Source organism: Novosphingobium silvae (assembly GCF_009856825.1).
GTDB lineage: Bacteria > Pseudomonadota > Alphaproteobacteria > Sphingomonadales > Sphingomonadaceae > Novosphingobium > Novosphingobium silvae.
This window is the reverse complement of the sequence record NZ_WVTD01000001.1, coordinates 108,414-165,172: the sequence shown is the minus strand read 5'-3', so window position 1 is coordinate 165,172 and position 56,759 is coordinate 108,414. Positions and strand designations below refer to the sequence as shown.

Genomic DNA, 56,759 nt, shown 5'->3' with positions numbered 1-56,759 from the left:
AAAGTCGTGCTCGAGGGCGAGAGCTTCGACGAAGCCTATGCCCACGCGCGCAAGCTGGAGGTGGAGCTGGGGCTGACCTTCGTCCACCCCTTCGATGATCCTCACGTCGCCGCGGGGCAGGGGACCGTCGGGCTGGAGATGCTCGAGGATGTGCCGGATCTCGACACGCTGGTGCTTCCGGTGGGCGGCGGCGGGCTCTCGTCCGGCATGGGCACCATCGCGCGCGACATCAATCCGGCGATCCGCCTCGTCGGCGTGGAGGCGCAGCTCTACCCTTCGATGTACAACCTGCTGAAGGGGACCAACCTGCCGATCGGCGGCGACACTCTGGCCGAGGGCATCGCGGTGATTGCGCCAGGCCTGATGACGTCCAAGGTGCTGCGCCCGCTTCTCGACGAGTTCCTGCTGGTAAGCGAGCCGGCGATCGAAAGCGCGCTCTGCCTCCTGCTGCAGATCGAGAAGACGCTGGTGGAAGGCGCGGGCGCCACGGGTCTTGCAGCGGTGCTCAACAACCGGGAGCTGTTCGCAGGCCGCCGGGTGGGCATGGTGCTTTCGGGCGGAAACATCGACACCCGCCTGCTTGCGAACGTCCTGCTGCGCGACCTCGCCCGCTCCGGCCGCCTTGCCCGGCTGAGGATCGGCCTTCAAGACCGCGCGGGAGCCTTGTTCAAGGTGGCCAAGGTGTTCCACGAGCATAACGTGAACATCATCGAGGTCTTCCACCAGCGCATCTTCACCCATCTTCCCGCCAAGGGCCTTGTCACCGAGATCGAGTGCGAGGCGCGCGACAAGCAGCAACTGGAAGCGCTCGTGTCCGCTCTGCGCCGCGAAGGCTACGAGGTGAAGCTCGTCGAAACCGAGTGAAGCGCTGCGGCTTCAAGGGTAGGCGCTCATGGCCTGCCGGGAACCGATAACGCCCGTTCGATTTAGCTCTTGCGCGGGAACGGCGGTTCCGTAAGGTTCCGCGTGCCGTTCGCCCCGATGCGGGACGATCATGCCGTGTTGCCACCGGTACGGCGGGATTTCGCCTCAGGCGGCTCGGTTCCTGCGGTTAAATGACTCGCAACATTCTGCGGCGGCAGGCATATTTCGGGAAGAGACGGACACAGCGCCGGCCACAACGCAAGAGGAAGACCCAGTTCGGTGACGGCTCCGGTAAGATTCCCCCGATTCTTCGTGACGAGCCCCGCGCCGTGTCCGTATCTTCCGGGCCGCAGCGAGCGGAAGGTCTTCACCGAGCTGAAGGGGCCTCACGCCGATTCGCTGAACGATGCGCTGGGGCGTATCGGCTTTCGCCGCAGCCAGACCGTCGCCTATCGTCCTTCCTGTATCGACTGCAACGCCTGTGTCTCCGTGCGCGTAGTGACCGGGGAGTTCACTCCCTCGGGCACCCAGAAGCGCACGCTCAAGGCGCACGGCGATCTCGTCGCCACCGTTTGCCGGCCATGGTCCACCAGCGAGCAGTTCGAACTGCTCCAGCGCTACCTGTCCGTGCGGCACCCCGAAGGGGGCATGACCACGATGGACGAGGTCGATTTCGCCGACATGGTGGAGCATACGCCCGTCACCAGCTACGTCGTGGAATATCGGGAGCCGTCGCCGGACGGCGTCAAGCCCGGTCGCCTTGTCGGTGCCTGCCTGACCGACCGGCAGTGCGACGGGCTGTCGATGATCTACTCGTTCTACGACCCCGATCACGAAGGCCGTCAGGGGCTGGGCAACTACATCATCCTCGACCACATCCGCCGCGCCAGGGAGATGGGCCTTGCCTATGTCTACCTTGGCTACTGGGTCGAGGGGTCGCCGCGCATGCAGTACAAGGTACGTTACCGGCCCATGGAAAAGCTCGGCCGTGCGGGCTGGGAACGCATCGATACGGCCGAGCAGGACCGCCTGATCGCCGAAGCCGTCTCCAATCCCCGCAGTCGCGAGGATGCGGCCGGGCCCAAGGACGGAATGGGAAACATCTCCAAGGGGTGATGGCTGCCGGGCGCAGCCGGCGCGCTCTGCCCGAGGGTTTTCAGGTCTTCACTCCGGTTCCAACGCTGGTTCAAGCCGCTGTCGGCAAGCGCAAGCCGACGAACGCGACGCAAAGCTTCAGCATCCGGCAATCCGCGAAATGGTGCGCCTGCCGCGCGACGACCGAGCGATGCGGCGTGCCCAGCCTCCTGTGGTGCAGGTATGTATGACCCCGGTGCTGCCCGCGATCACCGGGCGGAATAGAGTTCCGCTTCCTCCGCCCGCCGGTTCTTCAGGCCGTTCATCGGCTTGCCGTCATTGAAGATCCACCTCGCGAATTCCTTTTCGGCCCCTTCGAAGTCGCCCTTCTTGTGCAGCTTCGCCAGCGTGGACTTACGGATCTGGCCGGTGTTGTAGTGAAACGAGACGAGCGCATCGAATTGGTTCTGCGTCGTCGCGGAAGTGCCGAGAAAGTCGTCCACCGCCTCCACATAGTGCAGGATATCCTGGTCGAACCGCTCGTCGCACTGCGCCTGCGTGAAGATGACGCCCCTCGTCACGTCCGGCCCGGTGGAGCCCCAACCTATGGTCCAGGGCTCGCCATCGATGCTGCCCGGGTCCGCATAGGCGGTGAAGTTTCCGTTCGCGAGGCGTTTGGCACAGCCTTCCCACTTCTTGATGAGGTCGGCTCCGGCCTTTCCTAGAGTTCGGCCGGTCACTGCCGGGGAAGTAGCGGAGCCGGTCGGCGACTCGGGGGCGAGGCTTGCGGAGAGACCGCCGGTCGCCATGTCTATCGCCTCGTCCAGCGCCTCCACCTCGTCTTGCGTGAAGCTGCGGCCCAACAGCTTGCGGACCGCGTCGAATATTGGCTTGCGATTCATGATCATGCCCTTTCGATGCAGAAGATGCGCGCAAGATCGCGTGCAATCGAAATCGCCATGGAAGGCCGGACAGTCTCGGAAAGGAGACCTTTGTGGCCGCCGTCTACTGGTCCACGATTTGCGGGGACGCGCATCGTGTAACTCTGCGCCGGCACTGTAGGAAAGACGGTTGTTCTCACCTGTCGCGAGCTATCGGGATTTGTCATGGCTGGGCCTGCGGCGGGCGCCAACGAGAAAGGGCGCCCGGATCTCTCCGGACGCCCCACTCGGCGAACTGCCTAGCTGGCGGAACTCGCCAGCGCCGATCGGATCAGGCGCTGTAGTACATGTCGAACTCGACGGCCGACGGCGTGGTTTCCCAACGCAGCACTTCCGGCCACTTGAGCTCGAGGTAGGATTCGATCTGGTCTGCGGTGAACACGCCGCCTTCCAGAAGGAATGCGTGGTCGGCCTGCAGCGCGTCCAGCGCTTCACGCAGCGAACCGCAGACGGTCGGCACTTCGGCCAGTTCGGCCGGCGGCAGGTCGTACAGGTTCTTGTCCATCGCTTCGCCCGGATGGATCTTGTTCTTGATGCCGTCGAGGCCGGCCATCAGGAGCGAGGCATAGCACAGGTACGGGTTGGCCATCGCGTCGGGGAAGCGGAATTCCACGCGCTTCGCCTTGGTGCCCGCACCGTAGGGGATGCGGCAGGAGGCCGAGCGGTTGCGCGCCGAGTAGGCGAGCAGAACCGGCGCTTCGTAACCCGGGACCAGGCGCTTGTAGCTGTTGGTGGTAGGGTTTGTGAAGGCGTTCAGGGCCTTGGCGTGCTTGATGACGCCGCCGATGAAGTAGAGGCAGGTCTCCGAAAGCCCGGCGTAGCCGTTGCCCGCGAAGGTGTTCTCGCCCTCGTTCCAGATCGAGATATGCGTGTGCATGCCCGATCCGTTGTCCTTCATGATCGGTTTGGGCATGAACGTGGCCGTCTTGCCATAGGCCTGCGCGACCATGTGCACGACGTACTTGTAGATCTGCATGCGGTCGGCGGTGGTGACGAGCTTGCCGAAGGTCAGGCCCAGTTCGTGCTGGGCGGAGGCGACCTCGTGGTGGTGCTTGTCGCAGGGCAGGCCCATCTCGATCATGGTCGAGACCATCTCGGCGCGGATGTCGACAGCCGAGTCGACCGGCGCGACCGGGAAGTAGCCGCCCTTTGCACGCGGACGGTGAGCGAGGTTGCCCACATCGTAGTCCTTGTTCGAGTTGGTCGGCAGTTCGATGTCGTCGATCTTGAAGCCGTTGCCGTCGTAGCCGTCATAGAACTTCACGTCGTCGAACATGAAGAATTCGGCTTCGGGGCCGACGTAGACGGTATCGCCGAAGCCGGCCGAACGGACGAACGATTCCGCGCGCTTCGCGGTGGAGCGCGGGTCGCGGCCGTAAAGTTCACCGGTCGAGGGCTCGACGATGTCGCAGAACAGGATCAGCATCGGAGTAGCCGAGAACGGATCGGTGTAGACGGCGTCGAGGTCGGGCTTGAGGATCATGTCCGACTCGTTGATGGCCTTCCAGCCCTCGATCGACGAGCCGTCGAACATGAGGCCGTCTTCCAGCTCGTCTTCGCCCAGGACCGACGAAACCATGGTCAGGTGCTGCCACTTGCCCTTCGGGTCGGTGAAGCGAAGATCGACCCATTCGATCTCCTCGTCCTTGATCTTCTGCAGGACGTCCTTTGCACTAGCCATCTTCTTGGTTCTCCAGCGTTACTCTTCCGATCCCGAAAGAGGATAGGGTTGGTCTTGTTGCGGACGCGCGCCGGCCCCCATGCCCTGCGCGCTTCCCATGCCGGCCGTAGCCGGGTTCAGAGAGCGTCGTCGTCGCGCTCGCCGGTGCGGATGCGCACGGCCGTTTCGACCGGTACGACGAAGATCTTGCCGTCGCCGATGCGACCGGTCTGCGCCGCGTCCGCTATGGCTTCGACTACGCGTTCGGCGAGCGCGTCGGGAACGACGACCTCGAGCTTCACCTTGGGCAGGAAGTCGACGACATATTCGGCGCCGCGATAGAGTTCGGTGTGGCCCTTCTGGCGCCCGAAGCCCTTGGCCTCGGTGACGGTGATGCCCGAGACGCCCACTTCGTGGAGGGCTTCCTTCACTTCGTCGAGCTTGAACGGCTTGATGATGGCTTCGATCTTCTTCACGCTTGCCTGGACCCCTGCACTTGCACCCGGACTGTCATCAAGAGGGTACCGGTCCGGGAGCCAGTTGCCTCGCGCGCGAATTCCATCAAGAATCGTGCCAATGCGGTTGGGGCAGTGGTAGGCGAAGTGTGCACCCGCGGAAAGCCCGGAATCGCACCATTTGCCCAGTCCCATAATGTCCTGTTGCAATGTCGCACCTGCCTGGCGGGCAAGTTCTGTTCAACATTGAGGCAGCGCGTGCCCTAAAATTGTGCAACGATGCGGGCCTGTGTGCGGCACATGCGAAAAAGCCGCGCTTCGACAGGTCGGTAGCGCGCTATGCCGGGACAGTGTTGAGTGATGTGCGAAAGCGCGGGTCTTGGAGGCCACGCTCTCCGCTTCAGCAACATTGCATCGGGCGGGCGGGACGAAGCCTGCCCGTGAAGGTCAGAGGCGAAGGCCCGCGGCTTCGTCCAGTCCGGCCATGATGTTGAGGTTCTGCACGGCTGCGCCGCTTGCCCCCTTGCCCAGGTTGTCGAGCATGGCGACGAGGCGAGCCTGGCTGCCGTCGGCTGCGCCGAACACGCGCAGGGTGAGGGTGTCCACCGGCTGTGCTGAGCCCCGCAGCAGCAGCTCGTCGGGCGTATCGCCCACGACGTTTACCACCGGGCTGTCGGCGTAGAAGGTCGCGAGCGTTTCGCGAAGGGTGTCCGCCGATCCGGCGGCAGGCATCATCGAGAGATGCAGCGGCACTTCGACCAGCATCCCGCGATGGGCAGGGACCACCGCAGGCGCGAAGACCGGCGCATGGACGAGCCCTGCATGGGCCTGCATCTCAGGCACGTGCTTGTGGCCAAGCGCGAGGCCGTAGGCGCGAAAGGCGATGTCGGCATCCGCTTCGAAGCGGGCGATCAGGGCCTTGCCGCCGCCTGAATAGCCCGAGACGGCATGGCAGACATAAGGCCAGTCGGCGGGCAGCAGCCCCGCCCGCACCAGCGGAGCGACGAGAGCGATGAAGCCGGTGGGATAGCATCCCGGGTTGCTGACCCGCATGGCTGATGCGATCGTGTCGCGCCCGGTCACTTCGGGGAAACCGTAGGCCCAGTCGGGTGCGGTGCGGAAGGCCGAGGATGCATCGATCACGCGTGTGCGATCGTTGGCGATCATGCCGACGGCCGATCGTGCGGCATCGTCGGGCAGGCAGAGGATCACGAAGTCGGCATCGTTCAGCGCTTCACTTCGCGCTGCATCGTCCTTGCGGCGCTCGTCATCGAGGACGATCAGGTCGAACTCGGCGCGGCCCGCCAGGCGTTCGGCGATCTCGAGACCGGTGGTTCCGGCCGCGCCGTCGATGAAGAGCGTGTGCGCCATCAGTCCAGTGCCACCAGTTGGCCGAGCGCGACGTAGCCGACCTGCCCGTCCTCGCCCAGCTGGCCCCAGGCCCATTGTCCGGCGATGTCGAGGACGTTGAAAGTCGCGCCTGCCGGAAGCTGCGCTAGCACATCCGCATCGTCACGCCCGAAGCTGCGCAGCACCGCGTCTTCGGCGAGGGCGTGAGGCATGGGAACGGCATAGTGCGGCACGAAGTAGCGGCCCGCCAGCTTAATATGGGCAAGGTCGCCGCGGACGGGAAGGCAGCCGGGATCCGCGCGCACGCTCGGGCCGGTCATGGCAAGCATGCCTTCGGTCCGGGGAGGGCGGGTATGCGAATCCACAGGTGCCAACGTCGGTGCGTCTCCAAGAGCCAAGGATGCGCGCGCCTAGCGGAAGCGCGGCGCTACCGCAAGGTCAGGCATAGCGGCCGCGAAGCATGTGCCAGGCCGCGCGCAGTCCCAGAGCCTCCCCGCCCTTGGGCCGACCGGGCCTTGCCGCAGGGCGCCACGCGAAAGTGTCGAAGTGGGCCCAGTCGATGTCGGCCGGGAGAAAACGGTCGAGGAACAGGGCGGCCGTGCTCGCCCCTGCAAAGCCGCTGGATCCCGCGTTGTTGATGTCCGCCACTTCGGACTTCAGGTATTCGCGGTACCCTTCGTGGAGCGGCAGGCGCCAGCAGGGATCGTCGGCTGCCCTGCCGGCGGCGAGCAGCGCTTCGGCGGTGGCGTCGTCGCGAGCGAAAAGGGCGGGAAGATCGGGGCCCACGGCCACGCGCGCAGCGCCGGTCAGGGTCGCGAAGTCGATCACCAGTTCGGGCCTCGTGCCGTCTGCGCCTTCGCCCGCGCGGGTAAGCGCATCGCCCAGGATGAGGCGGCCTTCGGCATCGGTGTTGCCGATCTCGACCGAAATGCCGGCACGGCTGCGCAGGACGTCGCCCGGGCGGAAGGAATTGCCCGAGATCGCGTTCTCTACCGCCGGGATCAGCACGTGCAGGCGCACCGGAAGGTTCGCGGCCATGACGAGGCGGGCGAGTGCCAGCGCATGAGCCGCGCCGCCCATGTCCTTCTTCATGAGCAGCATGCCCGCCGAGGGCTTCACGTCCAGCCCGCCCGAATCGAAGCATACCCCCTTGCCCACGATCGCCACGCGCGGATGCGACGGGTCGCCCCACTCCAGCTCGATCAGGCGCGGCGCGTGGGAGCGGCCCGCAGCCCTGCCCACGGCATGAACCATGGGAAACTCGCGTTCGAGCATGTCGCCGCGCGTGACGCGGATTTCCGCGCGATAAGCCTTGTGGAGCGCTTCGGCCTCCGCTTCCAGCTGGCCCGGCCCCATGTCCTCAGCCGGCGTGTTCACGAGATCGCGCACCAGCATGACCGCTTCCGCTTCGGCGGTGAAGGCATCGATCGTTGCCGGCTCTCCGCTGAGGAGAATGCGCGGGCCTTCCTCCTCCGGCTCGGAAAGGTAGCGGTCGAAGCTGTACTGGCCCAGGATCCAGCCCAGGACCGCTGGACCAGGCTCGCCCCCCACGCGGCGATAAGTGCCCGCAGGAAGCTTTTCGGCCAGCTTCGCCATGCACCAGGTCGAAAGCGCGGCCGCATTCGCGACCCCCAGTACGGCTGCCCAGCCGTCGCCGTCCGGGATCACGGCAAGGTCGTTGGCGGCAGCGGTGAAGCGGTTTGCGGCGATCGCCGCGCGCTGGGGAACGCTCAGCCCCGTCAGGAATTTCTCCAGTCCGTCCTTGTCGACGAGATGAAGGGAAACGGCCTTCTGGCCGCGATCGGGCTGGATCAATGCGTTCTTGTCGCTCATGCGCGTAATCTCTAGCCTCCCTGCCAACCCGAGTGCGAGAGGAATCTTGATGCGATATCGCGGCCTAGTGGCGATCATGGCGCTGACGGGCGCGGCGGCTTGCGGCACATCGCCGCAACCTGCGCCCAGCGCTTCCGCGACACTGGAGGCGGACGGATCGCCGGCAACGCCCGCTCCTGCAACCGAGGCACCGCCGCCCAAGGGCCGGGCGGAGAAGGTGAGCAACGAGTTCTACTCCTTCGCCTATGCCTATCCCGCCCAAGCGGCGGCGATCCCCGCGCTCAACCAGATGCTTGAGGGGCGGCTCGAAGCGGCACGCTCGGATGTCGACAGTTCTGCCCGCGCGGGCAAGGCGGAGATGGACAAGGATGGCTATCCCTTCCACGCCTACGAGCGGCAGGTGGACTGGAGGGTCGTGACCGACCTGCCCGGATGGCTTTCGCTTTCGGCGACGCTGTTCGAATATTCCGGCGGCGCGCACGGGATGACGAATTACGATACGCTGCTGTGGGACCGCGCGGCGGGCACACCGCGCAAGCCCGCCGAACTTTTTACCAACGCGGAGAGCCTGCGCCAGTCGATCCAGGCGCCGTTCTGCGATGCGCTCGACCAGCAGCGTGCGAAGAAGCGCGGCGAGCCGGTGCAGCGCGGCGGGCAGATGTTCACCGAGTGCATCGATCCCACCGCGCAGACGCTGATCCTGGGCTCGTCGAACAATCGGACCTTCGATCGCATCGGCGTGCTCGTCGCGCCCTACGAGGCTGGCCCTTATGCCGAAGGAAGCTACGAGATAACGCTGCCGGTGACGGGTAAGGTGATGGCCGCGCTCAAGCCCCAGTACCGCTCCGCTTTCTCGGCCAGGAACTGAGCGGATCGGGCAGGCAGCGGGGTGCGAGCCGCCGGTATCCTTCCGACCTCGCAATCCGGGCCTGCATGCGCTATCTAGGGACCATGACCGAATACCAGATCGTAGAGCCCGGCCAGGAGGAAGCTCTCCTGCGCGATGGCACCATCAAGCTGCATGGCCCCGAAGGGTTCGAGGGCATGCGCCGCGCCGGCCGCCTCGCGGCAAGCATCCTCGACGAGATCGCGCCCATGGTGCAGCCCGGTGTCACGACCGCCGCGATCGACGACAAGGTACGCGAACTGACGCTCGCGGGCGGTGCGGTCCCCGCGACGCTGGGCTATCGCGGCTACGCGCATTCGTGCTGCATCTCGATCAATCACGTCGTCTGCCACGGCATCCCATCGGAAAAGACGCTCAAGGACGGCGACATCGTCAATATCGACGTCACCCCGCTGCTCGACGGCTGGCACGGCGATACCAGCCGCATGTACCTGGTGGGGGATGTGCCCCTGAAAGCCCGCCGCCTGGTGGACGTCACGTACGAGTGCCTGATGATCGGCATTGCCGAAGCCCGGCCGGGCAACCGGGTGGGAGACATCGGCGCCGCCATCCAGGCCTATGCCGAAGCGAACCGCTACGGCGTGGTGCGCGAGTTCTGCGGCCACGGCCTCGGACGCCTGTTCCATGATGCCCCCGAAGTGGTTCACGCCGGCCGCCCCGGCACCGGTCCGGAACTGCGTCCCGGCATGTTCATGACGATCGAGCCGATGATCAATCTGGGCAAGCCGCCGGTGAAGCTGCTTGCGGATGGCTGGACGGCGGTCACGCGCGACAAGTCGCTTTCGGCGCAGTTCGAGCACTCCATCGGCATCACCGAGGATGGCTGCGAGATCTTCACGACGAGCCCCGCAGGCCTGCACAAGCCCCCCTACGCCTGACGCTTTCTCGCGCCCTGCCGTTCCGCTGCGCGCTGCGTCGTTCGGGGCGTGGCGCCGGGCGGATAACCTTTCGCCCGGCGAGTGCCTTCCGCTCCTGAGCCGGCATCCGGTCCGGAGGCGGGGACCAGCCGGAAAGTTCAGAACGTGATCACCGCCTCGCCGATGGCGTTCCAGACCTCGTCCAGCTGGTCGTCGGTGATGCAGTAGGGGGGCATCACATAGACCGTGTTGCCGAGGGGACGGAGCAGCACGTCTCTTGCCCGGAAGAACGCCATGAGTTGCGGGGCGAGGCCGTCCATGTAGCCACCTTCGCCCCGCGTGCGAATGTCCAGCGCGGCGATGGTGCCGAGAACGCGCGGGTTCTCGAAATGACAGAACCGGCCGAGCTTCTCCAGCCAGCCCGACTGGCGGGCCGCCAGGTCGGTGACGCATTCCATCACCGGCTCTTCGGCCCAGATGGCTAGGTTGGCCGCCGCGGCCGCGCAGGCGAGCGGGTTGGCGGTGTAGCTGGACGAGTGGAAGAACATCCGCGCGCGGTCGGTGGACCAGTGGGCCTCGAACACCGGTTCGATCGCCATCGTCACGGCGAGCGGCAGGGCGCCGCCGGTCAGCCCTTTGGACAGGCACAGGATATCGGGCACCACGCCCGCCTGTTCGCAGGCGAGCAGAGTGCCCGTGCGGCCCCACCCGGTCATGACTTCGTCGGCGATGAACAGCACGCCATGCGCCGCGCAGATCTCTCGCATGGCGCGCAGGGTCTCGAGCTTGTAGACGAGCATGCCGCCCGCGCCGAGCACCAGCGGCTCCACAATGAGGGCGGCGGCATCTCCGGCCCGGCACAGCGCCTCGAGCGCATCGAGCGTCGCCTGCTCGGCTCCGGCACGCGGAAAGGGAATGCGGCCGACATCGAACAGCAGCGGCTGGTACGGCTGGTTGAAGACGCCGCGTTCTCCCACCGACATCGCGCCGATGGTATCGCCGTGATAGCTGTGTTCCATCACCACGATGCGGTGCCGTGCCTGCCCTCGCGCATGCCAGTAGCCCAGCGCCATCTTGAGCGCGACTTCGACACTGGTGGAGCCCGAATCGGAGAAGAACACCCTGGTCAGTTCGGGCGGCATGATCGCGGTCAGCCCGGCGGCCACGGCTTCGGCCGGCTCGTGGGTCCACCCGGCGAAGATCAGCTGGTCCAGCTTTCCCGCCTGCTCGGCGATGGCAGCCATGATGCGGGGGTGGCAGTGGCCATGCGTCGTCACCCACCACGAGGAGATCGCATCGATCACGCGCCGCCCGTCGGACGTATGGAGCCGCGCTCCTTCGGCATGGGTGACGAGGGGGATCGGCTCACACAGGCCATGCTGGGTGAAGGGGTGCCAGATCGCGGAACGGCTCATGCGAAATCCTCCAGCCGGAAGTTTGCGGCAAATGCGGCGCGCAGTGCCCCGGGTTCAAGCGGATCCAGGGGCGGCAGGCGGCCCAGCCGCTTCACCCCGGCCATGGCGCAGATCGTGGCCTCGCTGTCCTCAACCGGATCGCCGACGAAGGCTATGCCCAGGATCGGCACGGAGCGGGCGCGCAGGGCTTCGATGGAGAGAAGGCTGTGGTTGATGGTGCCCAGCATCGTGCGTGCGACCAGGACGACCGGCGCGCCCCAGCTGGCGAACTGATCGGCATAGGTCTGGCTGCGCGACAGGGGGACGAGCACGCCGCCTGCACCTTCGACCACCAGATGCCCTTCCACCTTAGGAAGGGACAGGCGAGCAGGGTCGATCGCCAGACCGTCGATCTCCGCTGCCAGATGCGGCGAGCAGGGCGTCTGCAGGCAATACGCCTCGTCCAGCACCCGTTCGCGCGGAAGGCCGGAAAGGTGGGCCACGCGCTGTGCGTCGGTGCCTTCATCCTCGATCCCGGCCTGCACGGGCTTCCAGTAATGCGCGCCGAGCGCACCCGCCAGAGCGGCGGCGAACACGGTCTTGCCGATACCGGTGTCGGTTCCGGTTACGATGATGGGACGAAAGGGCATGGATCGGGACCGCTGACAGGAATGTGAAGTAGATCCCCCGCCTTGTGCGAACGGCAGGGGCGGCGTCGTTCTGCTTGTCCTATGCCGTAGCGCGGCGCAGGTGGCAGGTCACGACCTCGTAAGTGACTTCGCATCCGCTTTGGGCGAAACGGGTCATGACGCGGCGGAGCCGGCCGGGGGCGAGCGGGCGATGTCCGGGGTGCGAAGTGCCCGCCCCGATCGCTTTCAGCGCGTGCAGGAAGGCGCGGGGGCTCTCGTGGCGCTCGGCATGGCACTCCACCTCGATCGAGGCGCCGGGAAGTGCGGCAAAGTGCTCCACCGGGGCAAAGGCGGGAGTGCCCGGCGCGATCCCCTCGGCCGCGTGCGCGGCGCGCCACTCGGCAAAGCTGCCGGGGCCGAGCGTGGTCACGACAAGGTGCCCCCCGGGCGCGAGCCAGCCCGCCATGCGGGCAAGCGCTGCTGGCGTGTCGTCGAACCACTGCACGGCAAGGCTGGAGCAAATGAGGTCGAAAGGGCCACCTGAAGGAGTGCCGCGCTCGCCGTCGAGCACCGCGAAGCGCAGCGCGGCGGGCTGCCTGGCACCGACGAACCGGCTCCTGCAGCGCTCCACCATTTCGGGAGCGATGTCGGTGACCAGCCACTCGCCGCCGAGGTCGGTGTCGGCCAGGGCTTGCGTGAGGAACCCGGTGCCGCAGCCGATTTCCAGCACGCGGGGCGCAGCACGCAGTTGCAGCCCGGCGATGCGTGCGGCGAGGCGCCGTGCGACCTCGCGCTGGACGCGGGCGTTGCCATCGTAGCCAGAGGCGGCTGCGAAAGCATCGCGGATACGCTCGCGCCTGTTCACGGTGCCGCCCTTTCTGCCAGTGCCGCCGCCATGCCGCGTACTGCCGCCGCACAAAGCGCCGGTGCCTCGAGCGGAAGCAGGTGGCCGCCCTCGGGATGATCCATCCGCCGCAGGTCCGCACCGGCGAAGGCCTCTTCGCGCATGGCGGCGGGCAGCAGCGGGTCTTGCCCGCCGTGTATCATGAGCACCGGCACTTCCGGCAGCGGCGGGGCGGCATCGCGCAGGCGCAGGAGGTCCGTATGCAGAAGGCCCGCGTCGATCTCGCCGAAGCCTTCATCGCTGCCGCAGGTGCGCCGGAACTCCGCGAGCACGGCACGAGGCTCCGTCTCGAAGCGGCGGAGCATGCGGTCGATCACGCGCAGCGGGACGCCGGCCCGGCCCGGAACCGCACTGAAGCGCTCGAAGCCGTTGATCGCGACGATCCCCACCAGCCCCATCGGCGGGGCCGCCAGCACGCGCATGGTCCCGAACGAGTGAGTCACCGCCAGGCAGGGCCCCTCCACCCCCGGCTGCACAGGCGCGCCGAAATAGCCGCGATCGTCGATTGCATGCTCCCATTCCGGCAGGAGCGCGGCGAGCGGAGCCCAGAAGTGGCGGTCGAAGCCCCAGCCGTGGGCGAACAGCAGTTTCACCGCTGCGCCTCGATCGCTGCAAGCAGGGCGTCGACGTCTACCTCGGTGTGCCCGGCGCGCAGGGCAAGGCGAAGGCGGCTGGTTCCCGCCGGAACCGTGGGCGGGCGTATCGCCGAGGCAAGGAAACCGGCAGCCTCGAGGCGTGCCGACAGGGCCATCGCCTCGTCCTCCGGGCCGATCACGGCGGGAACGATCTGGGTCGAGGATGCGCCGTACTCCAGACCGAGCCGCGCAAGGCCGCTGCGCAGCCGCTCGGACAGTCGGGCGAGGTGGGCGCGCTGCGGCTCCATGTCCGGCACCAGGTCGAGCGCCGCGTCGATTGCACCCAGCACGGCCGGCGGCGGGGCGGTGGTGAAGACGAAGCCGCTGGCCGAATTGACCAGATAGTCGATCAACGCGCGCGATCCCGCCACATAGGCACCGAAGCTGCCAAGCGCCTTGCTGAAAGTGCCCATCACCACGTCTACCCGGCCCGGCACGAGCGCGGTGAGCCCGCGCCCCTGCGGCCCCAGCACTCCGGTGGCATGCGCTTCGTCCACGAAGAGGACGGCGTCGTAGCGCTCGGCGATTTCGGCCAGCCGCACCATGTCGGCACGGTCGCCATCCATCGAGAAGACCGTTTCGGTCAGGATCAGCCGGGCCGGGGCATTCGCCCCCTTCTCGGCCAGCAGGGTTTCCAGATGGCCAAGGTCGTTGTGGCGGAAGCGGTGCTGGCGCGCACCTGCCGCGGCCAACCCGGCATGCATCGAGGCATGGATCAGGCGGTCGGCGAACACGGCCGTGCGCGGAATGGCCGCAAGCAGCGCGGGGATTACCGTCGCATTGGCCTGCCACCCGCTCGCGAAGAGGAGTGCGGCCTCGCACGCCTTGAACGCGGCGATGCGCGCCTCGAGCATGAGGTGGCGTTCGCTCGTGCCGGTCACCAGCCGCGAGGCGCCCGCGCCGGCACCATGAGCGGCGGCCCACTGCCCGGCGCGCTGTGCCAGCAGCGGATGGCGGGCGAGGCCAAGATAGTCGTTGCTCGAAAAGTCCAGCAGCATGCGGCCATCGCGCTCGACGCGGCCGCCCGGCAGCAGAGTGGCAGGGCGAAGCGTTCGGCGCTGACCGGCGCGCCCGATCCGCGCCAGCGCTGCCTCGAGGTGGGAATCGAGCGTGCTCATCACCCGCCCCGGTATGGCAAGCCGGGGCGCAGCACAATCGCTTGAGCCCGGCGCCTGAACCGGCGCCTGAACCGGACCCGTACCGCTGCCCGACCGCCGTCGGAGCCGCAAAGGCCCTTGGGCTCACTGCATCCCGGCCGGTTCTGGCGCGTTCATCGAGCATAGAACGATAAAAGATGCAGGTGTCGCTTGAAACGCATACGTCTCCTTTCTCTTTCGGCCATCTCGCTTGCGACCGTGGCGCTTCTGGCCGCCTGCGGCTCGCCGGAAGCACCCGGGCAGGACCCGTCCGCCTCGTCCGCCGTCGATCGGGCCGTCGTCGATGCACTCGCCTTCGCCGATGCACCCGGCGGCGGTGAAACCGAAGCCGCCGACAGTCTGGTCCTGCGTGCGCAGGTCGCGCTCGACCGGCTGGCGTTCTCGCCGGGCGTGATCGATGGCGAGGAGGGGCGGTCCTACAGGCTTGCCCTTGCCGCCTTCCAGGAAGCCCGCGGCCTGCCCGCGAGCGGCAACCTGGATGAAGCCACCCGACAGGCGCTGTTCAGCGGGCAGGGAAGCGCCGCAACCCGGCGCGTGGTGATCCCCGCAGCCTTCGCGCGGGGGCCTTTCGTGCCGGATCTTCCGCATGAGACATCGCAGCAGGCGCGGTTCGATCGTCTCGGCTACCGTTCGATGACCGAGGCGCTGGCGGAACGCTTCCATACCACGCCGGACGCGCTTCTTGCGTTGAACGGCCCGGGCACTCGGCTTGGTGCGGGGCGGATCGTACGCGTTCCGGCGGTCGACAATGTTCCCCTCGTCAAGATCGAGGGCGACGATCGCGGATGGGCCGACACGCTCCAGCGGCTTGGCGTCGCAAACCGGCAGCCGCAGGCGGAGCGGATCGTCGTCGACAGGTCCGAAGGAACGCTGCGGGCCTACGACAAGGGAGGCAAGCTCGTCGCGCAGTTCCCCGTCACGACCGGAAGCGCGCGCGACCCGCTCCCGCTCGGCACCTGGAAGATCAAGGGCGAGGCCCGCAATCCGGACTACCAGTACAACCCGGACCTGTTCTGGGATGCCGATCCGGACGACAAGGCCAGGCGCCTTGCGCCGGGGCCCAACGGACCGGTCGGCGTCGTATGGATCGATCTCTCCAAGGAACACTACGGCATTCACGGCACACCCGAGCCGCAGAACATCGGCCGCACCGAAAGCCACGGCTGCGTGCGGCTGACGAACTGGGACGCTGCTCGCCTTGCGCAGATGGTCCATACCGGCACCGAGGTGGTCTTCCAGGCGTGATCGAGGGGGCGGCGGCCCTATTAGCGCGGCCGAACCCGACGGAGCGAGTCCACCGCGCGGCGGGCCGACCCGGCCCACCTTGCCCCTGCAACCCGGCTGAAATAGCCCCTCGGCCGGATCGAGGTTCAAGGAGCAGCCGCTATGATGAAGTATCGTCTCGCCACCCCGTTGGCATTTTGCGCCGCGTTTGGGGCGCTGGCGGCAGCGCACCCGGCCTCTGCCGGCGTGAGGGCGGAAGCCAATGTGGCGCGCTCGGAAGGAGACTGGGGCGGCGAACTGGCGCTTGGAGTGCCGGTCATCGAGGACGGCGGCTTCTCCATCACGCCGGCGGTGGGCGCCTTCTTCCACAAGCGCGACCATGACGGTTACTACGAGGACGGTTCGCAGTGCTTCCGCCGTTCGGACGACGCGCCGGTATCAGGCGGCAAGTGCGACGATTCGGGCACCAAGATTTTCGGCAAGGTAGAGGCGACGTACCGGTTGCCCATGTCCCTTGCTTTTGGAGTGGGTGCCCGGCTGATCGGCGACGACCTGCGGCCCTACGGCACCGCGGCGATGCCGATCCTTCCCATGGTGGACGGCAAGGTCAACGTGGGCGATCGCTACCTTGCGGCGGGACTTCAGGCGCGGTTCTGACGGCGCGGTCCGGGATCGTCGGGCGGTTTGCGAGCAGGGCCAGCGGCCGGACAGCGTCCATCATCTGACGGTCGCTCGGCACTTTGCCTGCCATCAGTGCCCCCAGCAAACGCGGGGCCACCCGGCGCAGCATCCAAACGGCAAGATAGCCGAGCGCCAGGACCATGAACGGCGCGGCCGCGAAAGCCGCGAACTCGCTCCCTTTTCCCAGCTGCCGCGCCGCCGGGCCGACGAAGGTCCAGGCAAGCCCGATGATAAGCGGATGGGCGCAGAATATGAAGAAGATCACCGGCTCGAAGCCTGCGAATGCACGGGCGAGCCTGTGGTGACGGGCTATGGCGGCGGCCGTAACCCAGAACGCGGCGGCGGCGGCGAAGCGGCGCACGATCAGCAAGGCCGCGCTCAGGCTTTCAGGGAGGCGCAGGGCCGGGTATTGCGCCGCTACGAGCGGCAGCACGGCCAGGGCTGCGAGCGTCCTGGCCGCGACGGCCCAGCAAAGCCGTGGGCGCTGTTCAAGGATCGCCGCGGACCAGTACCCCTGGCCCAAACCCAGTCCGAGCGCGTAGAACAGCGGGATGGCGCCGGAGATGAACAGCGGACCGTCCATGTTCCACACTGCGTTCGCGGCAAGGCAGGTCATGAGCACCCAGCGCGCATGTCGCAGTCCGGCCAGCAGCCATGGAGCGAAGAGGCTGCACAGGAATATGTCACGCAGGAAGTAGAGCGGCGTAAGTCGCGGTTCGCCGCCGATCGCCAGAAGCAGGCGCGGCAGGCTTTCGAAAGCGGGCATCGCTTCCCCCAGCGAAAACGCGATGTCCTTCGAAAGGGCGATGGCGTTCCACAGCAGGAGCGGTAGCAGGAGAGTGGCCGCCTTGCGCCGCAGCGTGCGCCGCCATCCGCCGCCCATGGCGAGCCGGGCCGCAAGGTAGCCCGATATGATACTGAGCAGCGGAACGCTCGACCGCCCGAGCACTTCGCGAAGGGTCCAGATCGCCGCGTCGTAGCTGGGTACGCGCAGGGGCAGCGGGGTATGATAGGGCGGGGCGTGGGCGTAGATCACGCAAAGGATGCAGAGCACGCGCGAAATCGCGATGACTTTCGATGTCGTCTCGCCGATGCCGCCTTTCACCCTGATCCTTCCGTGCGGGATTGCCCGGGGGCTGAAGGCGAACCCGCTGCCACGCCCCTGTAGAGCGTGCTAGCACGCAGGCCTCGCTGCACGCCGCGCGCTCTGATCCGCTATCGAGGGTTTTCCCTGTGCTGGCGCGGCATCGCACCGGGATTGCGGGACCGCCCGCCGAATTTCCTCGCGGCGCTGATGATCGGCGATAGCTCGAAAATCGAGGTTGTCGCCCGGCGGCTGCGCGCCGATCAGCCCTCGAGAAGATCGAGGTAGGCGACGACGTCGTTGTCGGTGGCGATGAACAGGCCGTCCTGCACGTCCTCGCTCTGCTGCGCGGCGATCCGCATCGCTTCGGAGAGGGGGCCGTAGAACAGCGTGTTCGCGGCGCCTCCCTCCGCTCCCGAGTCCAGGTGGTAGAGGCGCACGCTGGCTTCCTCGTGAGTGCTGCGCATCAGTCTTCCTGCCTGTCGTCGCCGCGTTCGATCTTGGCGCCATCGACCGCGCGATCGATCCGTGCACGTTCGGCGTCGGCAGCGAGGCGCTCGGCTTTCGTGCGGCCGTGCTTTGCCCGCGCCGCTCCGGCCTGCGCCTGTTCGGCGGCACGGGTCCGCGCCTTTCGGGCCATCCGCAGGTTGACGATCTCTGCCATGGTGCGCTTCTACCGTCCGGCGCGGGCGACCGCTAGGCCTCTTGCGGCGCGGTGGTCACCCCAAGATCGGGCAAGCCGACCGAGCGCTTGCCCGAAAAATCGGTGCGCACCACGATCAGCCCGTCCTTTTCCAGATAGTCGAGCAGGCGCTGCACGCGGCGCGGGCTGCTGGTGCCGTAGACGCGGGCCAGATCCACGTCGTCGGGACATGGCTTGCCGTCCATCGCTGCGCGGGCGATCACGTAGAACGTCGCCAGCGCATCGTCCGGGACGTGCTTGGCAAGGTTGAGAAGGTCGGTCCAGCGCTCTTCGTCGGGATCCCGGATCCCTGCCAGCGCTGCCGCGAAGCCGCGGCGGAACATCGTCGCATCCAGTCCGCGCACCGAAATGCCTTTCATCCGGCAGCGGATCGTGAAGTCCTGGAACAAGGTGGTGGAGGACTGGAACGTGCAGTCGTCTTCCTGCGCCATCGCGTTCATGATCTCGACCATGGCTGCGCGGCTTTCCTCGGGCGCAGGCTCGGCGCGCTCGCGCTCCTGTGCGCGTTCGCGCGAAAGGGCGACGCCGGGGTCGATCATCTCGCTGGCGGCGATGCGGCTGGCGAGCGTGTCGGCATCGTCCACGCCCATCGTCACCCGGGGGGCAGGACGCGGGAACTCAGGCCTTTCGGGCTCGACGTGGAGGTTCTCGTGAAGAAGCTCGCGCAGTTCCTCGGTGGTGGCGGTGGGAAGCGGCGCGAGGCCGGGCGTGACCGACTTGGCGCCCGTGCGCACGGTTCCCACGTTCACCGGAACCGGCCTGCGCGAGATCGCCGGACCCAGCCCCAGGAACTGCCCGCGCGCAAGGTCGCGGATCGTTTCGGCCTGGCGCCGCTCCATGCCGAGCAGGTCGGCGGCGCGGATCATGTCGATGTCGAGGAAAGTGCGCCCCATCAGGAAGTTGCTCGCCTCGGCCGCGACGTTCTTGGCCAGCTTGGCAAGGCGCTGGGTGGCGATCACGCCCGCGAGCCCGCGCTTGCGGCCACGGCACATGAGGTTGGTCATTGCCGCGAGGCTGACGCGCCGCGCCTCTTCGGAAACCTCCCCGGCGGCGGCCGGCGCGAACATCTGCGCTTCGTCGACGACGACGAGGGCAGGATACCACTGCTCGCGCGGGGCATCGAACAGGGCGTTGAGGAACTGCGCCGCGCACTTCATCTGCTGGTCGATCTCCAGCTCGTCGAGCGCGAGGATGACCGAGGCGCGGTGTTGGCGGATGCGGGCGCCCAGCCGCGCTATTTCGGCTTCTCCATAGGCCGAGCCATCTATGACGACATGGCCGAACTCCTCGGCGAGGCTGACGAAGTCGCCTTCGGGATCGATCACCACCTGCTGGACGATGCCGGCGCTCTCTTCCAGGATCCGGCGCAGGAGGTGCGACTTGCCGGACCCGGAATTGCCCTGCACGAGCAGGCGGGTCGCCAGCAGTTCCTTGATGTCGATCTCTATCGGCTGGCCTTGCGGCGCCTGGCCGATGACGATGTTCGCGCTCACGGGCGTGCTCCTGCCAAAGCGGTGCGCGGGGCGCAAGCGCGCCCCGTCGTTATCCCCTGCCGGAAGGAAGCGCCCAAGCCGATGAGGCGGGCGGGCCGGTGGTCGGGAAAATGACGGGCTTTGAAAATAATCTGCAAGACCCGCTTGCAGGGTCCGAAACCCTTTGCTAATGGCCCGCTCCTGCCGGGGACGGATCACTGTCCAGTCCCCAAGATTTAGCGGTCGTGGCGGAATTGGTAGACGCGCAACGTTGAGGTCGTTGTGGGCGAAAGCCCGTGGAAGTTCGAGTCTTCTCGACCGCACCAGGCAGATTTCTGAACGGAAATGATCATTGCCTTCGGGCACCCTGACCGTCCCTTCGAAGGGCGGCGGCGATCAGTCCTTCGGCTTTTCCTTTCCCTTGCCCACATCGTCGCGCGGCTTGCCCTTGGTGGTGCGTTGTGCCGAAGCCTTGGCGCCGGCAAGGACCGGACCGCACGCGGCCGACTTCGCATCCCCAACGTCGATGAAGGCGAACAGGCCCGCAACCGGCGTGGCGACCACCGCCAGTCCCAGGCCTGCACCCGCACGGCCGAGCAGTTCGGGGGAGATGACGTCGAGCCTGGGCTCGGAGAAGCGTCCTCGGATGCCGACTGGCGACTGGCCCGAGAACAGGCTGAACTTTTTGGCGTCCGCCCGGAAGGCAAGGTCCACCGCTTCGGTCCGGAAGCTGAAGGCTCCGCGGCCGGTGATGACGTTCTTGTGCGTGTCTATCAGGATCGGGTCGGTCGAGGCCACTCCGTTGCGGACGGTGAAGGCGACCAGTCCGCAGTTGACCTCCACCGGCGTCTTCAGCTTGCCCTGGAACATCTTGTACGCGAAAGTGCCGATGTCGAGCTCGGCCAGCTGGACGTTGCGCGTCCACAACGCGCCCCTCGGCATGACGAAAGCGATGCGCCCGGACGAGGTGGCGAGCGAATCGTGAATGGTATCGCCCCGGCCCTTGAGCTGGATGCGCCCGGCGATCGTGCCGGTCGTCCCTGCCTCGGCGACACCGTAGCCCGAGAGGAGGCGACCCATCGGGGTAGGCGACAAGCGGATGTCGTAGCTGATGGCGCTTGGGCGCTGGCGTGTGTCGAAGACGAAGTCGGATGCGACATCGCCGCGCGCCATGGAGAAGGTGAGCGGCGAAAGTTCGAGCCGCCCGCGTTCTAGCTTCAGCTTCAGGTCGATCTTCTCGACCGGCACGTTGCGCGAACGCACCACGCCGATCTTCCAGTCCAGCCCGGCGTCGAAGCGCTGCATCGACTGCACCGGAAGCTCGGCATCGGGCATCACGCGCTGGGCACCGGCACCCGTCGCCGCGGCGGCGGCAACAGCGCCTTTCGAGGCCACGATGTCGGGATTGTAGCCGATGAAGGGCGCGGCATCGATGATGTCGAGCCGCCGGGTGGTGAGCGCTGCGTCGAGGTGGAGGCGCTCGGCATTGGTAATGGTGAAGCGCCCGGCAAGGTCGGACTGGCCGAACGTACCGGCAAGATCGGTGAAGCGGTAAGTGTTCGCCTCCTTCACCATCTGCGCCTTCAGCGCATAGCGCCGGGTCTGCGGGATCGCGACGTCGATGATGGCGAGAAGTTCGGAAAGGTCGCGGCCGCGCGCGCGGACCCGCAGCGGCACGCCTTCCACGTCGGCGATGGAGGGCAGGGTGCCCGAGACGTCGAGGATGCTGTTCGCCGCCCATGCGCGCAGTTCCAGCTCGTTCCTGCCCCGGTTGACCGTTGCGTCCGGAGACAGCAGGCGGGCGCTCACGCGGAAGGGCGTATCGCGCAGGCGTCCGTCTCCCTTGAGCGCCACGGCCTTTCCGATGCGCGCGTCGTTGGAGACGATGGGCTCGACCGCCAGGTTGGCGAGCAGGCGCATCTGCGGATCGAGGTAGCGGATGCTCGTGCCCGTGACCGTGGCGCGATCTATCCGCGGGAACTCGAGCGGCTCGCCGCCGCCGCTGCCGAAGGTCCAGGTGTTGTGCTTGTGCGGCGCGTCCCACTCGAGATCGACGCGCCCGCCGTCGAGGTCGAGCGTGTGGATGTGGCGCCGGCCGAACAGCAGCGAGAGCGGAGCGATCCGGGCTTCTACCCGCCGCGCGGCGAAAAGGCTTGGCCGGGTGGCCCACTGCGGGTTCGCGACGTCGAGCCCCTCGGCGAGGAACTTGATGCGAAGCGGCGCGAAGTAGAGCTGGAAGTCGCCCGCCACCGAAACCCGGCGGTCGGTCATCGAGGAGACGACGCTTTCGAACGGGCTCTTCAGGAAGCGACCCTTGGTGATGAACAGGATCAGCCAGATCGCGAATATCAGCCCGACGATGGCCAGCCCCACGTTGCGCACGATGCGCAGGCGCCGCTTGCGAGAGGGCTCCGCCGTCCGTTCGCCCTCCGGGGCATCGATCTTCGCTGCCGCATCCATGATAGGCGATAGCGCCCGGGCAGGGCATTTGGTTTCAACGGGAACTCAGAAGCGGTAGTTCGTCTGCAGCCCGAAGTAGTTGGCCCGTCGTCCGCCGGCTTTCTCAAACGCGGAGCCGGGCTCGAAACGGGTCTCGAACAGGCGCAGTCCAAGCCGGCGGGTGACCTGCCACGAGGCTTCGAGATTGAGCGTGGTGCCGATCCGCCGGGTGCTGCCATAAGGAGCGAACGAAGCGCCCGCCGGCCCCACGTAGACCCCGTCCGCGCTGCTCTGGCGCCACAGGAACTGGGGCCCCACCATGACGCTGACCGCCTCGTGCGGCTTGAGGGTGAGCGAGGGGTAAAGGTCGACAAGGTTCGAGAAGTTGAGGAAGGCGCCTTCGGACAGCATCGGCAGGCGGGGGGCGGCGGCCACGAATGTCCCCGCGGTTCCGTCCGCCAGATCGTCGTCGCCGCTGAATGCGTCTGCCCGCAGGCCGAGGCGCGGCTTCAGCGGCAGCGCGGCCCAGGTGTAGCCCGCTTCCAGCAGCACGCTCCAGGCGCGGATGTCCTGCCCGGCGAACGTGCCGCGCTGGAGCGCCGCCTCGAGATCGACATCGATGCCGGCGTCGCGTCGCCACAGCCGCGCGCCAAGGGTGTCGCGCTCGTCGGCGCCCGTACCCTCGCGCAGGGTCGCGGCCTTGCGCTTCATCTCGTACCAGTAAAGGTCCGCTCCAAGGCCGGCGAAAAGATCGGGTGCGCTTACGTAGACGCCATGGAAGACGCGCGCCGGATCGCCCCGGTCGTCGAAAGTGCCCGGCCTCACGGCGATGGGGCGGGTCGCGAAGGCGTCCACCGAGATCCGGCCCGGCAGGATATACGTGGCCCGCACCCCCTGGTACGTGAAGCGCATGTTGAGTGCCTCGCGGGTGCCGACGAGCTTTCCATTGCCGAGCGGCATCTCGAAACGTCCGGGGCGCAGGGTCAGGCGTCCGGCCTCGCCGAGCGGCAGGGTCACGTCGACGAAAGCCTGATAGAGGTCGAGCTTGTCGCGGTTGGCGGCGGTGGCGAATTCCTCGCCGAACTCACGATTGTCGCCCAGTTCCACGTAGGCGCGCACCTGCGGGCCCAGATGCAGGTCCGCGAGCAGGCGCAGCCGGCTCTGGACGAGGCTGTTGTCGTCGTCCGCCCGCAGGCCGAGCGTCGCGTGCTGCCAGTCGGTGTAGTAGGCGCGCGCCTCGCCCCCGATGGAGAGATAGAAGTCCTCGTTCGCGCCCAGCGGCACATGGCGCAGCTTTTCGACAAGGGAGGCGCCGGGGGCAGGAGGCTGCGACCAGTCCTCGGTCCAGCGCTGCGCCTGAGGCACGCCGGGAGGCGCCGTGCGGCCACCGGGGACGGCTTCCGCAGGCGGGCGCGGGCTCTTGCGGGCGAGCGGAGCCGCGCGCTGCGGCGCGGGATCGGCGGAAGCCGGCGGGTGCTGGTCTTGCGCCTGAGCCTGAGCCTGAGCCTGAGCCTGAGCCTGGACCGGCGCCAGCCAGAGCGCGGCGGCTCCAAGGCCAAGAACGGCGGCGATGCGCGGGGGGCGGGGGGACATTTGCGGCATTCCTCTCGTCTCGCTCCGCATGCGCGGCGGGCGGACTGCCTTTAGCCAGGCCGCGCCGTTTTCGCGATAGCCAAGGTGGCGATCGAAGGATCGTACACGAGCCGCGATGCGCGCTGCCCGCAACGATCCGCCGCAAATGGCGCGAATGCCTCACGGCAAGGCGGAACCGCAATTGCTTCAGTGCATTACGCAGCCGAAGCGAATGGAGCGGATCGGGGGTATCATGAGCGGTTGCAATGCGGGGCCTCTGGACGAGGTGGTGTCGATCGTGCTCGCCGGTGGCAAGGGAAGCCGCCTGCATGACCTGACGCAGGCCGAGGCGAAGCCTGCCCTGCCGGTCGGCCCCGACGCGCGGCTGGTGGATTTCACCCTTGCCAACATCGCCAACTCGGGGCTGCGCAAGGCCCTGGTGCTCACCCAGTACGAGCCCGCATCGCTGCAGAACCACGTGGAACGCTGCTGGGGCGCGGACCCCGAAGGCTGCTCCTTCCAGGTGCTCGACGGCGAGGATTTCGGTCCCTTCGAAGGCACTGCCCACGCCGTCGCCAGCGTCATCGCCGAGATCGACCGGCTGGCGCCCCGCCATGTCGTGATCCTTGGCGGGGACCATCTCTACCAGATGGACTACCGGCCCTTCCTGGACCGTCATATCGCCTGCGGGGCGCAGGCGACCGTCGGCGTGATCCACGTGCCGCTTGCACAGGCATTGGGCTTCGGCGTGCTCGACGCCGGAGCGGACTTTCGCATCCAGGCCTTCGTGGAAAAGCCGGCCCACGCGCCGCAGGCCCACGACCGGCCCGGTCATGCCCTTGCCTCGATGGGTATCTACGTCTTCGACTGGCAGGCCTTGCGCGCCATCCTCATCGACATGAGCGCGAGCGTGGAAGAGCTGGATTTCGGCCAGCACGTCATCCCCCGACTTGTCGCGGCGGGCACCGCCTACGCCTATGCTCTGCCCGGGCGCGGCGAGAGCGAGCCGCTCTGGCATGATCTGGGCACCCTCGATGCGTACCACGCGATCCAGTGCCGGATCAGGGATGGAGCGCTGCCGCTCGATGCGGGATGGCCGATCGTCCACGCGCGGCGCGCGATGGCGGGAGACAGCGGATCCATCGGCCTTGGCAGCGTGCTGCGCAACGTGGTCGCCTTGCCGGGCGCAAGGATAGGCCGCTTCGCCCGGATCTCGGACGCGATCGTCACCGGCGACGCGGTCCTGCCCGACCATTTTGACCTCGATGCCGAGCTTGCCGTCCATGGCGAGTGGTGCACCGTGTCAGAGGGCGGCATCCGCGTCGTCTCGGCAGCGGCGCTGCGCCGGCTCGAGGCGCTTCGTCGCCCGGCGCCCGTGGACAGGATCGCCCCGCTCCGGCGCGATCCGCGCGTGCCCTATGCACCGGCCCTGGGGCGCACACCGGCTGTCGCCTCGGCGGTCTGACACTCGCCCGAAAGGCTGTCGGCGGCGATCGCGAGCATGGCTGCGGAGCAACGATGCCTACCCGGCTGAGCCGCCTCGGGGAACACCAGCTGCACCCGCAGGCCCGGCGCGGCATCGGCGAACTCCAGCGCGGCGCCGTGCGCATGCGCGATGGCCGCGACCATGCTGAGGCCGAGGCCATCGCCGGGGCACTTGCCCGAGGCACGGCCGCGATAGAACTGCTCGGTCACGCGTTCGCGCTCCTCCTCGTCGAGGCCGGGGCCGTCGTCCGTCACGCTCAGGCACAGGCCGGCAGCCAGGCGCGAACCCTGCAGTTCCACGCGCCGGCCGCCGCCGGCGTGCTTGAGGGCATTGTCCAGCAGGTTGGAAAGCGCCTGGAACACCAGGTCAAGGTCGAGGTCCGCGACCAGCGGGCGGCGTGCCTTCAAGACCAGTTCGATGCCGAGCCGCTCCGCCTCGGGCTGGTAGAACTCCACCAGATCCTCCAGTAGCTGCACGACGTCGGTGCGCTGCAGTTCCAGCGGATGGCGCCCGTTCTCCAACCGCGAGATGCGCATCAGGGCCGCGAGGATCTGCTGCAGCCGGCTCGCCTCGGCGATTGCGCCAGCGGCGGCTGCACGCATGGCGGGATCGCTTCGGGAGCGGTGCTCCAGCTCTTCCAGCCGCCCCACCAGCCGCGCCAGCGGCGTGCGCAGCTCGTGGGCCGCGTTGTCGGATACGCTCTGCACCGCGCGGAAAAGGCTTTCGATGCGCGACAGCATGAGGTTCAGCGTCTCGCCCAGCCGGTCGAAGTCGTCGTTGGTGCCGCGCACTTCCACCCGCCCGGCCAGGTCGCCATCCATCACTTGCCGTGCCGCGCGGCGCACGGCCTCGATCCTGGCGCCGATCGCCAGGCTCATCAGCCAGCCGCCGCTCAGACCCAGCAGCAGCGTGACGCCGAAGATCCAGATCGCCGCGGTGCGCAGCACTTCCGCCTCGCTCGTCACGTCCTCGACGTCGCGTCCTACCATCAGGCGCGCGCCGTCGGGAAGGTACTGGTCGCTGACCAGCGCGTTGTGGTCGACCTCGGCGCCGTCGAGGAAGGTGTCGGCCTCGATCAGCGTCAGGTGCGGCATTGGACGCACCGGCCAGCTCGGCAGGTTGGCCGTGACGACTGCGCCGCCGGGGGCGAGCAGCGCATGGAATGCCTTGATTCCGCCGGTAGCGTGCGCCCGCCGCTCCAGCGCCGCGCGCGTGGCATCGGGGCCGCGGGCGAGATACTCGGCCCGGAACGCGGCCTCCTCCTGCTGCACCATCCAGCGGGCCCGGTCCATCGGCACCACCACGCGCAGCCAGTAGACGGCCCCCATCAACAGCGCCACCGAAAGGCAGAACAGCCCGGCATAAGTCAGCGCGAGGCGGAACGAGAGGCTGCGCAGCAGGCGGTTCATGCAGGCGCCCTCACGCCTCGCGCATCATGTAGCCCACGCCCCGCACGGTGTGGACGAGATCGCGCTCCCCCTCGGCCGTGATCTTCTGGCGCAGCTTGCTGATGTGCTGGTCGATGATGTTGGTCTGCGGGTCGAAGTTGTAGTCCCACACGTTCTCCAGCAGCATCGTGCGGGTGACCACACGCCCTGCATTGCGCGCGAGGTAGGCAAGGATCCTCAGCTCGCGCAAGGTGAGCTGGATGCGCCGCCCTGCACGGGTGACGCTGTGGGAAGCCAGATCGATGTCGAGATCGGCCACCCGCAGACGGCTGGCCGCCGGCGTGAGAGGGGCATTGCGCCTTGCCAGCACCTCGAGCCGGGCGAGCAGTTCGGACATGGCGAAGGGCTTGGCCATGTAGTCGTCGCCCCCGGCGCGAAGGCCGCGCACCCGCTCGTCCACATCGCCGAGCGCGCTGAGGATCAGGACAGGCGTTGCATCGTCGGTGGCACGAAGGGCCGCCAGCAGCTTGAGCCCGTCGAGCGTGGGCAGCATGCGGTCGAGCACGATCGCGTCGTATGTCTCGCAAGCCGCGCGCACCAGTGCGTCGCGCCCGTCGGCGCAATGCTCGACGACATGGCCCGCCTCGCGCAGGCCGGCGACGATATGGGCGGCAAGGGCGGCGTCGTCTTCGACGAGGAGTATCTGCATCGCGGCGACGAGCCTTATCCTGCGCCATGTCCGGCGTCGAGATCATGCCCGTGCCGCAAGGCTCCTGCGTCCCCCGGAAACCGAGCCCCGGCCAACATGGGCAAATCTACATAAACGGCCCATCCGGCAAACATGTCGCTGCGGCAAGGGCGCGCGATGCCCGCATCTTCCGCCTCCGCGTCCTCGGCCCGTCCTGCCCGCCTGCATGTCGTTGCCATCGGCGGCGTGCACCAGTTCGCGCACATCCTGCCGGTCGCCTTTGAGCTGGAAAGACGCCACCCGGGGCAGGTGACTGTCTTCGTCTGCACCGGGGAAGAGGCCAGCGCGGCACGGGCCCGGGCTCTCGAATCCGGCGGGCCGGTCCCGCAGATCGTGGCCATGGACCTTCCCCGCGCCATGCGGATGCTGCCGGGGAACCTCCACAAGACGGTGCGGCTGGCCACCTGGGCGAAGCGGCTCTGCGATGCCGACGCCATCCTCTGCGCGGAACGCACCTCCACCGTCCTGCGCCGCCTGCGGGGAGACTGCCCGCCGATCCTCCACATCCCGCACGGCGCAGGAGACCGCGCAGTGGGCTTCGAGAAGCGCTTCACGCTGTTCGATCACGTCATGGTGGCGGGAGAAAAGGACCGCGAACGCCTGCTGGCGAGCGGCTTCGTCCAGCCGGCGGACTGCACGGTGACCGGGCCGATCAAGCTCTCCACGGTTCTTCCCGCCGCCGCGAAGCGCGCGCCGCTTTTCGACAATGCCCGGCCCACGATCCTCTACAACCCGCACTTCTGCAGGACCCTATCGTCGATGGAGGCGTTCGGGCGGCGGCTCGTGGAGGCGGTAGCAAGGGACGGGCGCTACAACCTGGTGGTCGCGCCCCATGTCCGGCTCGCCCGGCACCTGTCCGCGCGCCAGCGGCGGCAGTGGCAGGCGCTTGCCGTGCCCGGGCAGGTCGTCGTCGACCTCGGCTCGGCGCGCTGCAACGACATGACCTACACCCTCGGCGCGGACCTCTACCTCGGCGATGTCAGCAGCCAGGTCTACGAGTTCCTCGTCCGCCCGCGGCCCTGCCTCTTCGTCGATGCCCGGGGCGTCGACTGGCGGGACAGCGACGATTACGCGATGTGGCATTTCGGCGATGTCATCGGCGCGGATGCGGACCCGGTGGCGGCGATCGACCGCGCATTCGCCAGCCACCATGCCTACCTCGCCTGGCAGCGCGAGCGGATGGCCTATTCGATCGCGGGCATCGGCTGGACGGCGGACGGCAGTCCCACTCTGGGCGGCCGCAACCCGGTAGGCGCGGCGGCAGGCATCGTCGAACGCTATGCCGGGCTGCCGGTGGGGCTGGCTGCCGGGCAGTGGACTGCGGCGGCCTGAGGTCCGATTTCGCCAGACGACCCCGGTTTTTCCCTGAGGCCCTCGTCTATCGACCGGCAAGTGCAGCGATGCTATCCATACCGGGTTTTTACGGAACCAGGTTCAAGGTCTGCGGCTATGTCGGGTATGGAACACGAAAGCGATCGTCGTCCGGGCGGACCCGCCGAGACGAGCCCGCTCCGCTCGTCCCCCTGGCTTGCGCGCGCGGGCGTGGGGCCTGCGCCGGGCACGGTCGGCGCGCGGCCTGTCCTGTGGCGCTGGTGGCTTGCCGCCGGTCTGCTCAGCATCGCCATGTGGGCGGGGATCTTCGCGCTGGTCTTCTAGACCGGAGGCGCGGGAGGCGCGGCGGCCTAGTCGAAGCTGACCTTGCCGCGCCCGGCCTTTACGTTGCCGCGCAATTTCTTGCCCTTCAGCCGCTGCTCCTTGCCGATGCGGTTGAGGCGGCTCTTCGCGCGTTTTTCGGGCAGTTTCTGCGCTTCCTCCAGCAGTTCGGCGAGCCGTTCGCGCGCATCGGCGCGGTTGGCTTCCTGCGTGCGGAAGCGGCGGGCGGTGAGCACCAGTTCCCCTCGCGACGTCATGCGGCTGCCCGCAAGCTCGCGCAGCCGCGCGAAGACCGGCGGGCTGAGCCGCAGGGCATAGCAGTCCAGCCGGAGCTGCACTGCCGTCGCCACCTTGTTGACGTTCTGCCCGCCCGGCCCGGTCGAGGCGATGAAGCTTTCGCTCGCCAGCGCCTGGGCCCGGTCGACTATCTCATTCATCGCCTGCGTCGGGTGCCGCGTCGGGTGCCGCATCGGGCAGGGGGGATGGGGCAAGCGGGGCATCCGGCGTGGTGAAGCCCAGAGCGCGGAAATCCGACGGCATCGGTGCCTGGGCCACGATCGGGGCCTTGTCCCCACCGCGAGGGACGGTGAGCGCGGCTGCGTGGAGCATGGTACGGCGGACGCTGCGCGCGCGGTCTGCCCCGGAGCCATAGACCGGGTCGCCGAGCAGCGGCAGGCCAAGCCCGGAAGCTGCGTGCACGCGGATCTGGTGCGTGCGCCCCGTCTCGGGCCGGAACTCCACGAGCGCAAGCCCGTCGCGCACTTCGAGCTTGCGCCAGTGCGTGACCGCAGGCTTGCCCTTGCGCGCGGGGATCATGCGCCAGCCGTCCTTCGCGGTGCTGACCTTGGAGAGCGAAAGCTGGATCGTGCCTTCCTCCTCCTCGGGCACCCCGGCGACCACGCCGAGGTAGACCTTCTCCACCTTGCGTTCTTCGAAGGCGACGGAGAAACGCTTGAGCGCCTTGGGATTGCGGGCCAGCAGCAGGCAGCCCGAAGTGTCGCGGTCCAGCCGGTGCACGGGCGCCGGTTCGCGCTGGAAGCCCAGCTTCAGCTCGTCCAGCCGGTCCTCGAGGCTGGGACCGCCGGCGCGCGGAGTATCGAGCGGCAGGCCGCCCGGCTTGTCGATGACGAGCGCCTCGCCGTCCTCGAAGAGGATTTCCAGTTCCATTTACGTCCAGCTTTCCATTCGTCGTCCCTGCGCCCGGCAGGGACCGCAAGGCGTGCCTTACGCGCAAGCGCGCGCGAAGTCTGCCCCGTTCCCGCCGCCCGGCACCGCCGGGATGCGCTTTCACGCAACCGCTTGCGCGATCCGCCTGCAGGCTTCCACCAGTCTGGCCTCGTCGGCGGCGAAGCTGATGCGAAAGCCGTCGCGCCCGCCGAAAGCAGATGCCGGAACGATGGCGACGCCGTGCTCGAGTAGGTGCAGCGCCAGCGCCGCATCGTCGCCGAAGCGTTCCATCAGCGGCTCGGCATCGACCATGCAGTAGAAGGCACCGTCGGGCACCGGCGTGGAAAGTCCGGGAATGGCGTTGATGGCGGCGACGACGAGGTCGCGGCGGGCGCGGAACCGGCCGCACCAGTCGGCCAGGAAGTCCTGCGGTCCTTCAAAAGCGGCGACGGCGGCCGCCTGGCTGATCGAGCAGGGATTGCCCGAGGAATGCGACTGCAGCCGCTCCATCGCCCTGATCAGCCACTCGGGACCGGCCGCCACGCCGATGCGGAAGCCCGTCATGGCATGGCTTTTCGACACGCCCGAAATGGTCAGGATGCGGTCGGAAAGGTCAGGGCAGAGGTTCGCCAGAGTGGCGTGTCGCCCGCCGGTATAGTTGATGGGCGCGTAGATGTCGTCCGACAGCACCATCACGCGCGGATGGTGGCGCAGCACCTCGCCGATGGCGAGCAGCGTTTCGGCGGGGAAGCAGGCGCCGGTCGGGTTGCCGGGGCTGTTGAGCAGCAGCCAGAGCGTGCGCGGGCCGATCTGCGCCTCGAGGTCGGCGGCGGAGAAGCGGAAACCGTGCCGTGGGTGGGTGTGGAGGGGCACCACCCTGCCGCCCGCGAAGCGAACGATCTCGGGGTAGCTGACCCACCACGGGGCCGGAACGATCACCTCGTCGCCGCCACCGCTGCTGCCCGCGCTGATCGTGGCCAGCAGGGCGTGGAAGATCGCCTGCTTGCCGCCCGCGCTGACGGTGACCTGCTCGGGCGGGACGACGATGCCGAGGTCCCGCGCGAAATGCAGCGCGGCGGCCTGCTTGAGCCGCGAGGTGCCGCCGACGGGCGTGTACCTGGTGTCGCCGCGGTCCAGCGCCGCCTTGGCCGCTTCCACTACGTGCGGCGGCGTGGCGAAGTCGGGTTCGCCGACGGAAAGCGAGATCACGTCGTGCCCGGCTTCGCGCAGCTGCGTGGCGCGGTCGGTCATGGCCGTGGTCTGCGACGGGGCGATGCGGGCAAGGGCGGGGGAGATGTGCATGGCGTGGCCTCTCAGACCAGGAACCGCGCAGGCATCAGCCCGCGCAGGGCATTGCCGATGAGGAAGCCTTCGGCAAGATCGTCGAGCGTCAGCGCCGCCTCGGCCGCGCGGCCCTGCTCCAGCAACGAGCGGCGCAGCACGCCGGGCAGCAGGCCCAGCGCCGTTGGCGGCGTCAGCAGCGTGCCGCCGCGCTCCACGAAGATGTTGGTGAAGCAGCCTTCCGTGACGAGCCCGTCGTCGCGCAGCAGGATGGCCTCGTCGGCTCCGGCGCCGCGCGCCAGTGCCAGTCCCTTGTCGTAGAAGCCGCGATCGCTGGTCTTGTGCGCCAGCCGCCAGTCGCCCGGGTCCACGGGGAGGCGCAGCACGGCGACACTCGCCGGTTCGGGCAATGCCGCCGGAAGCGCGCTGAGTTCGAGCGCGAAGGCGCCGGTGCGACCCACCACGAGCCGCAGCCGAGAGGCTTCGTCCGCATCGAAGCACAGCGCCTGGATGGCGTTGCGCACCGCATGCCGGTCGAACCCGAAGCCCAGCGCCGCCGCGCTCGCGCCGATACGTTCCAGGTGCAGTTCCAGCAGCGCGATGCCCTCTTCGGGCGTGAAGCGGATCGTCTCGATCAGGTCGAAGCTGGCCGGAGAAGTGGCCGCCTGCGCCGATCCCGGTGTCACTCGTGCTTCCGAATTCCGCACGAAACCCCCTTTGACCAGGCATTCCCGCCATTCGGGAAGCGCTTCAGAGTCCGCGACGATCGCCGAGCCGACCCCAAGGATCGCCCGGCCGCCGATCCGGCCCGTCCCGCTGCGATCGGGGATGAGCCGAAGGGTGCGAATTGCCACATTGAACGCCGCATCGCCAGAGGGTTCGATCCTTCCGATCGATCCGCAGTAGGGACCGCGTGCATGGCCCTCGACCCCGGCGATCAGTTCCATCGCCCGGATCTTGGGTGCGCCGGTGATCGAACCGCAGGGAAACAGCGCGCGCACCACGTCGAAGGCGCTTCGCCCGTCCTCGAGCCGGGCCTGCACCGTGGAGACCATCTGGTGGACGGTGGGATAGCTTTCGACCGTGAAGGGGGCTTCCACCCGCACGCTACCCGCCTCGGCCACGCGCGCAAGGTCGTTGCGCATGAGGTCGAGGATCATGAGGTTCTCGGCCCGGTCCTTCTCGCTCGCTTCCAGATCGGCGCGAAGCGCGGCGTCCTCGGCCGCATCGCGCCCGCGGGGCCTTGTACCCTTCATGGGCCGGACGGTAAGCGCGCCGCCCTGAAGCGCGAAGAACAGTTCGGGCGAGAAGCTGAGGTGCCAGTGGGCACCGTCGAACACCACGCCCCCGTGCCCCGCCTCGGCCCGGGGACGCAGCGCGGCGTAGAGCGCAAGCGGATCGCCCTGCCACGGTCCCGCCAGCTGAAAGGTGAGATTCGCCTGGTAGATGTCGCCCGCGCAGATCGCGGCATGAAGAATATCAAAGGCGCGGGCATAGTCGCCGAACTCCACCTGCGGCTCCAGCGGGCCGATCTCGGCGGGACCGCTCCCGCCCAAGGCGGCGGGACCGTTGCCGCCCAAGGCGGCGAGGCGGCCTGGCAGCGCCTCGCGGGCTATCGTCTCGCAGCGTTCGAAGGCGCCGAACCACAGCAGCGGCCCTCCGGCGCCGGTGCGGGCGGGCAGCAGCGGGGCAAGCCGTGGCTCCAGCGCGAGCCCGGCTTCGTAGGCCATGTACCCGGCAAGGTGGAGCCCCCGCGCCGATAGCGCTTCCATGCGGGCCAAGGCCCCTGCCACCTGCTCTGCGCGCATCGCCGTCACGGTTTCGCAAGGGTCGCGGTAAAGCCGCGCGTCGGCGGTGCCGGTTGCTCGGGCGTCATCGAGGAGGACGAATGGGTCTGGCATGGGCTTTGGCAGGCCCTTAGCGGCAGCGCCAAGCACAGGCAAACCCCGTCGCGGTCAGGCGGCGGGGATTTCCAGCCGGGCGGTCAGCCCCTCCACCTTTCCGGCGGGCGAGAGCCGGTTCGCCAGCACCAGCGCGCCGCCGTGCTGGTCCGCGATCGCACGCGCCAGCGCCAGGCCGAGCCCGGCCCCGCCAGTCGCCGAATTGCGGGATGGATCGCCGCGCACGAAAGGGTTCATCATGCCCTCGATCTCGGCCTCGGGGATGCCGGGGCCGTCGTCCTCGATGCGGATGACCGCGCTCCCGCCTTCGCGCGATAGCGTGACGCGCGCGCGCTCGCCATAGCGCAGGGCATTGCCGATGAGGTTGCGCAGCGCGCGGCGCAGCCAGGTCGAGCGCGCCTCCAGCACGATGCGCTGCGTATCGCCAAGTTCCACCGGATCGCCCATGTCCTCGTACTCCTCCACCACGGAGGCGACGAGAGCGGAAAGTTCGGTACGCTCGCGCGGGTCGCTGGGACGGCCCACGCGGGCAAGCGAGAGGATGTCGTCGAGCGTGCGCACGATGTCCTCGATGGTGCCGGCCATGCGGCCACGCTCGGCATCGTTCTCGACCGATTCGATCCGTACCCGCAAGGCCGCGAGCGGGGTCTTGAGATCGTGGCCGATGGCGCCGAGCATCACGTCCTTCTCGTCGAGCATCGCGACGATGCGCGCTTCCATGGCGTTGTGCGCCACGATCAGGCGCTGCATGTCGTCCGGCCCACTGGGCTCCAACTGCCCGGCGGAGCCCGGCGCATAGGCGAACTGCTCCACCCGGCGGGTCAGCGCCGCCAGCGGGCGGGTGATGCGGCGCAGGATCAGCGCCACCGCGCCCACCAGCACGAGGTAGATGACCAGCGTCTGCGCCAGGAGCGGGACGAGCAGCAGATTGACGACGCGCGGCGAGCGGATGCGCGCGACCATCCAGTTCGCGCGTGCGGGCTGGCGGATGGCGACCACCAGCAAGTTGTCGTCCATCAGCCCGGCGAGCTTCGCCTCGTCCATGTGCCGGCGCGCGGCGCGGCGCTCCAGCGTGCGGCGGGCGGCGGCATCGCCGCGCACCGTGCGGTGCAGGACGACGACTTCAGAGGCCTGCAGTTCCTGATCGTCGAGGATGCGCGCGATGCGGGCCTCCGCCCGCGCGTCGCGATCCTCGCCGGGGCGGGCGGGGGATGCGGTGGCGAACTCCACGGGGAAGCCGCGCGGCTGGGCTCCACCGAACGCCGGGCGGTCGCCCCGCCGCATCCGTTCGAGAGCGCCGGGACCGCGCGTCTCGGCGACGAGGCGGAAGGCGGCGGCATTGGCCATGCCGACCTCGAAGCTCTCCCGCTGGGCGCGGAAGACGAGAAGCGCGCCAATCCCTTGCACGAGCAGCAGCGCGGCGGCGACCGCCATCAGCATCTGCCCCATGAGGCTCTTGGGCCGGGGAAGGGCGGGGGAAGGAAACTTCATCAGCTGTCGAGCGTCACGCGGCGCACGTCCGCGGCGAGCATGTAGCCACCGCCCCAGACGGTCTGGATCAGTTGCGGATTGCGGCTGTCGACCTCGATCTTGCGGCGCAGGCGGCTGACCTGATTGTCCACCGCGCGGTCGAACAGGTGCGCCTCGCGGCCCTGCACCATGTCGAGCAGGCGGTCGCGGTTGAGCACCTGACGGGGATGTTCGAGGAAGGCCATCAGCAGCCGGAACTCGACCGAGGAAATCGCCACGATCGCACCTTCGGGGTCGATCAGGCGGCGCTTGAGGGGATCGAGGCGCCAGCTCTCGAACTCGAAGGCCTCGTTCTCGGCCTCGGGCGCGGCGTTCCCGGTGCGGGCGGCGCGGCGCAGCACGCTGCGGATGCGCGCCACCAGCTCGCGCGGTTCGAAAGGCTTCACCACATAGTCGTCGGCGCCGATCTCGAGCCCGACGATGCGGTCGGTCGGCTCGCCGCGCGCGGTGAGGAAGATGACCGGCATGTCCTGCGCCTCGACCAGATGGCGGCAGAGCGAGAGGCCATCCTCGCCCGGCATCATGATGTCGAGCAGGACGAGATCGAAACGGTCCTCGCCCGCCGCGTCGCGCAGGCGGGAGCGGGCCTGCGCGGCGCTTTCGCACTGGACGACGGCGAACCCCTGCCGCGAGAGGTACTCGCCCAGGGGTTCGCGCAGGGCCGCCTCGTCATCGACGAGCAGCAGCCTTGGAGGGGCTGGCGGGGAAGGCGCGGTATCGTTCATCGGTATTCCTCGAAGGGCCGCGCCATCCCTGTCAGTTCGCGGCCTTGCTGTCAGCCTTCTTGTCGGCGCGCATCTGCTGCCACTTGGCCTTCATCGCCTGGCGCGCGGCCGTGCGCTCTTCCTTGGTGACCTTGCCGTCCTTGTTGGCGTCCTCGGCATCGAAGCGCTTCATGGCGGCGGCGGTGAATTCGGCCTGGCTGATGGCGCCGTCGTTGTTGGTGTCGGCCTGCTTGGCCATCATCATCATGCCGCCGTGGCGACCGTGGCCACCCTTGCCGAAGCGGTGATGCCCGCCGCGCTTGCCGTCCTTGCGGCCTTCGGCGCGGGGACCGTCATTGCCGGGGCGTTCTGCACCTTCGCCGCCCTTGGGACCGCGCTCGGCGGAGAACTCGGTCTTCGAGATCGAACCGTCGCCGTTGGCGTCCATCCGGGCGAAGCGGGCATCGCGCATCTGCTGGCGGGCGAGTTCGCGATCGGCCTTGTCGAGCTTGCCGTCCTTGTTGGCATCCATCCGGGCGAACATGGCGGCGGCGGCGGTCTGCGCCTCGGCGCGGGTCACGGTGCCGTCGCCGTCCGCATCCATCCTGGGGCGCTCCATCCTGGGCGGGTTGGCGGGAGCCTGCGCGCAGGCGACGCCGCCTGTGGCAAGAGCGACGGCCGAGAGGCCGAGCGTCAGCTTCTTCATCGTGGTGATCATGGCGTTTCTCTGATCCGTTTTCTGCGAAAGGGGATGAGAACCGCGCGGCGGGGGAGGGGAAGGTGCCCCGCGGCTCTCTGGAACCCGTTCTACGGGCCTGTTGTCGCGCAGTTATGCCGGCGGCGGCGTTTATTGTCGCCAATTGTCACACCTGCGCGTCACCGTTCATGAACGCGCAAAGCCGGTGAACGGTTGTTCAGCGGCCGGATGAAATGACCCGGGGGGCTTGGAGGAGCAGGGGGCGGGGGCGGGGGCGGTGGCGAGCGCAGGGCGCAGGGCGCAGGGCGCAGTCCCCGTCTTTAGCGCGGGCGGCTCTCGGTGCCCTGTCCGGCGGTAATGAACAGCGCGCTGGCGGGCACCGGGATATTGGCCGTGTGCCACACCCCGGCGGGGTTGATGAGGTACTGCCCCGCCGCGATCGTCTCGGAGTGGAGGCTGCCGTCGGGATGTTCCTGGATCAGCGTCATCTCGCCCGCGAGGCAGACCACGACCTCGTCGCCCGCAGGGTGCATTTCCCAGCTGTCCCAGTCCTGCGCGAAGTCGAACATGCTGACCAGCCGCCCGAACCCGTCCTCATCCTCGGCCTCGGTGCGCCTTGCGTAGTCGGCGTACCATTCCATGGTTCCGGTAAAGGCGGGCTGGATGGCCGCGCCGGCGCGGGGCCCAGGTGGACCGGGAAAGTCCGAAGGTCGCGCGCCAGCGTGGTCATGGGGATTTCTCCTGTCAGAGCGAGGTTGTCAAAGCGGCGCGCACTGCGCCTCCAGCCAGGCGAGGGAGGGGCCGTCGAGCTGCGGGGCGACGATCTCGAGCACGCGGGCATGATAGGCGTTCCACCATGCAAGCTCGGCCTCGGTCAGCAGCGACACGTCAACAAGATGACGTTCGATCGGCACGTGGGTGAGCGTCTCGAAGCCGTAGAACTCGCCCTCGGCACCCTCGATCGCGCGCGGTTCCACCAGCACCAGGTTTTCGATGCGGATGCCGTACTCGCCGGTCTTGTAGTAGCCCGGCTCGTTCGACAGGAACATGCCCGGCATCAGCGGCTGGTCGGTTCCGGCCTGCCCGCCCGCCGGCTTGCCGATGCGCTGCGGTCCTTCGTGCACCGACAGGAAGCTGCCGACGCCGTGGCCGGTGCCGTGCGCATAGTCGAGCCCGGCCTCCCACAGCGGCAGGCGCGCCAGCACGTCGAGCTGCCCGCCCACCGTGCCTTGCGGGAAGACCGCCAGCGCCAGCGCGATGTGGCCCTTGAGCACGCGGGTGAAGCGGTCCTTCACTTCGGGCCCGGGCGCATCGGGGCCGACCCAGACGGTGCGGGTGATGTCGGTGGTGCCGTCAAGGTATTGCCCGCCCGAATCGACGAGATAGACCGAGTTCGGCTCCAGCTTCAGGTTCGTCTCCTCCGAGACGCGGTAATGCGGGCTGGCGCCGTTCGGCCCCGCGCCCGAGATCGTGTCGAACGAAAGGTCGCGCAGCAGCGGGTCCATCTCGCGGAAGGACTGCAGGCTGGCGGCGGCGGAAAGCTCGGTGACGCCGCCCTTGGGCGCTTCCACCGCAAGCCAGTGCAGGAAGCGCGACACGGCCGCCGCATCGCGGGCCTGCGCGGCGCGGTGGCCCTGCTGCTCCACCGGGTTCTTGATCGCCTTGGGCAGCACGGTGGGATCACGTTCCTCGACGATGGTGGCGCCCGCGTTCCTCAGTTCCGCGAAGATGGCGCTGACGGCGCGTTCGGGATCGACCGCCACGCGCTTGCCGGCAAGGTCGCGCAGCGCCGCGACGAAGCTGTCGCGCGGGCGGATGCTCACCGCGTTGCCAAGATGGCGGCGCACGTCTTCGGTGACTTTCCCGGGTGCCATGAACAGCTCGGCGGTGCCGTCCGCGCGGGCGATGACGTAGGAGAGGGCGACGGGCGTGCGGCTCACGTCGGTGCCCCGGATGTTGAGCAGCCACGCAATCGAATCGAGCGCGGTGACGACGGCCGCGTCGAGCCCGCGCTCGGAAAGCCATTCGGACACCGCCGCGCGCTTCGCCTCGCTCGACTGGCCGGCGTACTTGTCGGGATGGACGAGTGCGGGGGCATCGGATGGGACGGGCTGGTCGTGCCACACCGCGTCCACGGGGTTGCCGTCCACCGCCACGAGGGCGGCGCCCCGGGCGGCCAGCGCCTGCTCCAGCCCCTGTGCCCACCTGGAGCCGTGCAGCCAGGCGTCGTAGCCGATACGCGCCTCAGCGGGCGCATGGCGGGCCAGCCACGCGGCCGGGCTGGTCTGCGGCACGCTTTCGTAAGCATAGAGCCGGCCATCGACCTGCTCGCGCACCTGCAGGGTATAGCGACCGTCGACGAACATCGCCGCGGAGGGCACCAGCGCCGGGTCCGTCAGCACCACGGCCGTCCCCGCCGAGCCGCCGAAGCCGGTCAGCCATTCCAGCCGCTGCGCATAGGCGCCCACGTATTCGCTCATGTGCTCGTCCGAGATCGGGATCACGAACCCGTCGAGACCGCGCGCCTTCAGTTCCTTGCGCAGGTCGTCGAGGCGGGCTTCGTGAGTATTCATCAGCATGTCATGGTATCCGGCTTGCGGGGGGAATGCTGCAAACATAGATGGGAGCGATGGCAGATTCCACCCAGACCTTGATCGGTCCCCCGCGCGCGGCGAAGAAGCCGCATTCCTTCACCCGCCATGGCACCAGCGTGACCGACGATTACGCCTGGCTGCGCGACGCGGGCTATCCCGAGGTGACGGACAAGGAGGTCCTCTCCCACCTGGAGGCGGAGAACGCCTGGTTCGAGGCGCGCATGGCAGCGCACAAGGGCCGGATCGACGCGCTGTTCACCGAGATGCGCGGCCGGATCAAGGAAGCCGACACCTCGGTGCCGCAGAAGGACGGCGACTGGCTCTACTGGATCGAGTTCGAGGAAGGGGCCGAATACAAGAAGTGGTGGCGCCGCCCGGTGGCAGGCGGCCCCGACGAGCTGATCCTCGACGAGGTGGCTTTGGCGCAAGGCAAGGAATACTTCCGCCTCGGCGCGATCTCCACCAGCGCGAACGGCAAGCTCCTCGCCTATGCGATCGACGACAACGGTTCCGAGCGCTTCACCGCGCGGATCAAGAACCTCGAAACCGGCGAACTGCTGCCGGACGAGATCCCCGGCACGCTCTCGGGCCTCGTCTGGGTGGCGGGCGACAGGGGCATCGTCTATTCGCTCGCCAACGAGCAGTGGCGCACCGACAATGCCCGCCTGCACTGGCTGGGCGAGCCGGTGGAGAACGACGTCGAGCTCTACCACGAGGACGACGAGGGTTTCCGCGTCGGCTCCTCGCTCTCCGCGAACGAGAAGTGGCTGCTGATCGGCACCAGCGACCACGAGACGAGCGAATGCCGCATGGTCCCGGCCGACGATCCGCTCGGCACGCAGATACTCGTGAAGGCGCGGCAGAAGGGCGTCGAGTACGACGTCGACGAGCGCGACGGTGTGCTCTACATCCACACCAATGACACTCACGAGAACTTCCGCCTCGCCACTGCCCCGCTCGACAATCCGGGCGAGTGGACGAGCCTGATCGAAGGCACCGACGAGTTCTACCTCACCGGCGTCGACCTGTTCCGCGAGTTCTACGTGATCGAGGGACGCCGTGCGCAGGGCGAAGGCGCCGGCCTCGACCGGATCGAGGTGCGCTACTACGACGATCCCGCCCGCGTGGAGCCGATCACTTTCCCCGAGGCAAGCTACTCGGCGGGTCTGTCGAACAACCCTGAATGGCATGTGTCGACGCTGCGGCTGACGTACGAATCGATGGTCGCCCCGTCCTCGGTGATGGACTACGATGTCGCCGCGCGCACGCTGGAGACGCTCAAGGTCCAGGAAATCCCCTCGGGCTACGATGCTTCGCTCTACGCCACCGAGCGACTGGAGATCACCGCGCGCGACGGCACCGCGATCCCGGTCTCGATCATGTACCGCAAGGACCGGGCCGAGACCGTGGGCGGCGATGGGCCGCTGCACCTCTATGGCTACGGCGCCTACGGCATCTCCATCGACCCGGGCTTCTCGACCTCGCGCCTCAGCCTTGTGGACCGGGGCTTTGCCTATGCCATCGCCCATATCCGCGGCGGCGACGACATGGGCCGCGCCTGGTACAAGGCCGGGAAGCTTGAGCGGCGCACCAACACCTTCAACGACTTCGTGGACGTGGCGCGCGGCCTGATCGAGCGCGGCTTCACCGCCGAGGGCCGGATCAGCATTTCGGGCGGGTCTGCCGGCGGCGAACTGATGGGGGCGGTGATCAACTCCGACCCGCACCTGTTCGGCGCGGTGGTGGCGCATGTGCCCTTCGTGGACGTGCTCAACACCATGCTGGACGACAGCCTCCCGCTCACGCCCGGCGAGTGGCCGGAATGGGGCAACCCGATCGAGGACAAGGCGGCCTTCGACCTCATCCTGAGCTACAGCCCCTACGACCAGATCAGGGCCCAGCCCTATCCGCCGATCATGGTGACGGCCGGTCTGAACGATCCGCGCGTGACCTACTGGGAGCCCGCCAAGTGGGTCGCCAGGTTGCGCGAGATGAAGACGGACGACAACGAACTCATCCTCAAGACCAACATGGGCGCAGGGCATGGCGGCAAGTCCGGCCGCTTCGAGAGCCTGAAGGAGACGGCGGAGGAATTCGCCTTCATCCTGTGGCAGCTCGGGGTCGAAGGCTGATGTTCACGCTCACCTTCACCGCGCTGCCCGAGCACATCGACGTGATGGGCCACGTCAACAACGCGGTGTGGGTGCAGTGGATGGAGGCGATGGCGGGCGCGCACTGGGCCGCGCTCGCCCCGGCCGAGCATCAGGAGAAGTACGCCTGGCTCGTGACCCGCCACGAGATCGACTATCGCGGCAACATCAGCGAGGGCGAAAGCGTGACGGGCGAGACCTTCATCCCCGAAGGCCCTTCCGGCGCCCGCTTCGACCGGCGCGTGGATTTCCGCAACGCGGCGGGCAAGGTCATCGTCTCGGCGCGGACGACCTGGGCGATGATCGATATCGCCACCGGCCGCCTCGTGCGCGTCCCTCCCGAAGTCGCCGCGCCATTCGTGGGCGACTAGGCAGGGAGGAGTTTCGAGGCCGGAGCGCGGATCGCCGGCGTCGTCCGCCTGATCGCCGGTTCGACCGCGAACCTATGGGGATCAGTCGCCGATGATGAAGCGGACGGCGACCGGGATGTGATCGGAATAGTCCTTCGTGAACGCGGCCAGTTCCAGGTCGGAGCGAACGATAAGCTGCTCGCCCAGGTCCTCTTCCGGCATCGCCGCCACCAGGTCGCGCGTCACGACGATATGATCGAGGAGTCTCCTGCTGGCGACCCGCGTGAGCGCATCGTGCCCATAGTCCTCGCGCATGCCCAGCGAAAGCAGCGCAAGGTCATTCTCGGCCGAGAATGCCGCGAGCCCCTGCCGGGCGGTTTCCGCGTTCATGTCGCCTAGGATCAGGTAATCCGTTTCGCTCCCGCTCTCGCGGTCCCTGGCGATCCAGCGCGCAAGCGTTCGCGCGGAGGCTTCGCGGATTGACGATCCCGTGTCCGCCAGTTTGGTATCGGTGCTCTTGAGGTGGACGATCGCGCAGCGGAAATCGAACACCGCCGCGCCCTGCGACACCTGGACCTCGAGGAACATGGGACGGCGGTGGAAGACCTTGCGGTCTGCGGTCTTGCCGTTGGACAGCTCGACGCGGATCTCCTGGGCAAGCTCGGCCTCGATGTCCACGGGCGGTTCGATCACCCGCACGCGGGTCGTGTCGCGACGGAAGATCGCCCCGCTCTGCTGGCCGGAGCCGGGCACCGCGATATAGCCGTATCGAACGTTGCCCCCGGTGTTGATCGCCTCGGTGAGCTCGGCAAGGGAACGCTCGTCGACCTCCTGCAAGGCCCAGAAATCGCAGCGGAACGAGCGGATCAGTTCGGCGATCTTCGGTATCTTGGTCCAGTTCGCCTCGTTGTGGAAGTGCTCGATGTTCCACGACACGATGTCCGCGAACGCGGCCTCGTCGCGTAGCGAGGGCACTATGCGCTGGAGCGGATCGAGCGGCTCTTCGGAAACGGCGCCGTCGAGACCGAGGAAGCCGAAAAGCCCGCCCGGCGGCACGCTTGCCCGCATGAGTTCGGGCGCCCGAAGCGGCACGGGACCTGCGGGCGCGATCCCGTGCGGCAGGGCAAATGTCCGTAACCGCGCCGGCTCATGCTCCTGCTCGGCGCAGAGCGCGGCCACCCTCTGCCGGACCGATTGCGGCAGGCCCGATGGGTCGACCCGCCGCATGTGCTCGGCCGCTTTGCCGAAATCGGGGTGATATTCCCGGCGGCCGTGCCCCGGGGCGAAGGGGGTCGCCCAGCCAAGCCCGGCGATATAGTCGAAGTACCCCTCGGTGGTGTTGCCGTGCTGGCCGGGCAGGCCGGCCTCGGCGATGTCGTTCCAGGCATCGTGAGCGGCAAGTGGATGACGCAGGTACAGCGCGTGCAGTGCACCGCGATTGTCCCAGAGGCGCCTTGCGAAATCCTCGGTCGGCGCGTCCGGAACCGCGATCCTGACGGTGGCGGGTTTCGAATAGAGCACGCGCGAGCCGTTGACGCCCGCCAGCTCGGCCCGGACCTCGTAGTCGCCCGGCTCGGTGAACACCGGCCCATCGGCTCCGAGGAACAGGGGGATTCCATCGAAGCCTGCGTATTCCTGTCGTGCGGGAAGCCGCACCAGACCGGCCTGCGTGCACATGCGCGCAGGCGGCCGATAAGTGAACGTGCGGCCCGAGGGCGAGCGGATCGTCAAGCGCAGGTAGCCGTGCGCCGGATCGAGGGCGTCGGGGAAATGGATCGGCTCGGCAGTCGCGTTGGTGATCCGGGCGCTGACAAAGACGGGTTCGCCCAGTTGATGAACCCGCTTGAGCGAGGCGATAGCAAGGTCGATGCCGCCGATCGCACGCAGGGGGTTGCCGCCGGGGCGCGTCAGCCGGGGCTGGCCCGGTCCGCCGAACGGCTGGCTGAGGCCGTCCTCATATGTCCCGAACGGAAACCCGCCCGCGGCGATCTCGCGGACCGAGGCATGATGCAGATGGACGAGTTCGTCGGCATCGAAGGTTTCCGGGAACCGGCGCCAGAAGGCGCTCGTGCCGTCATGGTCGCGCGAAGCCTCGTAGCCTTTGGGATAGAGGTGCGGGTACTGCATCCAAGACAGGGCCGAAGGGCGGGCCTTGTCGAAACTGTGCAGGAGATTGAGGGCGTGGCCGATCTCGTGGACGGCGGTGAACACATACTCGCGGTTGCGATCGGCCTCGGGGACGCGCGGGTCGGACAGCAGCGGATGGTCGTAGAAGACCGCCACGCCTTCGCGCGGACGGCGGTTCAGATCGGCCTCATAGTCATACATGACGCCCAGGACGCCGCGCCCGTCCCGCCCGGCGAGGTAGCTGCACACGAACATGTGGACATGAAGGCCATCGGCAGGATCGCGAAGGCTCGCCGCTTCCATGGCGGAATGGATCTCGGCGAGCGTGTAACCACGGGCCCGCATGGGATCGGGCGCCTTGATCCTGAAGGGATCGACCCGCACGGTCGTCTCGAACCCCGCAGTCTCGAAGGCGCGGGCGATGGTGACAAGGCCCGATCGTCCCGCGAAACCCTCGGTGGAGGGCGGCTTCGTTCCCTCGATCCCGTCGATCTCGATGGTCAGCCTGCGCATGAAGTCGCCGCGCCGCTCAAGCCTGCCGGCGAACACGTCGCGGTAATTGCCCTCGAGATCGACCGCGAGATAGAATGAGCCGATGCCGCGCCCATCCACCTCGAGGCGCAGGCTGCCGCTGACCAGATCGGGGTGCCCCCGAAACCTCACCGTTCCGGTCGCCTGACCCGTAGCCGGCTCCTCCCTGAGCGCTTCACAGATGAGCGAAGCGACGAAAGCGCCATCGCGGGTGACATCGGCGCTTATCGTGCGCAGCGGACCCTCGGTGTCGCGGCCCACCCGAAATTCGAACCGCAAGCCTTCCGCTTCGCCTTCGTAGGAACCGCTTTCGAGCATCGACATGGTCCTCAGCCTGGATGGGGTTCAGCCGTAGAGAATTACGCTGGCCGATGGGTCCTGGTATCGATCAGCCTTCAGCGACTTCGCGTTCGACGACTTCGCGTTCGGACCGTAATGATGCCTTCGTCGGCAGGCGATGGAGCTGCGGAGCAACGCGGCGGCTCCCGCCCGCACGCAGGACCGCCCACCGAAGCATCCACGCTGCTGTGTACGTTGCCTGGCACCGCGCGCCCCCCGCGAAACTCGGTTACTCACACGAACAAAGGCGGGCTCACACAAGAACCCGAGAAATACGACCGCGAATCGCGGTACTAAATCGATACCACGGGTACAGTTGTTATTGAACGACGGATGTCGGGATCGGGGGCAATCTCCTGTCGAGGATTGCCGGACGCATACTTTGACGCGTCATAGTATGCTGCCTCTCCAAAGCGTTCTTGAAAACCGGTGGCCGATACACCGCGCGTCACTGGCCCATCGAAGCGAGGCAGGGGACGTGATCTGCGCTCCAGTCGATCTCGTATGTCGCAGGCACCGGACGCGGGGCCCTGGGCGGCGGCGTGGTGCCTGCAGGATCGTAGGTGATCCAGGCCATGCTGTTGTCGAACCGGGCTATGCGGTCGTTGTCGTGGCGGGCGGTGGCGGCGGGCACTTCCTTCTGCTCGATGCGTGACCCCCTGACCATGCGCAGGGCGCCGTCGCGAAGATCGAACGCGCGGTAGTAGTTGCGGCCGAACATGCGCGTGTCGATGTCGTCCTTGTGCGACCACTGGCCCGGCTTCGTCGTCGCGGGAAGGCGCACGGTAGTGATGCGGCAGTCGAACTCGGGCTTGTTGTAGAACGGCAGGTCCTGGTCCTGCTCGGCCGCGCGCAAGCGCTTCTCGGGCGGATTGAACCCGCCGCCCGGCAGCGCAAGGCCCTTCGAACCCCCGCCCTGGTCGTCCCAGTCGACCATGCCGGTGCCGATGATCGTGAGCACGCTGGCCTGCGCCTTCTGGTCGTAGCGCCATTTGACGTCCTCGATCGTCTGCCAGGTGTCGCCGATCGCGTTCTGGCGAAACGCGCTGAGCAACTGGGCAGGTGTTGCGGCGGAGAGCTGGACTTCCTGCTGCAGCCCATTGATCCCGCGCTTGATGGTGGTGTTGGTGATCCGCGCCGGCTTGTCGAAGCCTTCGCGCGCGTCGATCTCGAAGAGCGATAGCTGGTCGGGCCGGTCGGCGGGTTTCCAGGCGAGCCGCTCCAGCGGGGAGCCCTGCGCGCTCAGCGCAAGCACCCACTCATAGGGCATCACCGGCTCCGGTGCGGGAGGGACCACGGCGGGAAGGGTGCCGTCCAGCCAGTAGGCCTTGCCCTCCAGAGTGGCGCGCACCAGCACGTGGTCGAACATGCGCGGACTGGGCAGGCGTTCGTCCAGCCCATCGTCGTTGCCGCCGTTGTTGACCAGCACGGCCTGCGCCTCGATCCCCATTTCATGCAGCAGCGCGAGGAGCAGCACGGTCTTGGCCTTGCAGTCGCCATAGCGGCGCTGCCACGTCTCTTCGGCCGTCGCGGGCGAAAGGTTGCCGCCGTTGAGGCCGACGTAGATATAGCGCACGTCCTGCTGCACCAGCTTCAGGGCCGCGGCGGCCCGTTCCAGCGGCTGCGCCTTCGCGGCCATGATCCGGGCGGCTTCCGCCTTCAGGGGAGAGCCGGCCTTTAGGTCCGATGCCCTGGCGAACAGCGGGGCGAAGCGGCGCGAGATGCCCTGCCAGTCCGCGAAGCTGCTGTATTCGACCACCCTCTGCCACATGTAGCGCGGCGGTGCGTCCTTGGGCGGTGCCAGCGCCGCGGGATTGTCGAAGCGGTAGTCGACGGCGTTCGCCCCTTCCTGCGCGACTGCCGCCATGTCCGGGGTCATCTTGATGGCGGGCCTGTCGCGCGCCTCCCAGCTCAAGCGCAGGTGATAGCGGCCCGACGCCGGCTCACCGCCCAGCAACAGCAGGCCCGCGTCGTCCTTGCCGAGGGTGGGATCAGTGGTACGGATCGTCGCGCCGAACTCAAGCTCGTCGCCAACGCGCAGGTCAGGCACGCGCAGCACCGCGGTCAGGTTGCCGTCGAGCCGCGCGGCCTCCAGCTGGTCTTCCCGGCGCAGGATCTCGAACGAGGCCGCCTGCAGGACATCGATCACCTGTCCTTCGCGGTGGATCCTGATGACGTGCACCGTGGGCGCCCCGGCCGCCGGGTTCCACGCCAGCGAGATATTGCCGATCTGCAACGCGCTGGGGTGAAGTATCCGGACCCGGTAGCCGCTGTAGAGCAGCTGCCCCTTGCCATCGAGGTGGACCTCGCTGTCCTGCTGGCGGATGAACACCGCGCCGGTCGCATCCGTCGGCACCGGCATCGGCTCCGAGAGCACCGCCCATTTCGGCGCCGGGCCGCGCTGCACCTGCTCGTCGTGAGCCTTCCTGCTGTCCGCATGGACCACCCCTCCGACGAGCGCACTCGCCAGGCACACGTAAATCGCTGAACGCACGGTATCCCCCTTGATCCGCGCCATAATGTCCGCGGCGGCAGGATAAGCAAGCCCCTGATGCAGGAGGTCACGCTTCCGCGGACAGCCACATGGCGGCGAGCCACGAGAGCGGGCACGACAATCCGGAACACGAACGATGCCGTGACGCAGTCCTCCAGGCCGGTGCCGCGTGAGGTGGCTGCGCGGCACGGGTCTGGTTCGGCGGCTCAGCCCAGCACGTCTGCCATGGGCACGTAGTCGTAGCCCAGTTCGCGGGCCACGGCCTCGTAGGTGATCTTGCCCGCGTGGACGTTCAGCCCGTTGGCGAGGTGGGGGTCGGCCTTCAGCGCCGCCTGCCAGCCGTTGTTGGCGATCTCCAGTGCGTGGGGCAGCGTCACGTTGTTGAGGGCGTAAGTGCTGGTGCGGGCGACGGCGCCGGGCATGTTAGCCACGCAGTAGTGGACGATGCCGTCGACGGTGAAGGTGGGGTCCTCGTGCGTGGTCGGGCGGCTCGTCTCGAAGCAGCCGCCCTGGTCGATCGCGACGTCGACCAGCACCGCGCCCGGCTTCATGCACGAGAGCATCTCGCGGGTGATGAGCTTGGGCGCGGCGGCGCCGGGGACCAGCACCGCGCCGATCACGAGTTCGGCCTCGCACAGCATCTGGCGGATGTTGCTGGAATTGGCGAAGCGGGTCTTGGCGCGGCTTTCGAAGTGGATGCCAAGGCGCTCCAGCACTTCGGGGCTGCGGTCGAGGATGGTGACGTCGGCGCCCAGGCCCACCGCCATCTGCGCGGCGTTGAAGCCCACCACGCCGCCGCCGATCACCATGACGCGCGCGGGCAGCACGCCGGGCACGCCGCCCAGCAGCACGCCGCGCCCGCCGTGAGCCTTTTCCAGCGCGGTGGCGCCCGCCTGGATCGACATCCGCCCCGCCACCTGGCTCATCGGCTTGAGCAGCGGCAGCGTGCCGCCCGGCCCCGTGACGGTCTCGTAGGCGATGGCGGTGACGCCCGACTTCACGAGATCGGCGGTCTGTTCGGGATCGGGGGCGAGGTGGAGATAGGTGTAGAGGATCTGGCCCTCGCGCAGCATCGCGCGCTCGCCGGCCTGTGGCTCCTTGACCTTCACCACCATTTCGCACTCGGCGAAGACCTGCGCGGCGGTGGCCACGATCTTCGCGCCCGCGCCCGAATAGTCATCGTCGGAGGCGCCGATGCCGAGGCCCGCGCCCGTCTCCACCCAGACTTCGTGCCCGTGCGAGACGAGTTCGCGCGCGCTTTCAGGCGTCAGGCCGACGCGATATTCGTGGTTCTTGATTTCCTTGACGGTGCCGACGCGCATGGCATCTCTCCTGGCCGTTTTGCTGTTCCGGTTCATACACCGGCACGACGGAAAGTATCAACCGATTGTAAGTTGTGTGCGCGCTGCGACAGCCGTCCCTACTTTCCCTCGCTGGCGCCTTCCGCCCCGCCGCGCCGTTCGCGCGGGCGCTGCGTGATGATGTGGTCGCGTGCGGCGCGGATGTCGCCCGATTCGTACTGCAGGGTGAGGCGCTCCTTGTCGCTCTTGCGGTAGATCTGCTCGGCGCGGTCGATGTCGGCCAGCGCCACGTCCAGCCCCTTCAGAGCGCGGCGGGCGAGTACGACTGCGGATTCCAGCACCTCGCGCGCCATCGAGGCGACGGGGGAGCCCTTGAGCCGCAGCAACGCGCGCCGGTCGAACACGCGGGCGTGGATCTGCGCGTTGGGGAACGCCTGCTGCACGGCCTGCAGGAACTCGGGCGAGAGCTGGTCGCCGTCGATGCAGAAGACGATCAGCTCGGCGTCGGCCGCGCCCGCCTGGCGCAGCATGTCGATGCGGGTGCCGTCGCCGAACCACACCTGCGCGCCGAAGCCGCGGGCGATGTCGATCATCTCGATGTCGGTGTCGATCATCGTGACTTCGATGTTGGCCGAGATCAGCATCTGCGCCACCGTCTGCCCGAAGCGGCCATAGCCCACGATGATCGCGTTGGCGCCGTCCTCGTGCGGCCCTTCGCGCACTTCCTTCTTGCCTTCGGGCCGCTCGCGGATGCCGCGCGTCGCCATCATCAGGAACGGGGTGGTGACCATCGAGAGAGTGACGATGGCGCTGAACAGGCTCGTCGCGCCGGCATCAACCAGCATCGAGTTGCCGGCCTGCGCGAAGAGCACGAAGGCGAACTCGCCGCCCTGGCTCAGCAGCAGGCCAAGCGCCAGCGCGCTGCGCCACTCCATGCGGAAGGCAAGGCCGAGCAGGAAGATGATCGTGGACTTCACCGCGATCAGCGCCAGCGCCATCGAGACGACGAAGAGCGGGCGCTCGGCGATGGCCGACAGGTCCAGCATCATGCCCACCGACATGAAGAACAGGCCGAGCAGGATCGAGCGGAAAGGCTCGACGTCGGCCTCCAGTTCGTGGCGATAGGGGCTGTCGGCCAGCATGACGCCGGCGATGAAAGCGCCCAGCGCGGTGGAAAGTCCCAGCGCCTGCATCAGCGCGGCGCTGGCGAGCACGGTGAACAGCGCGGCGAAGACGAACATCTCGCGCTCGCCCAGGTTGCCGATCAGGCGGAACAGCGGGCGGATGGCGAAGCGCCCGGCCAGGATCAGGCCGACGATCGCCGCCACCGTCTCCAGACCGAGCACCCACCCCGGAGGGCCTTCCGGAAGCGCGGGGTTGCGGTTCATCGCGGCGATGATCGTGATCAGCGGGATGATCGACAGGTCCTGGAACAGCAGGACCGCAAAGGAGCGCTCGCCGAAGGGGGTGTGCAGGCGCCCGGCGCTCTGCAGCATGGGCAGGACCTGCGCGGTGGAGGACAGGCCGAGCGGCAGGCCCAGCGCCAGCGACGCCTCGAGGCTGAAGCCGGTGAAGAAATAGATGATCGCCGTCACCGCCATGCCGCACAGCGCCACCTGCAGGAGGCCAAGGCCGAATATCTCGTGTCGCATGCGCCACAGGCGCGGGGGAGCCAGTTCCAGACCGACGATGAACAGCAGCAGCGTGATGCCCAGTTCCGCGATGCCCATCTTGCTTTCGGGATCGCCCACGAGGTCGAGCACATAGGGGCCGAGCACCGCGCCGGTGGTCAGGAAACCGAGCGTGGCGCCGATGCCGAGCCTTCGGAACACGAGCACGAAGGCAAGCGCGGTTCCGAGCAGCAGGAACCCGTCGCGAAGCAGGAACGCCTGTGCATGTTCTTCCATGGTGGCCTTTCGGGCGGCAGGGGTGGGGAGCGAAGCGCCCGTCTCTTAGAACGGGCCGCACAAGGGGCCAAGGCATACCTTGGGGTGGCGCGGCACTGCAGCGGCGCGAGGGGTCTCGCTACCTGGGCAGGATTCCGGTGCAGACGTAGCGCAGGGCCTTCCCGTCCTCGCTCTCCCACTGCACGCGGGTGACGGCACCCGGACCCGGGGACGCGGCGAGAGCGGTGCCGTCCGGGCCGACGACCTGCCACTGCGTCGTCACCACGCGGCTACCCGCGCAGTCCACGCTGCGGGCGGAGAAGCGGGTGGTGCCGCGCGGATAGGCGCGGCTGGCGCGGTTCATGACCTCCGCCTGCCGGAAGTTCACGCCCAGCCCGCCCGGCGCGACGCTGGCGGCATCCACCCGCACGCTGCGCCCGATGGTGCGCTCCACGTCGAGGACGAAGATGCGCACCCATTTGCCCGCCGTGGTCGCCAGCACCTGCGCGCCGCCCGGTGCGGGGACAAGTGCCAGCGCGAAGGCTGCCGCTGCGAGGGCGAGCGGGGAGGCTCTCGAAGCGGCCAGTCTCGAGGCGGCCAGTCTCACAGGGGCCAGTCTCGAAGCGGCTAGTCTCGAAGCGGCCAGACTCACAAGGGGTTGCCGTTCTCGTCGCGGTAGATGTCGCGGCGGCCGACGTGGTTGGCGGGGCCGACGAAACCGTCGTTCTCCATGCGCTCCACCCACTTGGCGGCGGTGTTGTAGCCCACCCCCATCTGGCGCTGCAGCCACGAGACCGAAACCTTCTGGTTCTCGAACACCAGCTGGCAGACCTGCCGGTACTTGCGCTCGTCCGGCGCGTCCGACGCGGTGGCGTCGAGGTCGTCGAAGCCGAAGCTGCCTTCCTCGGGCTCGTTGGTGACGGCATCGACGTAGTCGGGCTTGCCCTGTCCGCGCCAGTGGTCGGCGACGTGCTCCACTTCCTCGTCCGAGACGAAAGGCCCGTGGACGCGCTTGATGGGGTCGGAACTCGGCTTGTAGAGCATGTCGCCCTTGCCCAGCAGCTGCTCCGCGCCCTGTTCGCCAAGGATCGTGCGGCTGTCGATGCGGCTGGTGACGGCGAACGACACACGGGTCGGCAGGTTGGCCTTGATGACGCCGGTGATGACGTCGACCGAGGGGCGCTGCGTCGCCATGATGAGGTGGATGCCCGCCGCGCGGCTCTTTTGCGAGAGGCGCTGGATGAGCACTTCGATCTCCTTGCCGACCGTGACCATGAGGTCGGCCAGCTCGTCGACGATGAGGACGATCTGCGGCAGCACCTCGTAGTCGAGCTGGCGGTCCTCGTAGAGCTCCTCGCCGGTGTCGGGATCGAAGCCGATCTGGATGCGGCGGCCCAGCGGCTTGCCCTTGGCGGCGGCCGTGCGCACCTTCTCGTTGAAGCTGGCGAGGTTGCGCACCGAGATCTCGCTCATCTGGCGATAGCGGCGCTCCATTTCCTCGACCGCCCACTTCAGGGCGCGGATCGCCTTGGGCGGTTCGGTTACTACGGGCGAGAGCAGGTGCGGGATGTCGTCGTAGCTCTTGAGCTCCAGCACCTTGGGATCGACAAGGATCAGGCGGCACTGCGCGGGCGTCAGGCGATACAGCAGCGAGAGCAGGATCGCGTTGAGGCCGACCGACTTGCCCGAGCCCGTCGTACCCGCGACCAGCAGGTGCGGCATCGTCGCAAGGTCGGCCACCACCGGCTCGCCCGCGATGTCCTTGCCAAGGATGATCGGCAGCATGCCCTTGTGGTTGGCGAAGGCTTCGGAGGCGACCATCTCCTTGAACGAGACCATCTGGCGATCCGCGTTCGGCAGTTCGATGCCCATCACCGTGCGGCCCGGGATCGAGGACACGCGCGCCGAGATGGCCGACATGTTGCGCGCGATGTCGTCGGCCAGGCCGATCACGCGGCTCGCCTTGATGCCGGGCGCCGGTTCAAGCTCGTACATGGTGACGACAGGGCCCGTGCGCACGGCGGTGATCTCGCCCTTGACGTTGAAATCGTCGAGCACGGTCTCCAGCAGGCGCGCGTTGCGCTCCAGGCTGAGCTTGTCGATCTTGGGCTGCGAGTTCGCGGGCGGATCGGCCAGCAGGTCGAGGCTGGGCAGTTCGTACTTGTCGAACATGTCCTTCTGGCGATTGCCGAAGCCGACCTGCGCGGGCGTGGCCGAGGCCTTGGGCTCCGCGATCTCGGGCGCCTTGCGCGGCTTGTCGGCGGCAGCAGGCGCGGCGGCGGCGAATTCGGCCACGCGCGGCGGCGCTTCGGGGCGAGCGGCGTCCTTCTCCGCCGAGGCGCGGTCCCTCGTGGCGGCGAAGGCCGCGTCCTCGGGCGCGGGAAGAGCGCGCGGCAGGCGCCCGATGCGGCCGGGCAGGGTAAGCAGGCGCACCCAGTCGATCGCGAAGACCCGGCCCGCCAGCAGCACGCCGGTGCCAAGGCACACCAGCGCCAGCGCCAGCTTGATCCAGTTCTGCGCCATCGGCGGGGAAAGTTCCGCCAGCGCGGTGATTGCCTTGGCGCCGAGCAGGCCGGTCAGCCCGCCCATGGAGGCCGGCAGGCTGCCGCCGGGCTGGGTGAACCAGAGCGAGAGAACCGTCGCGATCAGCAGCATCGCCAGCGCCAGCACGCCCACCGGCCGCCACCAGCGCTGGTCGGAATGCTCGATCTCGCTGTCGTCCTCCTCGACCAGCAGCCAGAGCTTGCGGCCGAAGACGTAGAGCAGGGGAATGAACAGGGCGGAGACCGGGCCGAACACGATCAGCACGCTATCCGCCAGCCATGCGCCGACAGGGCCCATCCAGTTCTGCACCTCGCCCCCGGCGGCGGTGGAAGTGGAAGGGTCGGTCTGGTGGTAGCTCACCAGCGCAAGCGCCAGGAACAGCATGCAGCCGAACAGCGCGACCGCGCCCGACAGCTCGCTGGCGCGGCGCAGCGAGCGCTTCAGGATGGCGCGCCAGTCCGGTTTGGCGATTCGCCGACCGGGCGCGATGGGCCGAGTAGCCATGCAGAAAATTCCCCTGGGGTTCGACGCCAATTATGCGGCGGCGGGAACCTGCGCGTCAAGAATGGATGGGGAACGCGGCTGTGGGGAGCTTGCGCCCCCGCTTGTCAGCCGCTCCATCGTCAGCGGCGCATCCCAGAAGACCCGAGGGGCGCGGAGAGCCCGTCGATCGCCGCCCATCGCGCCAGACGGTAGCTGCGCGCGCGCCGCGCCGTCACTCCGCCGAGGGCGATCACGGGCACTGGTGAGCGCGCGGCGATCAAGCGCCAGCGCAAGGGGCCGATCGCCTTGCCGCCGGGATGCGAGGCGGTGGGAAACACGGGCGAGAGCAGCACCGCATCCGCCCTGGCGCGGGCCCCCGCCGCCAGTTCGCGCAAGTCGTGCGCGGTCGCCAGCCGCACTCCCGCCATGCCCTTCGCCAGCACCCCCGCAGGGCCATAGGCGCCATCGGCCCCCAGGCGTCTTGCAAGCGCCATGTCTCCCGATACCGCGACGACATGGCCCCGCCGCCGCGCGATGCGCAGCAGCCGGGCAAGCCGCGCGCGGCGCTCGGCCGGGGGCAGATGGTAGTGGCGGAACACCAGCCCGGAGCCGCGCGGAAGGCGGGCCAGCACGGTCTCCAGCACCGCGTCGTTGCGCACGTCGCTGACGAGCCAGAGGAGGGGAAGGGACGGCTGGCGGTTCTTCACGGGGACGCTATAGCAGCGCGCCATGGATCAGCTAGAAGACATCCGCGCCCGCATCGACAAGTCCGCCCGCATCGCCGGGCGCAAGCCCGCAGAGGTCGAACTCGTCGCCGTCTCCAAGACCCACGAGGCTCCCGCCATCGAGCCGCTGCTCGCCGCCGGGCAGCGCGTCTTCGGCGAGAACCGCGTTCAGGAGGCGCAGGCCAAGTGGCCCGCCCTTCGCGAGGCCTATCCGGACGTGAAGCTTCACCTCGTCGGCCAGCTCCAGTCGAACAAGGCCGAGGACGCGGTCGCGTTGTTCGACTGCATCCACTCGCTCGACCGGCCCTCGCTCGTCGCCGCGCTCGGCAAGGCGATGGAAAGGACCGGGCGCCGCGTGCCCTGCTTCATCCAGGTGGACATCGGCGAGGAGGAGCAGAAAGGCGGCTGCCCGATCGGCGAAGTGCCCGCGCTGCTCGCTTCCGCCCGTGAGGCGGGTATCCCCGTCGTCGGCCTGATGTGCGTGCCTCCCGCCGGGATCGAGGCCGCGCCCTTCTTCGCGCTGCTGGCCAAAATCGCGGGCGACAACGGCCTCGACCAGCTCTCGATGGGGATGAGCGAGGATTTCGAGACGGCCGTGCTTCTCGGCGCCACGCATGTGCGGGTGGGCAGCGCGCTGTTCGGCGCGCGGGGCTGATGGAGCCTCGCTCGGAAAAGCAGAAGATGCTGGCGGGCGAGCCCTACCTCGCCTCGTGCCCCGAGATCGTGGCCGACCAGCGCGCCGCCGCCGAATGGATGGCGCGCTACAACCGCACGCTGGACCCGGCGGAGCGCACGCCGCTGCTTCACGAGCGGCTCGCCGCCGTGGGCGAAGGCGCGACGATCCGCCCGCCCTTCCACTGCGACTACGGGTTCAACATCAGCCTTGGATCCGGCGTGTTCCTCAACTTCAACTGCGTCGTGCTCGACGTGGTGGAAGTCTCCATCGGTAACGGTACGCAGATCGGTCCGGGCGTGCAGATCCTGCCCGCCGACCACCCGCGCGATCCGGTCGAGCGCGCGAGCGGCCGGGAATGGGGCCGCCCCGTCCGCATCGGCCGCAATGTCTGGATCGGCGCGGGCGCGCTCGTCCTGCCGGGCGTCACCATCGGCGACGATGCGATCGTCGGCGCGGGCAGCGTGGTGACGCGCGACGTGCCCGCCGGCGCCACGGTCGCGGGCAACCCCGCAAGAGTGCGCTAGGCCGCCGTCAGGCGGCGCGGAAAGCCAGCAGCGACAGGCCGAACCCGGCGAACAGCCCGCCGGTCACGCGGTTGAAGATGCGCTTCACTCTCGCCCGCACGAGATGGCGCGCGAGGGCACGGCCGCCCAGCGCATACATCGTGTACCAGAACCCCTCGATCACCGTGAACACCGCCACGAGCAGGGCGAACTGCGGAAGCTGCGGGCGCGCGGGATCGACGAACTGCGGCAGGAACGCGGCGGCGAAGACGATCGCCTTGGGGTTGCTGATCGAGATCGTGTAACCGCGGCGCAGCAGCCTGAGCGGCGAGATTTCCGGCCGGATCACGGGCGCGGCGCCATCCTCGTCCGCAGCGACCGGCGCGCGCCAGGTCTTCACCGCGATGTAGAGCAGGTAGCCCGCGCCCAGTACGCGCAGCACCGTGAACATGCCGGGCAGCGCATGGAGCAGCGCGCTCAGCCCCACGGCCGAAGCGGCCAGCAGCGTCAGTAGGCCCAGGAGACAGCCCGCCATGACCGCGAACGTGCGCTTCACGCCCAGCTCCACGCTGCTCGCCATGACGTGCAGCATGTTGGGCCCGGGCGTGGCGCTCACCAGGAACACCGCGCCGATGAACAGCCAGAGGGTGTGAAGCGTCACCGGCATGATGCCTCTCGCGTCCTTACTTGGTGTCCAGCTCGTTGCCGGTAAGCGTGACGATGTGGAGCAGGTTGGTCGATCCCGGCACGCCGAACGGCACGCCCGCCAGCGTCACGAGGCGCGAGCCGGCGGCGCCGAACCCGTGGCGAAGGGCCATGCGCTTGCCCTTGGCGATCATCTCCTCGAAGCTGCCGATGTCGCGGGTGGTGACGCAGTGCGTGCCCCACAGCAGCGCCAGGCGCCGCGCGGTCTTCTGCGCGGGGGTGAGCACCAGCATGGGCGCCGCCGGGCGCTCGCGCGCGACCCGGCGGGCCGAGATGCCCGAGCCGGTGAAGACGATGATCCCCTCGATCGTCAGGGTGTCGGCGATCTGCGCGCAGGCTTCCGAAAGCGCGTCGGCGCTCGTCGCGTCGGGCGGGGTGTGGGTGAGGTGGATGCGGTCGCGGTACGTGGCGTCGCCTTCCACTTTCGCGGCGATGCGGTCCATGATCGTCACGGCCTCGACCGGCCACTGCCCCGCCGCCGTCTCGGCCGAGAGCATCACCGCGTCGGCGCCGTCGTAGACCGCGTTGGCGACGTCGGACACTTCGGCGCGGGTGGGCGAGGGGCTGGTGATCATCGATTCGAGCATCTGCGTGGCCACGACCACCGGCTTGCCCAGCGCGCGGGTCTTCGACACGATCAGCTTCTGGATCGGCGGCACTTCCTCGGGCAGCAGTTCGACGCCAAGGTCTCCGCGCGCGACCATGATGCCGTCGGAAAGCTCGATGATCTCGTCCAGGCTCTCGACCGCCGCGGGCTTCTCGATCTTGGCCATGATCGCGCCGTGGCCGCCGGTCAGCCGCCGCGCCTCGGCGACGTCCTCGGGCCGCTGGACGAACGAGAGGCCGATCCAGTCCGCGCCCTGCTCCACCGCGAAGGCGAGATCGCGCCGGTCCTTCTCGGTAAGCGCGGGGACAGGCACGATGGCATCGGGGATGTTCACGCCCTTGCGGTCCGAGATCG

50 protein-coding genes and 1 tRNA gene (2 of these 51 cut by a window edge) are annotated in these 56,759 nt (G+C 68.3%); 14 read left to right on the top strand and 37 right to left on the bottom strand.

Annotation, left to right across the window (positions count from 1 at the left end; genetic code table 11):
- Positions 1 to 864 carry the 3' portion of a threonine ammonia-lyase gene (locus GR702_RS00835; protein WP_160984054.1) on the top strand. The gene continues 393 nt to the left of window position 1, outside the view, so the window shows 864 of its 1,257 coding nt (coding positions 394-1,257); the start codon falls outside the window, past its left edge; it ends in the stop codon at positions 862 to 864.
- A gap of 279 nt (positions 865 to 1,143) precedes the next feature.
- Positions 1,144 to 1,980 (top strand): arginyltransferase, encoded by an 837-nt coding sequence (locus tag GR702_RS00830; RefSeq protein ID WP_160984053.1) that lies wholly within the window; start codon positions 1,144 to 1,146, stop codon positions 1,978 to 1,980.
- 227 nt (positions 1,981 to 2,207) lie between these two features.
- On the opposite strand, the gene GR702_RS00825 is transcribed toward GR702_RS00830, so the two are convergent.
- The 6 genes from GR702_RS00825 to GR702_RS00800 all read right to left on the bottom strand — a co-directional run bounded on the left by GR702_RS00825 (position 2,208) and on the right by GR702_RS00800 (position 8,177).
- A complete protein-coding gene (locus tag GR702_RS00825; RefSeq protein WP_160984052.1) occupies positions 2,208 to 2,840 on the bottom strand; it encodes a lysozyme in 633 nt (210 codons plus the stop codon).
- A 310-nt stretch (positions 2,841 to 3,150) separates the two neighbouring features.
- The gene (gene glnA / locus GR702_RS00820) at positions 3,151 to 4,560 is read right to left on the bottom strand and encodes a type I glutamate--ammonia ligase (protein WP_160984051.1); all 1,410 of its coding nucleotides are present in this window, start codon (positions 4,558 to 4,560) and stop codon (positions 3,151 to 3,153) included.
- A gap of 116 nt (positions 4,561 to 4,676) precedes the next feature.
- Positions 4,677 to 5,015, bottom strand: a complete 339-nt coding sequence (locus tag GR702_RS00815) for a P-II family nitrogen regulator (protein ID WP_008832116.1) — start codon at positions 5,013 to 5,015, stop codon at positions 4,677 to 4,679.
- Positions 5,016 to 5,441: 426 nt separating this feature from the next.
- Positions 5,442 to 6,365 (bottom strand): N-acetyl-gamma-glutamyl-phosphate reductase, encoded by a 924-nt coding sequence (argC, locus tag GR702_RS00810; protein WP_160984050.1) that lies wholly within the window; start codon positions 6,363 to 6,365, stop codon positions 5,442 to 5,444.
- Entirely contained in the window at positions 6,365 to 6,673 is a 309-nt protein-coding gene (locus GR702_RS00805) for an SH3 domain-containing protein (RefSeq protein ID WP_160984049.1), read from the bottom strand. The genes argC and GR702_RS00805 overlap by 1 nt, the downstream gene beginning before the upstream one ends.
- Before the next feature lie 109 nt (positions 6,674 to 6,782).
- On the bottom strand, positions 6,783 to 8,177 hold the full coding sequence (locus tag GR702_RS00800) for a leucyl aminopeptidase family protein (protein ID WP_160984048.1): 1,395 nt from the start codon (positions 8,175 to 8,177) through the stop codon (positions 6,783 to 6,785).
- Positions 8,178 to 8,226: 49 nt separating this feature from the next.
- On the opposite strand from GR702_RS00800, the gene GR702_RS00795 reads away from it, so the two are divergent.
- Complete coding sequence (locus tag GR702_RS00795) at positions 8,227 to 9,045, top strand: DUF4163 domain-containing protein (RefSeq protein WP_160984047.1); 819 nt, start codon at positions 8,227 to 8,229, stop codon at positions 9,043 to 9,045.
- 83 nt (positions 9,046 to 9,128) lie between these two features.
- The gene (gene map, locus GR702_RS00790; RefSeq protein ID WP_160984046.1) at positions 9,129 to 9,962 is read left to right on the top strand and encodes a type I methionyl aminopeptidase; all 834 of its coding nucleotides are present in this window, start codon (positions 9,129 to 9,131) and stop codon (positions 9,960 to 9,962) included.
- A gap of 137 nt (positions 9,963 to 10,099) precedes the next feature.
- Here the strand turns inward: map and GR702_RS00785 are convergent, their stop codons facing one another.
- From GR702_RS00785 to bioF, 5 genes are all read right to left on the bottom strand, one after another.
- Entirely contained in the window at positions 10,100 to 11,356 is a 1,257-nt protein-coding gene (locus GR702_RS00785) for an adenosylmethionine--8-amino-7-oxononanoate transaminase (protein WP_160984045.1), read from the bottom strand.
- Positions 11,353 to 11,985 carry a dethiobiotin synthase gene (bioD, locus tag GR702_RS00780; RefSeq protein ID WP_160984044.1) on the bottom strand — a complete coding sequence of 211 codons (633 nt, stop codon included), beginning with the start codon at positions 11,983 to 11,985 and terminating at the stop codon, positions 11,353 to 11,355. Before bioD ends, GR702_RS00785 begins: the two co-directional genes overlap by 4 nt.
- A 79-nt stretch (positions 11,986 to 12,064) precedes the next feature.
- Complete coding sequence (locus tag GR702_RS00775) at positions 12,065 to 12,829, bottom strand: methyltransferase (RefSeq protein WP_160984043.1); 765 nt, start codon at positions 12,827 to 12,829, stop codon at positions 12,065 to 12,067.
- Positions 12,826 to 13,461 (bottom strand): alpha/beta fold hydrolase, encoded by a 636-nt coding sequence (locus tag GR702_RS00770; protein ID WP_160984042.1) that lies wholly within the window; start codon positions 13,459 to 13,461, stop codon positions 12,826 to 12,828. Before GR702_RS00770 ends, GR702_RS00775 begins: the two co-directional genes overlap by 4 nt.
- Entirely contained in the window at positions 13,458 to 14,621 is a 1,164-nt protein-coding gene (gene bioF, locus GR702_RS00765) for an 8-amino-7-oxononanoate synthase (RefSeq protein WP_160984041.1), read from the bottom strand. Before bioF ends, GR702_RS00770 begins: the two co-directional genes overlap by 4 nt.
- 189 nt (positions 14,622 to 14,810) lie before the next feature.
- Here bioF and GR702_RS00760 point away from each other — a divergent pair, with 189 nt between their 5' ends.
- Positions 14,811 to 15,905 (top strand): L,D-transpeptidase family protein, encoded by a 1,095-nt coding sequence (locus tag GR702_RS00760; RefSeq protein WP_237449484.1) that lies wholly within the window; start codon positions 14,811 to 14,813, stop codon positions 15,903 to 15,905.
- Between the two features lie 141 nt (positions 15,906 to 16,046).
- Entirely contained in the window at positions 16,047 to 16,541 is a 495-nt protein-coding gene (locus tag GR702_RS00755; protein ID WP_237449483.1) for a hypothetical protein, read from the top strand.
- Here the strand turns inward: GR702_RS00755 and GR702_RS00750 are convergent.
- From GR702_RS00750 to GR702_RS00735, 4 genes are all read right to left on the bottom strand, one after another.
- Positions 16,492 to 17,670 (bottom strand): acyltransferase family protein, encoded by a 1,179-nt coding sequence (locus GR702_RS00750; protein WP_160984040.1) that lies wholly within the window; start codon positions 17,668 to 17,670, stop codon positions 16,492 to 16,494. The two genes, GR702_RS00755 and GR702_RS00750, sit on opposite strands and share 50 nt — an antisense overlap.
- A 242-nt stretch (positions 17,671 to 17,912) precedes the next feature.
- The gene (locus tag GR702_RS00745; RefSeq protein ID WP_160984039.1) at positions 17,913 to 18,116 is read right to left on the bottom strand and encodes a hypothetical protein; all 204 of its coding nucleotides are present in this window, start codon (positions 18,114 to 18,116) and stop codon (positions 17,913 to 17,915) included.
- The gene (locus GR702_RS00740) at positions 18,116 to 18,313 is read right to left on the bottom strand and encodes a DUF4169 family protein (protein ID WP_160984038.1); all 198 of its coding nucleotides are present in this window, start codon (positions 18,311 to 18,313) and stop codon (positions 18,116 to 18,118) included. The genes GR702_RS00745 and GR702_RS00740 overlap by 1 nt, the downstream gene beginning before the upstream one ends.
- Positions 18,314 to 18,345: 32 nt before the next feature.
- Entirely contained in the window at positions 18,346 to 19,845 is a 1,500-nt protein-coding gene (locus GR702_RS00735; RefSeq protein ID WP_160984037.1) for a helicase HerA domain-containing protein, read from the bottom strand.
- A 218-nt stretch (positions 19,846 to 20,063) separates the two neighbouring features.
- Between GR702_RS00735 and GR702_RS00730 the strand changes: the two genes are divergently transcribed.
- A tRNA-Leu gene (locus GR702_RS00730) sits at positions 20,064 to 20,150 on the top strand.
- A gap of 70 nt (positions 20,151 to 20,220) precedes the next feature.
- Here GR702_RS00730 and GR702_RS00725 read toward each other — a convergent pair.
- Both GR702_RS00725 and GR702_RS00720 read right to left on the bottom strand, forming a co-directional pair.
- Positions 20,221 to 22,284 (bottom strand): AsmA family protein, encoded by a 2,064-nt coding sequence (locus tag GR702_RS00725; protein ID WP_160984036.1) that lies wholly within the window; start codon positions 22,282 to 22,284, stop codon positions 20,221 to 20,223.
- A gap of 45 nt (positions 22,285 to 22,329) precedes the next feature.
- Positions 22,330 to 23,856 carry an alginate export family protein gene (locus GR702_RS00720; protein WP_160984035.1) on the bottom strand — a complete coding sequence of 509 codons (1,527 nt, stop codon included), beginning with the start codon at positions 23,854 to 23,856 and terminating at the stop codon, positions 22,330 to 22,332.
- 232 nt (positions 23,857 to 24,088) lie between these two features.
- On the opposite strand from GR702_RS00720, the gene GR702_RS00715 reads away from it, so the two are divergent.
- Complete coding sequence (locus GR702_RS00715; protein WP_160984034.1) at positions 24,089 to 25,300, top strand: sugar phosphate nucleotidyltransferase; 1,212 nt, start codon at positions 24,089 to 24,091, stop codon at positions 25,298 to 25,300.
- On the opposite strand, the gene GR702_RS00710 is transcribed toward GR702_RS00715, so the two are convergent.
- Together GR702_RS00710 and GR702_RS00705 are read right to left on the bottom strand one after the other, a co-directional pair.
- Positions 25,252 to 26,730, bottom strand: a complete 1,479-nt coding sequence (locus tag GR702_RS00710) for a sensor histidine kinase (RefSeq protein ID WP_160984033.1) — start codon at positions 26,728 to 26,730, stop codon at positions 25,252 to 25,254. The two genes, GR702_RS00715 and GR702_RS00710, sit on opposite strands and share 49 nt — an antisense overlap.
- A 10-nt stretch (positions 26,731 to 26,740) precedes the next feature.
- A complete protein-coding gene (locus tag GR702_RS00705; protein WP_160984032.1) occupies positions 26,741 to 27,418 on the bottom strand; it encodes a response regulator transcription factor in 678 nt (225 codons plus the stop codon).
- A 156-nt stretch (positions 27,419 to 27,574) separates the two neighbouring features.
- On the opposite strand from GR702_RS00705, the gene GR702_RS00700 reads away from it, so the two are divergent.
- Together GR702_RS00700 and GR702_RS00695 are read left to right on the top strand one after the other, a co-directional pair.
- Entirely contained in the window at positions 27,575 to 28,789 is a 1,215-nt protein-coding gene (locus GR702_RS00700) for a glycosyl transferase (protein WP_160984031.1), read from the top strand.
- Positions 28,790 to 28,906: 117 nt separating this feature from the next.
- Positions 28,907 to 29,113, top strand: a complete 207-nt coding sequence (locus GR702_RS00695) for a hypothetical protein (RefSeq protein ID WP_160984030.1) — start codon at positions 28,907 to 28,909, stop codon at positions 29,111 to 29,113.
- A 26-nt stretch (positions 29,114 to 29,139) separates the two neighbouring features.
- Here GR702_RS00695 and arfB read toward each other — a convergent pair whose 3' ends face one another.
- The 9 genes from arfB to GR702_RS00650 form a co-directional block, all read right to left on the bottom strand.
- Positions 29,140 to 29,547, bottom strand: coding sequence for an alternative ribosome rescue aminoacyl-tRNA hydrolase ArfB (gene arfB, locus GR702_RS00690; protein WP_160984029.1), 408 nt, complete (start codon positions 29,545 to 29,547; stop codon positions 29,140 to 29,142).
- Positions 29,540 to 30,277, bottom strand: coding sequence for an RluA family pseudouridine synthase (locus GR702_RS00685; protein ID WP_160984028.1), 738 nt, complete (start codon positions 30,275 to 30,277; stop codon positions 29,540 to 29,542). Before GR702_RS00685 ends, arfB begins: the two co-directional genes overlap by 8 nt.
- A gap of 120 nt (positions 30,278 to 30,397) precedes the next feature.
- A complete protein-coding gene (locus GR702_RS00680) occupies positions 30,398 to 31,579 on the bottom strand; it encodes a pyridoxal phosphate-dependent aminotransferase (protein ID WP_160984027.1) in 1,182 nt (393 codons plus the stop codon).
- A gap of 11 nt (positions 31,580 to 31,590) precedes the next feature.
- Positions 31,591 to 33,459, bottom strand: a complete 1,869-nt coding sequence (gene pabB, locus GR702_RS00675; protein WP_160984026.1) for an aminodeoxychorismate synthase component I — start codon at positions 33,457 to 33,459, stop codon at positions 31,591 to 31,593.
- A 54-nt stretch (positions 33,460 to 33,513) separates the two neighbouring features.
- Positions 33,514 to 34,950 (bottom strand): sensor histidine kinase, encoded by a 1,437-nt coding sequence (locus tag GR702_RS00670; protein WP_160984025.1) that lies wholly within the window; start codon positions 34,948 to 34,950, stop codon positions 33,514 to 33,516.
- Positions 34,950 to 35,714 carry a response regulator gene (locus tag GR702_RS00665; protein WP_160984024.1) on the bottom strand — a complete coding sequence of 255 codons (765 nt, stop codon included), beginning with the start codon at positions 35,712 to 35,714 and terminating at the stop codon, positions 34,950 to 34,952. The genes GR702_RS00670 and GR702_RS00665 overlap by 1 nt, the downstream gene beginning before the upstream one ends.
- A 31-nt stretch (positions 35,715 to 35,745) precedes the next feature.
- Entirely contained in the window at positions 35,746 to 36,411 is a 666-nt protein-coding gene (locus tag GR702_RS00660) for an EF-hand domain-containing protein (RefSeq protein ID WP_202407980.1), read from the bottom strand.
- A gap of 299 nt (positions 36,412 to 36,710) precedes the next feature.
- Positions 36,711 to 37,031, bottom strand: coding sequence for a cupin (locus GR702_RS00655; protein WP_337192487.1), 321 nt, complete (start codon positions 37,029 to 37,031; stop codon positions 36,711 to 36,713).
- 117 nt (positions 37,032 to 37,148) lie between these two features.
- Entirely contained in the window at positions 37,149 to 38,963 is a 1,815-nt protein-coding gene (locus GR702_RS00650; RefSeq protein ID WP_160984426.1) for an aminopeptidase P family protein, read from the bottom strand.
- Between the two features lie 47 nt (positions 38,964 to 39,010).
- Here GR702_RS00650 and GR702_RS00645 point away from each other — a divergent pair, with 47 nt between their 5' ends.
- Positions 39,011 to 41,116: a S9 family peptidase gene (locus GR702_RS00645; protein WP_160984023.1), complete on the top strand. Its 2,106-nt coding sequence runs from the start codon at positions 39,011 to 39,013 to the stop codon at positions 41,114 to 41,116.
- Positions 41,116 to 41,505 (top strand): acyl-CoA thioesterase, encoded by a 390-nt coding sequence (locus GR702_RS00640; RefSeq protein WP_160984022.1) that lies wholly within the window; start codon positions 41,116 to 41,118, stop codon positions 41,503 to 41,505. The genes GR702_RS00645 and GR702_RS00640 overlap by 1 nt, the downstream gene beginning before the upstream one ends.
- 81 nt (positions 41,506 to 41,586) lie before the next feature.
- Here GR702_RS00640 and GR702_RS00635 read toward each other — a convergent pair whose 3' ends face one another.
- From GR702_RS00635 to GR702_RS00605, 7 genes are all read right to left on the bottom strand, one after another.
- A complete protein-coding gene (locus GR702_RS00635) occupies positions 41,587 to 44,466 on the bottom strand; it encodes an endonuclease/exonuclease/phosphatase family protein (protein ID WP_160984021.1) in 2,880 nt (959 codons plus the stop codon).
- Positions 44,467 to 44,929: 463 nt separating this feature from the next.
- Complete coding sequence (locus tag GR702_RS00630) at positions 44,930 to 46,975, bottom strand: DUF3857 domain-containing transglutaminase family protein (RefSeq protein ID WP_337192486.1); 2,046 nt, start codon at positions 46,973 to 46,975, stop codon at positions 44,930 to 44,932.
- A gap of 206 nt (positions 46,976 to 47,181) precedes the next feature.
- The gene (ald, locus tag GR702_RS00625) at positions 47,182 to 48,297 is read right to left on the bottom strand and encodes an alanine dehydrogenase (RefSeq protein ID WP_160984020.1); all 1,116 of its coding nucleotides are present in this window, start codon (positions 48,295 to 48,297) and stop codon (positions 47,182 to 47,184) included.
- Between the two features lie 98 nt (positions 48,298 to 48,395).
- Complete coding sequence (locus GR702_RS00620; RefSeq protein WP_160984019.1) at positions 48,396 to 50,183, bottom strand: cation:proton antiporter domain-containing protein; 1,788 nt, start codon at positions 50,181 to 50,183, stop codon at positions 48,396 to 48,398.
- A gap of 118 nt (positions 50,184 to 50,301) precedes the next feature.
- Positions 50,302 to 50,769: a hypothetical protein gene (locus tag GR702_RS00615; RefSeq protein ID WP_337192485.1), complete on the bottom strand. Its 468-nt coding sequence runs from the start codon at positions 50,767 to 50,769 to the stop codon at positions 50,302 to 50,304.
- 41 nt (positions 50,770 to 50,810) lie between these two features.
- The gene (locus GR702_RS00610) at positions 50,811 to 53,210 is read right to left on the bottom strand and encodes a DNA translocase FtsK (RefSeq protein WP_160984018.1); all 2,400 of its coding nucleotides are present in this window, start codon (positions 53,208 to 53,210) and stop codon (positions 50,811 to 50,813) included.
- Positions 53,211 to 53,329: 119 nt separating this feature from the next.
- Positions 53,330 to 53,920 carry a thiamine phosphate synthase gene (locus GR702_RS00605; protein WP_160984017.1) on the bottom strand — a complete coding sequence of 197 codons (591 nt, stop codon included), beginning with the start codon at positions 53,918 to 53,920 and terminating at the stop codon, positions 53,330 to 53,332.
- Between GR702_RS00605 and GR702_RS00600 the strand changes: the two genes are divergently transcribed.
- Positions 53,919 to 54,569 carry a YggS family pyridoxal phosphate-dependent enzyme gene (locus GR702_RS00600; protein ID WP_160984016.1) on the top strand — a complete coding sequence of 217 codons (651 nt, stop codon included), beginning with the start codon at positions 53,919 to 53,921 and terminating at the stop codon, positions 54,567 to 54,569. The genes GR702_RS00605 and GR702_RS00600 overlap by 2 nt on opposite strands.
- A complete protein-coding gene (locus tag GR702_RS00595; protein WP_160984015.1) occupies positions 54,569 to 55,114 on the top strand; it encodes a sugar O-acetyltransferase in 546 nt (181 codons plus the stop codon). Before GR702_RS00600 ends, GR702_RS00595 begins: the two co-directional genes overlap by 1 nt.
- A 7-nt stretch (positions 55,115 to 55,121) precedes the next feature.
- On the opposite strand, the gene GR702_RS00590 is transcribed toward GR702_RS00595, so the two are convergent.
- Both GR702_RS00590 and pyk read right to left on the bottom strand, forming a co-directional pair.
- Entirely contained in the window at positions 55,122 to 55,754 is a 633-nt protein-coding gene (locus GR702_RS00590; protein ID WP_160984423.1) for a LysE family transporter, read from the bottom strand.
- Between the two features lie 22 nt (positions 55,755 to 55,776).
- A protein-coding gene (gene pyk / locus GR702_RS00585; RefSeq protein WP_160984422.1) for a pyruvate kinase crosses the window boundary here: on the bottom strand, positions 55,777 to 56,759 show its 3' portion. The gene runs 505 nt beyond the window's last position; only the last 983 of its 1,488 coding nucleotides appear in the window; the start codon falls outside the window, past its right edge; it ends in the stop codon at positions 55,777 to 55,779.

Bases quoted from the DNA above. Each gene is read 5' to 3' on its own strand.
- GR702_RS00825 (WP_160984052.1), bottom strand. From the start codon at position 2,840: ATGAATCGCAAGCCAATATTCGACGCGGTCCGCAAGCTGTTGGGCCGC.
- glnA (WP_160984051.1), bottom strand. From the start codon at position 4,560: ATGGCTAGTGCAAAGGACGTCCTGCAGAAGATCAAGGACGAGGAGATC.
- argC (WP_160984050.1), bottom strand. From the start codon at position 6,365: ATGGCGCACACGCTCTTCATCGACGGCGCGGCCGGAACCACCGGTCTC.
- GR702_RS00805 (WP_160984049.1), bottom strand. From the start codon at position 6,673: ATGCTTGCCATGACCGGCCCGAGCGTGCGCGCGGATCCCGGCTGCCTT.
- GR702_RS00800 (WP_160984048.1), bottom strand. From the start codon at position 8,177: ATGAGCGACAAGAACGCATTGATCCAGCCCGATCGCGGCCAGAAGGCC.
- GR702_RS00795 (WP_160984047.1), top strand. From the start codon at position 8,227: ATGCGATATCGCGGCCTAGTGGCGATCATGGCGCTGACGGGCGCGGCG.
- map (WP_160984046.1), top strand. From the start codon at position 9,129: ATGACCGAATACCAGATCGTAGAGCCCGGCCAGGAGGAAGCTCTCCTG.
- GR702_RS00785 (WP_160984045.1), bottom strand. From the start codon at position 11,356: ATGAGCCGTTCCGCGATCTGGCACCCCTTCACCCAGCATGGCCTGTGT.
- bioD (WP_160984044.1), bottom strand. From the start codon at position 11,985: ATGCCCTTTCGTCCCATCATCGTAACCGGAACCGACACCGGTATCGGC.
- bioF (WP_160984041.1), bottom strand. From the start codon at position 14,621: ATGAGCACGCTCGATTCCCACCTCGAGGCAGCGCTGGCGCGGATCGGG.
- GR702_RS00755 (WP_237449483.1), top strand. From the start codon at position 16,047: ATGATGAAGTATCGTCTCGCCACCCCGTTGGCATTTTGCGCCGCGTTT.
- GR702_RS00745 (WP_160984039.1), bottom strand. From the start codon at position 18,116: ATGCGCAGCACTCACGAGGAAGCCAGCGTGCGCCTCTACCACCTGGAC.
- GR702_RS00740 (WP_160984038.1), bottom strand. From the start codon at position 18,313: ATGGCAGAGATCGTCAACCTGCGGATGGCCCGAAAGGCGCGGACCCGT.
- GR702_RS00725 (WP_160984036.1), bottom strand. From the start codon at position 22,284: ATGGATGCGGCAGCGAAGATCGATGCCCCGGAGGGCGAACGGACGGCG.
- GR702_RS00720 (WP_160984035.1), bottom strand. From the start codon at position 23,856: ATGTCCCCCCGCCCCCCGCGCATCGCCGCCGTTCTTGGCCTTGGAGCC.
- GR702_RS00715 (WP_160984034.1), top strand. From the start codon at position 24,089: ATGAGCGGTTGCAATGCGGGGCCTCTGGACGAGGTGGTGTCGATCGTG.
- GR702_RS00710 (WP_160984033.1), bottom strand. From the start codon at position 26,730: ATGAACCGCCTGCTGCGCAGCCTCTCGTTCCGCCTCGCGCTGACTTAT.
- GR702_RS00705 (WP_160984032.1), bottom strand. From the start codon at position 27,418: ATGCAGATACTCCTCGTCGAAGACGACGCCGCCCTTGCCGCCCATATC.
- GR702_RS00700 (WP_160984031.1), top strand. From the start codon at position 27,575: ATGCCCGCATCTTCCGCCTCCGCGTCCTCGGCCCGTCCTGCCCGCCTG.
- GR702_RS00695 (WP_160984030.1), top strand. From the start codon at position 28,907: ATGTCGGGTATGGAACACGAAAGCGATCGTCGTCCGGGCGGACCCGCC.
- arfB (WP_160984029.1), bottom strand. From the start codon at position 29,547: ATGAATGAGATAGTCGACCGGGCCCAGGCGCTGGCGAGCGAAAGCTTC.
- GR702_RS00685 (WP_160984028.1), bottom strand. From the start codon at position 30,277: ATGGAACTGGAAATCCTCTTCGAGGACGGCGAGGCGCTCGTCATCGAC.
- GR702_RS00680 (WP_160984027.1), bottom strand. From the start codon at position 31,579: ATGCACATCTCCCCCGCCCTTGCCCGCATCGCCCCGTCGCAGACCACG.
- pabB (WP_160984026.1), bottom strand. From the start codon at position 33,459: ATGCCAGACCCATTCGTCCTCCTCGATGACGCCCGAGCAACCGGCACC.
- GR702_RS00670 (WP_160984025.1), bottom strand. From the start codon at position 34,950: ATGAAGTTTCCTTCCCCCGCCCTTCCCCGGCCCAAGAGCCTCATGGGG.
- GR702_RS00665 (WP_160984024.1), bottom strand. From the start codon at position 35,714: ATGAACGATACCGCGCCTTCCCCGCCAGCCCCTCCAAGGCTGCTGCTC.
- GR702_RS00660 (WP_202407980.1), bottom strand. From the start codon at position 36,411: ATGATCACCACGATGAAGAAGCTGACGCTCGGCCTCTCGGCCGTCGCT.
- GR702_RS00655 (WP_337192487.1), bottom strand. From the start codon at position 37,031: ATGGAATGGTACGCCGACTACGCAAGGCGCACCGAGGCCGAGGATGAG.
- GR702_RS00650 (WP_160984426.1), bottom strand. From the start codon at position 38,963: ATGAATACTCACGAAGCCCGCCTCGACGACCTGCGCAAGGAACTGAAG.
- GR702_RS00645 (WP_160984023.1), top strand. From the start codon at position 39,011: ATGGGAGCGATGGCAGATTCCACCCAGACCTTGATCGGTCCCCCGCGC.
- GR702_RS00640 (WP_160984022.1), top strand. From the start codon at position 41,116: ATGTTCACGCTCACCTTCACCGCGCTGCCCGAGCACATCGACGTGATG.
- GR702_RS00635 (WP_160984021.1), bottom strand. From the start codon at position 44,466: ATGTCGATGCTCGAAAGCGGTTCCTACGAAGGCGAAGCGGAAGGCTTG.
- ald (WP_160984020.1), bottom strand. From the start codon at position 48,297: ATGCGCGTCGGCACCGTCAAGGAAATCAAGAACCACGAATATCGCGTC.
- GR702_RS00620 (WP_160984019.1), bottom strand. From the start codon at position 50,183: ATGGAAGAACATGCACAGGCGTTCCTGCTTCGCGACGGGTTCCTGCTG.
- GR702_RS00610 (WP_160984018.1), bottom strand. From the start codon at position 53,210: ATGGCTACTCGGCCCATCGCGCCCGGTCGGCGAATCGCCAAACCGGAC.
- GR702_RS00600 (WP_160984016.1), top strand. From the start codon at position 53,919: ATGGATCAGCTAGAAGACATCCGCGCCCGCATCGACAAGTCCGCCCGC.
- GR702_RS00605 (WP_160984017.1), bottom strand. From the start codon at position 53,920: ATGGCGCGCTGCTATAGCGTCCCCGTGAAGAACCGCCAGCCGTCCCTT.
- GR702_RS00595 (WP_160984015.1), top strand. From the start codon at position 54,569: ATGGAGCCTCGCTCGGAAAAGCAGAAGATGCTGGCGGGCGAGCCCTAC.